We start from the raw sequence: 42201 nt of genomic DNA, 5'->3' as shown, positions 1-42201 counted from the left end.
ATAAGCAGGTAAACTAGGCATTTTTGACCCTAAATTTAAAACATTTATAACTCTTTCCTAATCTGTAGAGTTTTCAGATGATTAGGTTTAAGCCAAACTACTATTTTCCCAGTTTTATCAATAAAGCCATACTGATCGTTTTTTCTTACCATACACATACCATCTGAAAAATAAAAGCCAGAGTTGTATTGATAAGGAATGACTACTTTCCCTGTTTTATCGACAAAACCGTATTTGTCATTTTTTTCTACACCAGCAAGCCCTTCTTTGAATCCCCAAGAACGCTCGTATTGATAAGGAATTACAAGTTTTCCTTTTTTATCAATAAAACCATAATATCTATCTATGCGTACTTTTGCCCGCCCTTCTGAGAAACTATCAGCATCAGCATATTGGCAAGGGATCACAAGTTTCCCTGTTTTATCGATGAAACCATATTTGTCATTTTTTTTTACGCTTGCCATTCCTTCAGAAAAATTCCATACTTTATCGTATACGAATGGGCTGATCAATGTCCCATTTTTATCAATAAAACCCCATTTCTTCTCTTTTTTCACAGCCACAAACCCTCCTCTGAAATAGTATGAGCCTTTATATTTGTAAGGAATAATCAACTTTCCAGTGTTGTCGATAAACCCCCACTTTACCCCTTGCCTTACTCCAGCACGCCCTTCTGAAAAAGGTTCTATATACTCATGGGTAGGCTTTATCAACCACTTCACAGGTTTAGTCTGCGCTTGTATTGAATGATTGATTAGTGATATAATAGAAAAAGTAAATAGCAAATATTTCATTGAGTAATGAGATTTATTTCATCAATTGTTTTTGTTATTTTGGGAGCTTCTGTGGCCTCTAATATCGCCTGATAAACCACAAGGCAATAGAATAGAATTATCAACCCAGTGATCAATCACTGACCAACTGCCTACCCATTAGCAACCCCAGGTGCATATACTTTCGCAAGCTGTTCGGCAAGTTGCTTCCCTTTTTTGATACAATCAGGCAACGACACCCCGTCCTTCCAATTGGCACATACAAATACTTGTTCGTTTTCTAACTGTTCGGCAATATGATGCGCCTCTAGTATGTTGACGTCGTACTGAGGCAAGGCTTTATCCCATTTGTGCATGTTGCGGTAAATAGGGCTGTTGGTAATCTGGTAATTTTCTGAGAGTTCCTGGTGTACTTTACCCAAGGTGATTTGTTCTGATTGAGTAGTATTTTGGGGCAATTGACTCCCCCCCACAAAAGTTGTAAAGAGTACTTCTTCATCAGGACAACGCCCTGGAAACACCGAGCTCGACCAAATACTACCACTGGTATACAAACCTTCTATTTTAGGGTTTAACCCACCAAAACCGTTCAAAAGGTGTTTTACCTCGTGGCGTTTATAAGCCGAGTGTACGGCAGTGAGAGGGGGATAATATATTTTGCCCAAAGCCTGACTAAACTCAGGGTAAGTGTCGCTAAGAAAAGACTGAGCCGCAGGAGCAGAGGTAGCAATCACCAACTGTTTTACATCATAGGTTTGTCCTTCATTGGTGTAGAGCACAAAGCCATTGTTGTTTTTTTGAATATTGTTGATGGTTTTCCCTAGTTTGAGGTGGGTAAGCTGTTGAGCAATGCCCTCTGGCAATGTTTGCATGCCTTTTTTAAAACTATAGGGCTTGCGTCGTTCAGCACCTTTATTTTTAATAAAGCCCTTAAGCACTGAGCCATGTTGTTGCTCATAATTGTATAACTGGGGAAAAGCCTTGGCTACCAACAGTTGATCGGGATCACCCGCATAAATACCCGCCACAAAAGGGTTGAGGGCGTAGTCTACAATTTCTCTGGAGAAACGTCGCTCAAAAAAATGAGTCAGGGTTTCGTTTTCAATCGTTTGCTTCGGTTTGTTGCGTTCTTTGAAAACAGCTACTTTGCTCGAAAAACTAAAAAAGCTGTTGAATAGCAATTGTAAAGGTTTTGAAGGGAGTTTACGGTATTTACCCGCCCTAAAAATATAACGATTTTGGCTTACATCATTACTGGGCAATAGCTCATCTTGCAAGCCTATTTCGCTGATAAACTCCTTGAGTTCGCTGTCAAGCATAATAGAGTTTGGACCCAGCTCTAATATATAGCTCTTACGATTTATAGAGTTTTCCTGCATACTGCGTATGTAGCCACCTGCTTGTTCCGAAGCTTCCAGTAAAATGTAAGGTATGCTGAGCTTTTGTAAATAAAATGCCAAACTTAATCCCGATATGCCCGCGCCAATGATCCCTATCATAGTATTATGTGTTAAGTTGAAATAGTATTGAAGGAATATAACTATTTGATTTGTAGCTAACTATGTGTTAAAGCCAATAGTGGAACGAATTTACAACTTCGAACCAGCTCATTTTACAAAAATGGAAGTAAAATATCCAAAACTCAAGTTTTTGGTGGTGCCATTTGTCATGTATTGCGATGTTTTTTTAGATGCTGACTTAACATATTGAATGAAAAAAAGCCACTATTCTTACAAGAATAATGGCTTTGAGTACGATTAGCAACAATAGTTGTTTATTAATTTAATTATTTTTTTGCGTAATCAATTTTTGTGTCTGGCAATGCTTTTGTCAACTGATCGGCAGTAGCCTGGCTCATATTGGTTTTTCTTATCTTGATAAACTTCAATTGCTTCATACCATTGATTGCAGCTGGCAAATTGGTAATGGCTGTGTAGCTCAATTCCAGGCGATCAAGGTTGCGTAAAGCACCTATAGTAGGAGGCAATGTTTTGAAGTTTTTGTTAGACGATACCGACAAAGACTTCAACTTGGTTAATTGCCCAATAGCAGCGGGCAAAGCAGTAAGATCGTTGCCATACATATAAAGGTACTCCAGGTTTTTAAGTTTCGATACATTGCCTGGTATTTTGGTAATTTTACTGTTCGAGATGTTCAACGTTCTTAGTTCAGGCATAGCCGAAATTAAATCAAAAGTGCGGCTTAATTCACCTTGCTCATATTCGTTGTTATCTAAAAACAATGCTTTTACGCTTGCCAGATTCTTTACGTTTTTAGGAAACTTTAACGGTTTGCCTAGCTTTTGCATCCATATTTTTTGCAGCTTAGGCAAGTTTGCCAGTTTGTTAAAAGTATCTTCAAGGTCAAGGTTAGTACAGCCGTTCAATTGCAAGTCATACAATTTCTCTAGTTTGGTAGTACTTTCTGGTAGTTTTTGCAATCCGGTATTTTTACCCAAATACAACATGCTCAACTTGTTTAACTCGCCCAATTCTTCGGGCAAAGCAGTCAGTTTGTTGTCGCTTAGGGTAAGGTAGCGCAAGTTTTTCAGGTTTTTGATACTTGCAGGCACACTCGATATTTGATTGCTCGCTAAAGTCATGTTTTTTAGGTTAGTCAACTGTCCTACCTTGTCCGACAAGTTGGTAATGTCGTTGCGGTGCAAGTACAAGTTTTCTAAACTAGCCAGGTTATAAAGCTCTTCAGGCACTGCCGATAACTCATTATAGCTCAGTTTCAATTCCTTGATCTTAGGTAGCTGACCAATTTCGGCAGGTATAGACGCCAACTTATTGCTTTCTACTATGAGTACTTCGAGGTTAGGCAATGAACCTATCTCTTTGGGCAACGAGGTAAGCTTGCAACTATGCAGCGAAATATATTGTAGGTTTTTTAGTTTGCCAATGCGAGGATCAAGACTGGTCATGTCGCGGTTAAAAGCCAAGTCAAGTCTTTGCAAGTGCTTGAGTTTGAAGAGTTCTTCGGGCAGTGCAGATAGCTTTTTTTCGCGCAAGCTCAAGTGATATACCTTGTCAGGTTCTGCTAAAGCTTCTTCTATTGATTCATATTTTTTTGCTTTGCGCAAATCTGCATCCGAAATAAGTGGTATATTCCAGGCTTCTTCTTTTACGTCCGCATTTTCTGTATTATCGGTGTTTTCGTCAGTAGCTTTGCTACCACCACCACAAGAGGTAAATAGTATAGTTCCAGCAATGAATGCCAGTGATAATGTGAATTTTCTGATTAACTTCATTTGGGTGTTAATATTTAATAGGTTTAGGTACAATTGTTTATTGTCCAATATAATAAAAGGTTAACACCAAGGAGAGTTTTTTTTATTTTATTTAGTCATAAATCTTGCTTTATAACGACTCTTTATTGGCAGTGTGCTCCCTTGTCTTAGAATTGCCTGACAAACCATAAAGCCACTTAAATGCTATTCTGCCACCTCTTTATATTGCATCTTGTGCAATTGGGCATACCAGCCATTTTTCGCCAGTAGTTCGGTATGAGTCCCTTGTTCTTTTATTTCGCCTTTGTCTAAAACAATAATTTTATCAGCCTTTTGAATGGTAGACAATCGGTGGGCAATCACTATAGAGGTACGCCCCTTCATAAGTTTTTCAATCGCACTTTGAATCAACTCTTCGGTTTCAGTGTCAACCGACGACGTAGCCTCGTCTAATACAATAATTTTAGGATCATACACCATAGCTCTTACAAAAGAAATAAGCTGGCGTTGTCCTACCGAAAGCGTAGAGCCTCGCTCCATTACGTTGTATTCAAACCCTTCGGGAAGCTTTTCGATAAACCTGCGTGCACCTACTAATTCGGCAGAAGCCAACAGTTGGTCGCGGGTAATGTGGGTGTTGCCCAGCACAATATTTTCTTTGATAGAGTTAGAAAACAAGAATACATCTTGCAACACAACGCCAATTTTAGTGCGCAAATGTGCCAGGTCATAGTCGTTTACATCGTGACCGTCAAGCGAAATAGTGCCCTTGTTGATTTCGTAAAAACGACTCAACAAGTTGATAATAGAAGATTTACCCGCGCCTGTAGCACCTACCAAAGCCACGGTTTCTCCTTCTTTTACCTCAAACGAAATGTTTTTCAATACATAATCTTCGTCTTTGTAGGCAAACCATACCTTGTCGAAGCTAATATCTCCCTTGATATGCTCAGGGGCGTAATCGCCTTCATTAGGAATGTGGTCTTTATCGTCGAGCAGGGTCAAAATACGGTGCATACTTACAATACCCATTTGCAAAGTATTGAAACGGTCGGCAAGCATACGTATAGGCCGGAAAAATAAGTTGATATACATGATAAAGGCTATCAAAACACCCAAAGACACCTCTTCGTGCAGTACTCCACGCGCTCCATACCAAACCAATAACCCGGTGCCTCCAGCCGAGATGATTTCTGCCACTGGAAAGTAGATGCTATAGTATAACACCGACTTGAGATGGGCTTTGCGGTGTTCGCGGTTAATTTCTTTAAACTTTTTGCTTTCGTTGGCTTCACTGCCAAATATTTGTACCACACTCATACCTGTAATATGCTCTTGTACAAACGAGTTGAGGTTAGACACTGCCGCGCGTACCTGGTCAAAGGCCACTTTAATTTTTTCTTTGAAAATATAGGTACTCAGTAGCAACAAAGGCAACAAAGACAAACTTACCAAAGTAAGCTGCCAGTGGGTATAAAACATGACCCCTAAAATAGCAAAAATGAGTAGTACATCGGCAAGCAGCGAGGCAATACCCTGCGAGAATACATTAGAAAGAGTTTCAATATCTGATACGTTGCGGGTAACCAAACGCCCAATGGGGGTATTGTCATAAAACTTTAAGCGCAAGCGTAAAATATGTTGGTAAAGTTGCACCCTAATGTCTTTGATTACCGTTTGTCCCAGCCAGTTGGACAGGTAAGTGTGGGCGTACATCAAAAATGCCTCAAACGTAAGAATGACTACCATGAGTATAGAGATATTTACCAAGCCAGGGTAGTCGCCTGTTACTATGTAGTTGTCTACTGCAAACTGAATGAGCAATGGTCGGGATGGACCAAATACTGCCGTAAGTACAGTAAGGAAGATTAATAAGTAAAAATATTTTTTATACGCCCCAATAAAATCAAAAAGTCGTCTGAATGTTTTCCAATCCAATATTTTTTTTGACTCTGCTTTTTCTTTGTCTGCCATTTTATTTATTCAATGCTTGTTAAATTGTTGAGAACTATGCCCGACATTCTGTTTTTTGCGGATTCGTGTTCACCAATTATTTTTATGAATTGCCGAAAATAGAGAGCAATTGATTTAAATATAAGGGTACGCTACTTTTGCCAAAAACAAACCTTGAGCTGGTACCGACCAACCCGCCTGTTTACGGTCTTTGTTTAATATAATTTGTTCAAACTCTTCAAGCGTTATTTTGCCCGAACCTACATTGAGCATAGTACCTGTAATTGCCCTTACCATTCCTCGCAAAAAGCGGTTTGCCTGAATATAAAACACTAACAAATTTACGTTGTAGGAAGTTTCTTTTTGCCAATAAGCTTGCTGAATATTGCAAAGATAGTGGTTTACATCTGTGTGTACTTTGCTAAAGCACTGAAAGTCTTCATGCTTTAACATGATTTGGGCAGCTTTGTTCATCAAGTCTACATCAAAGCGGTGGAAGTTGTAATAGCTTACCCCTTTCAGAAAAGGTGTTTTTTCCTGATTGATGCGGTACATATAATGCCTTTGAGTAGCATCAAAACGGGTGTGCGCTTCTTCGTGTACTTTGATCACTCGTTTGATAGAAATGTCTTCGGGTAGTATGCCGTTCATTTTTTTGGCGAAAACCTCTCCATCAAGCGTTTGTTCGGTGTCGAAGTGGGCGTATTGCTGAATGGCATGTACTCCCGCATCAGTGCGCCCACTGCCTAAAATATCAGTGGGTTTTCTTAACAATACGCTTAGGGCATTTTGAATTTCGGCTTGCACCGAATGGGCGTTTTTTTGAATTTGCCAGCCATGGTATTGGGTGCCACTATAGGCAAGTTCCAGAAAGTATCTCAATGAATGTTAAAAATTAGCAAGTCAACCATTTTTTAGCTTAAGTTAAGTAGCAGCAAGTGGTTAGCCACAAATAGCACTAACTCACTCATAGTAAGCTGATTACACCTACTTATTTATTATATTTAACGCTGTTTTAGTTCTTATACAGGCAAAATTATACTTTAACACAATCAATACTACCTTTTGAGGTGTTTCCTACCTGTTGTATCAAAAGCAGTAATTTTTTTATGAAAGGGTTTAGGGTACTCTTATAGTATAATCATCTTATTGCCAGCAACTTAAATATACTTGTAGCTACTTATAATTAACAAAGTTAAAAAAACTGCGATGATTGCCTGAAAATAAATTAGTAAATTGCGTTTTATATACAAATCAACAAAAATAAAAGGCAATTGGGGAGTTTAAGTATTCAAGACCTATTACTAACACCTATCTACCTGAGTTTTATTCTATTGGTTACTTTGGGCATCAAAAGTAGTATCAAAGATAGAAACATCAGGAGGTATTTTATGTGGGGGATATGGTTGAAAATTTTTGGTGCCATTGCCTTGGGTATCATTTATAATACCTACTACGGGGGCGATACCAACCTGTTTTTTAGCGATGGAGGCATTATATGGCGTACCTTGCTCGACTCACCTTCTATGGGCTTACGCCTCATGTTTTTTACCAAAGCCGGTGACAGCTCCCCTGAGTTATTTCAATATGTCAACCGCATTTATTATTACATAGACTCCCATTCGTTTGCGGTATTGCGCATATCTGCCTTTTTCGATATTTTCTCTTTTCATACCTATACTATCAATGCCGTGTTTTTTGCCATTGTGAGTTTTACTGGTATATGGTGCATGTTTCGGGTATGGTACCACCTGTTTCCTCAATTGCTCAGGCCACTCGCTGTGGCCATATTTTTTATCCCTTCGGTTATTTTTTGGGGGTCGGGTTTGCTCAAAGATACCATTACTATAGGGGCCTTGGGTTGGATGTTTTACGGCTTTTACTTTGGCATTATCTTGCGCCGAAAAATGCTCCAAAATGTTTTATTACTATTATTGGGTGCCTGGGTAAGCAATGCTATCAAACAATACGTGTTGCTTATCTTTTTACCCTCGGCTTTGTTGTGGTTGTTTTTGCAATACCGCAACCGCATCAAATCGCGTCCTTTGCGTATCATTATGTTACCTATATTGATGAGTATAGCCCTTCCAATGGGATTGCTTGCTGTTACCCAAATCACTGGCGAACAAAGCCAGTATAACCTAGACCAAGTAGCAAAAAATACCAAGATCAACGCCGATTGGCTGGGTTATGTGTCTGAGCAACAGGGAGGGTCAGGGTATAGTTTAGGAGAGCTGGACGGTACTATCGGCAACATGTTAATTAAATTTCCGCAAGCGGTTTGGTTGGCTTTGTTTCGGCCTTACTTGTGGGAAGCACGCAACCCTTTTATGTTACTTTCTGCATTAGAATCCCTCTTTTTTTTATTACTTACCTTTAAGGTATTACTTTCGGTGAACCTAGGGCGTCTTGTGAATACTTTTGTAGCACACCCAGTACTAGTGTTTTCATTGGCCTTTACATTGGTACTTGCTTTTGCCTCAGCCATTTCGTCCAACAATTTTGGTACGGTAGTACGCTACAAAATCCCATTTATGCCTTTTTACCTTGCTTCATTGTATGTGCTGCGCTATAAGCTAAAGAACAACCGAAAATTATTTTGATTAGACTTGACCGAATAGTGACGCTCTACAGTATGGCGGGCAGCTTGCCCCAGTGTAGTTCGCAGCTCACTCGATTTCAATAGTTTTTCCAATGCTTTTTGCCATTCCTGGGGCGAATCGCACACAAAACCATTGACACCGTTTTGCACAATGCTTATATTTACCCCTACCGGGCTTACCAAAGGCGGAATACCCAACGCCATATATTGCAACGCCTTGAATCCACATTTGCCCTTTGCCCACTGGTCGTTAGTGAGCGGCATTACGCCAATATTAAAGTGAAGCAAATCATCTATTTCGGTTGCCTTATTCCAGGGTACATACACCAATGATTTCAGATCTAGAGCGGGTGCTTGGTTGGCAATTACCCAAAACTCAAATTCGTAGTGGGTTTCTAAGTCGCTAATAATGGGTTCGAGCTCCTTCAGGTAAGGCAAAGTAGAGTGGCTACCTGTCCAGCCTATTACCAATTTTTCTTGGGTTTGATCTTTAGTGCGGTTGTGCAGGTGTTGTGTATCAATAGTGGTAGGGTTGTATACCACGTTGGAATTAAACTGACGGGCATAGTCGCCCAAATACTCGTTGCCCACGCTTACCTTATGCGCCCATTGGCAGATAAGGGCAGTTTTTTGATGAAATTTGATTTTCGCCACCAACGCATTTTGAGCTGATGTATTGGGCAACCATATCGCATCGTCAAAATCGTAAATAATTTTCTTGCGCCAAACCTTGGCTATGATCCACTCAAACAATGGGTAGCCTATGGGGGCTGCTTCGCGATGAATAAATACAAAGTGGTACTTACCCAAAGTAAACATCAACCCCCAACGTTTGACAAACCCCCACAAAATGCCCCACACCTTACGAAAATGGTTGCTTGGTTTGTACAAAATAGCCCAGGTTTTGGCATCCATAAAAGCCGCCTTGCGAATAGTAAACTCTTCTTTTGGCAAATCGTCTATATATTGTTCAAATCTAAAGCGTTGCGAGGGAGCTACTCCAGCAGGATAGGGGTAAATAAAGAGAATTTTTTTCATGAGTAGTTTTTTCTTTTTCTGGCGCTTTTAGCTTTTTCTTGTGCTGTTTTTAGCCTTTAGCTTTTGTTTGGCTGTTTGTAGGGAGCTTTTAGCTTTTTATTGAGCTACGATAAGCTTTAGCCTTTAGCTTTTTATTGAGCTACGATGAGCTTTAGCCTTTAGGTTTTTTTTGACTGTTTGTATTGAGCTTTTAGCCTTTTTGTTCTCTGTGTAGCTTTAGCTTTTAGCCTTTTTTTGACTGTTTGTATAGAGCCCTTAGCCTTTAGCTTTTTATTGAGCTACGATTGGCTTTTAGCCTTTAGCTTTTTATTGAGCTACGATTGGCTTTTAGCTTTTAGGTTTTTATTGAGCTACGATGAGCTTTTAGCCTTTAGCTTTAAATTATCATATTTGCGAATTTGTTAGGAATCGGTAACCCATAGTTTTAGCTGCGCTTCGCGCCAATTCGTAATTGATCCATTCGTAATTCGTAATTGTTTAACTGTTTGTATTGAGGCCTTAGCTTTTTCTTAAACTACGATTGGCTTTTAGCCTTTAGTTTTGAATTATCATATTTGCGAATTTGTTAGGAATCGGTAACCCATAGTTTTAGCTGCGCTTTGCGCCCATTCGTAATTGATCCATTCGTAATTCGTAATTGTTTGTATTGAGGCCTTAGCTTTTTCTTAAACTACGATTGGCTTTTAGCCTTTAGCTTTGAATTATCATATTTGCGAATTTGTTAGAAATTGGTAACCCGTAATTTCAGCGTCGCTTTGCGCCCATTCGTAATTGATCCATTCGTAATTCGTAATTGTTTAGCTGTTTGTATTGAGGCCTTAGCTTTTTCTTAAACTACGATGAGCTTTAGCCTCGCTTCGCGCTCATTCGTAATTAATCAATTCGTAATTGTTCAACTCGTAATTCGTAATTAAAAACCTACCGCCTATTGTCATTATTGGCAAGCATACTCAAATAACTCTCATAACGATCAGGGGCAATCAAGCCCTCTTCTACTGCTGCCATCACTGCACATTGAGGTTCGTTTACGTGGATACAATCATTAAATTTACATTCATTCAACAAAGCCCTCATTTCGGGAAAGTAATGCCCCAATTCCTGGGGTTTAATATTAAGCAAGCCTAATTCGCGGATACCTGGTGTGTCAATGATAAAACTATCGGGGAAAATTTCGTGCATTTCAGCAAAAGTAGTGGTGTGTACTCCTTTGTGCGAAAAGTCAGAAATCTCAGACGTCCTGATGTCCAGCTCAGGCGCAATGGCATTGACCAAGGTAGACTTGCCCACGCCCGAATGCCCCGAAAGCAGCGATTTTTGGTTGTGTAACAGGCTTTTAAACTCTTCCATTCCCTGTCCCTCGGTTGCCGAGGTCAAAAAACACTCGTAGCCCAAAGGCTCATATACCGCCTTGAGGTAGGCGTACTCTTCCAACATTGCCTCATCGAGTAAATCTACCTTATTGAAAATTATTTTAGTGGGAATACGAAATGATTCTGCACTGACCAAAAAGCGATCTATAAAACCCAGCGACGTTTTGGGGTAAGCCAACGTAGCAATCAAGATCGCCTGGTCGAGGTTGGCAGCTATAATGTGTCCGTGTCCGGTTTTGTGTACTGATTGGCGAATAATGTAGTTTTCTCTGGTCTCTATTTTGGTAATCACCCCTGTACCTTCGCCAGCATCTTCCATTTCATACACCACCCAGTCGCCCACCGCCAGTGGGTTGCTCACCTTGAGCCCTTTTATTTTAAACTTCCCTCGGAGGCGGCACTTGATAATCTCTCCTGATTCTGAGCGTACATCATACCACGATCCAGTTGATCGCATGACAAGTCCATTTGGCATATTTTTTTGTTTTTTAGTTAGGCGATAGTCCATGGTATTCAACCAACCGCTGACTATTGACTAAAAAGCTATTTCTTATAAATCTTCTCTATAAAGTACCGATATATCTTATCGGAGCTACCCAAGTTTGCCAGTACATACTCGGTACACACCTTGGCTGCTTTGGCACGTTTTTCTTCGTCAAAATACAAGTCATTCATTACTTGACTCAGCTCCTCGGCATTGTTGATTGAAAAAGCCCCCCCCAAGTTTACCATATCAACTGCTTCCTGGTATTTGTCATATTCTTTGCCAAAAAGTACCGGAGTGTCAAACACTGCAGGCTCTAGCGTGTTGTGTAATCCCTCGCCAAAAGCCCCCCCAATGTAGGCAAAATCAGCATATTGATACAGCCCGGCAAGCATGCCTATAGTGTCCAATATGAGTACATCACTTTCGCGGAGGGCTTGTTGTACAGCTTCGTCATCCAGTGGTTGATCCTGAAAATGGGTATACCTGACACTTTTTTTATTGAGCGTGTCCTGCAAACGTTCTATTTCCTGGTCGTTGATTTCATGTGGGGCAATAATGGTTTTGATGGGCGCCCCAAAGTCATTCAGAAAAGGGATTAACACCACTAAATCGCGCCACCAACTGCTACCTACTACCAAAGTGAGTTGGGCATTTACAAAAGTTTCTACAATGGGAAACTGTTCTTGTTGATCGGCAATGGCTTTTACCCGGTCAAAACGAGTATCACCAGCAATGCTTACATTTTGTACTTGAATGCTTTGGAGCAAATCTACCGATGCCTGGTTTTGTACAAAAATGTGGGTATAGTTGCGAAGTACTTTGCGAAAAAAGCGCCCGTAAGATTTAAAGAAAAACTGTTGCTTTCTGAAAATAGACGAAAACAAGAGCATGGGTACATTGGTTTTTTGGGTCTCGTTCAGAAAGTGGTACCAAAACTCATATTTGACAAAAAAGACGGCTTGGGGGCGTACAATGCTCAAAAACTTTTGAGCGTTGCGGCGGGTGTCCAAAGGCAAGTAAAAGACATAGTCGGCTTGGTCGTAGTCGTGGCGTATTTCGTAGCCTGAAGGTGAAAAAAAAGTAATAAGAACCTTGAGTTCAGGATGGTTTGCCTTGATGTGTTCTATCACAGGGCGCCCTTGCTCAAATTCGCCCAACGACGAGGTATGAAACCATATCACCGGATCGGTGTTGCCCTGAAAAGCGGTATTTAATCGGGCAAAAAGTTTTTTTCTGCCCTCAAGCCACAGCTTTGCCTTGGGGTTAAAAAAAGAAGCAACCCAAACGGCAAACGAGTAAAAACGTATCCCTAAATTGTATAAAAATAACATAAATTCGAAAAGTCCAACGTACCTAAGGAATGGTACCAAAATAAATACGCATTCTTAACCTCATCTTTTGAGGCTATACTTTGTTAAAAAATAGCCGAATAGCGATGCTATTAGCCGACCATCCCTCAAGCTCGCTCAACATCCACTGGATATTGCCGTACCGCGTCTAGCTTCAAAATATTTTGTAAACTATAGAAATTTATTTTTTCACCATTCCTAAGAGGTGAATTTGCGTATCAACTTGCAAATATGTCACTTAAGTTTGGGGTTTCAAATTTGGGTAGGTGTTTTGACCCTTAAAAAAAGGAATGCAAAGAAAAGAAGAGAAAACAACAAGAGAGAGAGTTTGATACAACAAAAACATCGGATAAGCAAACAATGCCACCTATCCGATGTTTGATATACTTGACCAAATGGTTAAACCGCCATTTCAGCTTTCCAGTTGGCAAGGCAAATTTCACCATTTACCTCAAAGTTGCGCAAAGCATCCAGTTCGCGTAGTACACTTGGTATGTTACGGGCAATCGTAAAGAAGTTGTGCGACTCATGCATTACTGTGCCTTCTTTGTTGATGATATAAGTACCACGCAAAGCAATAGGTGCACCTACAAAAGTAGCATTACCTTCGTCATCAAGGTCGCCATAGCCACCCAACACCCCAAAGTTAGAAGCAATGGTTTTGGCTGTATCAGCTATTATCGGGAAAGTAACCCCTTCAATTCCGTTTTTGTCACGAGGTGTATTTACCCAAGCCTGGTGCACTTCTTCGGTATCGGTAGAGCAAGCCACTACTGCTGCCTCTTTTTCGGCAAAAGCAGACAAGCTTTCTTCCAAAGCCCACATTTCGGTAGGACATACGCCCGAAAAATCTTTAGGATAAAAAAACAACACTACGTATTGTTTGCCAAGGTACTGCTCTAGCGAAAAGTCTTGAACAATTTCACCGTTTACCAAAGCAGGGGCAGTAAATTTAGGGGCTTTTTGAAGTAATAATGACATAATTGTGTTTTAGTTTAAGAGTCTGTTTCAATTTTTGTTTTTGTACTCTCAAGTAAACAATAAAAGCAGAGAAATGTTAGTCAAACAGATAGTTTTTAATCATAAAAATACAATTGGATGATTTAAGTAAAGGTTGAAAAATAAAGTATCCATTTGGAGATAGAGATTTGCTACTTAGGGATAAACAGTATGTTTTTTAGTGACTCATTAAGTTATGCTACGCCTCTTGTTTGAGCCAACTTATTGCTTGTTCCTCAGAATCAAAAAAAGCAGATTCAAAAGTTTGGTGCTTGGCATCATTGATATGTTGCTGGAGCGATACCTGAGTAAAAAGATTGGTTGGTATTAGAAAAGCTTTTCGTTTGACATTGGCTTTAGGATAAATTGTAAAAACCTCATTATCAAACCATTCCTGTACCTCAGGTGCTATTACAAAGTTAAATTCAAAGCTGTCAATTAAAATTCTTTGTGGTGTATGTATTAAAATAAAATCTAAAGATTTTTTAATTTCTGACTTAAACATTTCTTCATTGAGGCCAACTGTAGAAGGTTTCCAACGGATAATAAGCATTGTATCTTCTGCCTTATGTTCGATTGATTTATAATCAGATTGATATAGCACCATAGTGTAGTAAATATTTAAATTGCAAAAATAGCCTAGTTTGGAATGAAACCAGAATTCATAAACTTCTGAGGAGTGTTCTGGAAAGGATTATTATATATTGAGTGATGCAAAGGTACTCTACCCTACTATTTTTCACCCTGATTTGTGTCCTCACAACCGACCATAGGGAGCTCAGCAAAGCTAAATCAAACCACCCACAAGCCCAAAAAACGACTTGTTTTAGGGTTTCGATCGCCCCAACGGGATTTATTAATTGGTGAAAACACGCAACTGAGGTAAGGATGATGTTTTTTAAAAACTGAAGCTACAGCTTTACTGTGTTGAGCTCAACGAAGTTAAAAGCTGGGTAGAGTAATGCAAAGGTTTTCTAAGATAAGAAATATACCGTTTTTTAACAAAGTTTTGTAAAATTAGTATGCATTAATTAGCGGCAAACTCTTAGGTGTCCACTTGCTGGAACAAGGCTACTTTTATATGATAGCATATGGTCAATTATGCAAAAACAAGACAAACAAATGAACCTAAAAATTATCGAAGCCATCATTGAGGACATACCTATGCTTAACAAAATAAGCATAGCCTCGAAAAAACACTGGGGTTACCCCGATGACTGGATAACACATTGGCGTGAAGCCTTGACCATTCACCCCAGTAACTTTAACGAAAGTACCATCCTTAAGGCAGTATTGGACAACGAGATTATAGGCTTTTGTGCTGTATGCGAAACTCCAGAAAACTATGAGGTACTTCACTTGTGGCTTGACCCCGCATATATTGGCAAGGGCTACGGCAAGGCATTGCTTACCAAAGTCTTGGCACAGGTGGTTGTTCTGTCCAAAGACATTATCGTAGAAGCCGATCCTTATGCGGAGCCTTTTTATACCAAAATGGGCTTTGTTACTTTTGGTCAAGTAGCAGGCACTTATCCTCCAGGCAGGGTGTTGCCTTTGATGAGGAGGCAGGCTGTTTTATAAACGCTCATAATTATAAACAAACTCACTCAATACTTGCTGGTGTAACACATCTGTGATGATTTCTTTGGTAACCAACCCTTGTGCATTATACCAATATTCATATTCGATAATAGCATCCGCTTCTTCATTGTTCTGCATAGTTTCAAGTGCCAAATACGAATATTCAATAGTTTTGTGCAAACGCCCTTGTTGGTAGCTAAAGGTTTGTTTGCTATAGGTTTGTTTAGGCTCAAGAACAATAAGCTCAATCAAATAGCCCTCATTGTCATATTTTAAAATATGTTTTCTCTCCCCTTCATTGTACAACACCTCCTTTAGGTTACCCTCAGTGTCATAGGATTGCGTAATTGTATAAGTTTCTTCTAAAGAATGATACTCATCTTGTATTAGCAAATCACCTGCATAGGTTTTGGTGGCTTCATATTGCAAGTGTTTGGTTTGGGCAACTACCCAATAGAAGGTTTCTTTGATCAGCTTATTTTTTGTATAATCAAATCGCTTGTAGACTTCTAGTGACGCTTTATCAGGCTGTTTGTTAAAACTTAAAAAGCATTGTTCTATGAGGTTTTTGTCTTGGTCATAAAGGCATTTTAATACTTGGTGGTTGATATAATCGATATGCTTCATAAGTTTTCCTTCCTCATAAACATACTCTTGGTAGATAGTCGATTTTGTATCTTGAGTTAAACTAATGACTAGCTTGCAAATGCCTTCAGGTACTTCATAAAGGTAGGTGTGCCCCTTAAAGCGAAACCCTTTGTGTGATTTGGCGTATGCTCCCAGTGGCTTTTTGTATACTTTTTTATTTCCAAATTTGTACAGCACTAAACCAAAAAATGCACCAGACAATAGTCCTCCAATATGGGCAGCATTGTCAATATTACCAAACATGCCAAACAATAGGTTAATTCCTGCATAAGGTCCTATAAATAGCCATACTTCTTGTCTTTCATATTTCCCGAAAGCATTTGTAAGTAATAAACTCAATAGGGCTCCATATAATCCAAAAATGGCTCCGGAGGCGCCCACACTTGCCGTATTTTCGTACCAAAATATACTTGCCAGGCTACCTCCAATGCCTGATAACAAATAGAGCAAAAAATAATTGAATCGAGTAAATACAGACTCAATAAAAATAGCCGCTATTACAAAACCATAGATGTTAAAAAGTAGATGCAGGATTCCACCATGCACAAACATACTGGTGATGAGTCTCCACCATTCGCCTTGCAATACGCTAGGGCGATGATTGGCTCCCCAAGGCATAAGCTCACTTGCCGAAGGAGATAGTACATGCTCCCCCGAAAATATCATTACCAAAAACACCAACAGGTTAAGGTCGATAAGAATAGCACTTACAAAATGTCCATTTCTTGGAATAAGGTAGGTTAACATTTCTACCAAATCGTCTGATTGTGCCTGTACTCCTTTCAATTGTCTTTGGTGCTCCTTGGGGTCATAATCGGCAAAAATCAAAGCAAGCATAAATACTAATAAACCTATAGCCAACGAGCCAAAAATCCAAGGCAACGAAGTCCCACTTCTTTCTGCATAGCGCCCTTTTTCAGGGGTAATAATCACCAAACTGTCAGTAGGAGCTTTTACTTTGAGCTTTTGTATGGCTTTTATAAAGTATTGTTGATCGTCAGAGGGTTGTAAAACGGTATAATACTGGGGGCTTGAGAATTGGTACTGTTGAAGGTCTTTGTTGATTTTCTGGACAAATGCTTCGTACTTTTTTTCTTTGGCAACACTGCTTGATGCATTATTTATGTGGTCTTGAAAATGCAACCCATACCAATATTTAAACTTGTTTTGGGAACGAGACGCTTTAAAAGGAAAGACAACATATGCATTGAAATTTAGGTCAGGATTTTCGCCACTGCCTAAGCGCACATCTACATGAAAACTACTACGTTGTTGATTTAATGCTATATTTTGTATCGAAACATAACGGTTGTAGGGCAAAGTAAGACTTTCTATATTTTGTACAGTAGTCAGTTTACCTGTAGCAGTTTTTAGGTAATAATTAGAAGTTATCATAACACACGTAACAGTACCCCAGGCAATAACTTGGTACAAAAAACGATTGTCTTCATCTTTGAGCTTCAAGATACGCAGTTTGGGACGAAGCCAAATAGTGATGGGAATAAAAGGGAGGATACCAGGTAGCCAAAAGTCAAGTACGTTTTCGTTAATTAGAAGTAGGTGGGTTTGGATAGTAAAAAACCACCTAAAAAGTAGATAAAGGAGGGTAGTACCAAATACTACTACCAAAAAGGTGGGTAAAATATATTTGAGTTTGATCTTATAATTGTTCATAGTATGCCGCGAAATGTACCTCTAAAAATACAAATCTTGTTGGTTTATTAAAAAGTCACAGTTAAAAAATGAAGAAAGGAACTACCAATACTGCTTTGATTCAACAAATCAAAGAGGCATTTGCCCCAGTAAACAAACCATACAATCACTTTGGTATTTATTCGGCGCGTGCCCGCGATGAATACAACGACCCTACCGAAGAAGAACAAAGACTTGACCGTGAGTTGGATCGTTATGACCTCACTCCTCAGCAAATGCACGAATGTTCTACTTCGCTGATTTTTTTAGAGCCAGCTGGTTTTCATTATTACTTGCCAGCTTATATGATCCTGAGCTTGAACGAGGGCAATATCAAGGATAAAAGTTTGAAAGCTTCTATGGTTTTCTCGTCTGCCGAAGATGCTTTGAGTAGGGCAGATGCTGATTACAAAATAAAACAACATCAGCGACTGAACCGGATGCAAATAGAAGCTGTAATTGAGTTTTTACAATATTTGAACGAAACCAAGTTAGCTGCAAAAGGCTTTTATGCAAAGGCAATTGGTTATTGGGAGGAAAAGCTGGCAAGGTTGAAGTAATGTACTTAGACTTGCCTTCAGGTGGTTACACTATACCAATGGCTTTTGCCCTGGCAACGTCATTAGTCACAATTAGGTTATCGGACATTCCGAATACTTTTTGGTCGTATTTATTGAGAAACTGAGCAGCGCCAATCAGTATTTGCTGTTCATTGGCAAATGTAATAATAAGTGTTTGTGGGTATGTTATACCACTGACCTGTTCCCAAATCAAGTTTACTTGTTGGATGGTGTCATGGAGGCAACCTTTCCATAGTTGATGAGCAGACACCTCCCACTTTTGGCTGTCATTAGTCGAGGGTGCTTGATTGATCTTTACCCCTATTCCATAAGGATAAAACGAAGCATCCCAAGTAATCTCTATTTTGTCTTGTTGGGTAGTATGCAGCCATACTGCATAGTCGAGTGAGTGTACTTGATCTATATGAGTGGTGTAATAAGGTTGAACAGGAGTTATTTGGTTTGACTGATCGTAAGCAATTTCCTCGTACTCTACCTTGCATAGAGTTTTGCCTACCAGTTGTTGGCAAGTATTTTCAAATTGGGTTTGTTGTGACATAGTTATACTGTTTTTCAAAAGAAGGTTCACACTTACTTTTATAGAAATAGGAGGACATCAATTGCCTGTCGGTTTTGTTTACTCTACCCAGCTTTTTTTTAAGAGTAGCTTCCTCGCCTCACCTGCTCCGAGCTTGTCCTCGGAGGTTGCGTGTCTTCACCAATTGATAAATCCCGATACGGGGGCGATCGAAACCCTAAAATAAGCCGTTTTTTAAGCTTGTGGGTGAGGTGACTTGTGAAGACATAAATCAGGGCGAAAAATAGTAGGGTAGAGTAGGTTTTGTTGCGAGCCTTTTAAATTAATCTTTTATACCTACCTTCCATTAAATGAAGGTATTGTTCCTTCATTTCTTCAGATAAAAAAGAAATATTAATCCAATGCTCTAGCTCCTTTTTTTTGTCTACCAGGTGTTGGTGCTCTGCTACGATTGTTTTCTTTGTTAACTGTAACTTGTCTTGAGCATAGTATTCAAAGAAATGTTCTTTTTTAAATTTACTTTTTTTCCCGGCAAGGGGCAGCGCCATTTCCTCTATAGCTGTGCCCATAGCAATGGTTGAGTTAAGCAAATCGTAAGCGGGACTTAAGGTTATTTTGTCCTCTTGGGTGATCAGGCTAAAGTTTTTGAGATGCATATCTTCATTACCAGTCAGGAAGCAAAACAAAACCCTACGAAACAGCTTTCTTTTTTCAATTACTGGAAACGTACAATGTTTTTCTATCACAGGGATTAACTTTTCCATAGACCATTTATATTTGGTCTCGCGCGTATTGCCCGTGAGTTGAGCAAAATCTTCCAGATGATTTTTTTTATTTCGTCCGTATCTGTCAAACCGCTTGATAAAGTAGCTTAAGCTACCATCTTTTGAGTAAACCAGCCCGGTGAGTGGTACCTCAATACCAAAAGCCTGCGCCATTTTCATTGTCACATCTTCATTTTCTGGCACCTCTTTATAAAGGTCGTTTTGAGGCTTAATAATAAACGTTCCTCCATTATCTACTACCTCAAATGCTTGTTTAGTAACAGATAGTTTTGCACTTAATTTTGGCTGTACACCTTGTATCGACATTTTGGCTGCCAAGGCAGCTGCTTCTTGTCTTTGTTCTTGTGCTGTGAAAGGCAAGTCCTGTAAATCAGACAGTTGTGGCGAAAGCTTTGCCAGACCAGGCTTGCTATACTTGTCTTGGCTCAGTTGATATGTAATGGGGCACTTACGCATCATTGGCAGGTATTTTTTCTACTGTAACAGCCCCTACTAAATCTGAACCTGTGGTAAGCAATTGTTCAAAATAATCATGTTTATCTATTTTATGCGTTTTTAGCAGCCCCGCAAGCTGGATGCCTTCTGGCAATAATCCCTCAAAAAAAGGCGGGAAAGAGGCATACTCATAAGCTTCGTTCTGTATGGGCATAGTAAGCGATACTGGTGCGCCTTTATACCCATTTAAGTATTGAAAGGTATAATGTTGAGTTGTAAACTCTGTAAGCGTGCCAGCTTCAACATTATGTATTTTCACCAAGGCTTTTTTCATATTTTTCCATCAATGGGCTTTGAAATGTTATACTAATATTTAGCGTCTCTAGAATACTTATAATTGTTGACCATTTGACTGTTTTTTTTCCTTTTTCCAAGTCATATATTACCGTTTTGCCCACTCCTGCCAGCTCAGCTAATTGATTTCTGCTCAACTTGGCTTGTTTTCGGTGAAACAGAATAATGCTATGTAATTCATTTTTTACCGCCATAACAGTAAAAATAAATATTTTTACTCAAAAACAAAATGAAGTACTGTAAAACAAGCAATATTTACCGTTATAACAGTAAAAATGGATGGTTTTGCTCAAAATAAAGTGAAGCGATCTAATACAAACAACAATTACCGCCACAGCAGTAAAAACATCAATTTATTCAAAACGTTGATACACTACTACCTGCTCATTTTCCAAAAACACCTGATACCTCCTCTTTGGCAACTTTCTGCCTAAAGGCTTTTTTAATATCAACCAATCATACTTTACTTGAGGCTTGTATTTTGTATCAATGGAGTGTTCTTGGGCAACGTGTAAGCCTGTATACTGCAAATATATCCAATAAGTATCGTGTTGTACAAACACCTTTTGCAGAGTTGGTATTGATGCTATTTTTTTGGCAACTTGAATATAAGGGTAACTTTTGGAGGGCATTTGAGCAAATAAGCAGCTTGTGTGTACGACAAAAAATAAGCAAATACCACCTAACAATGTACTGATGAAGTAGCTTTTGATACGAGGCATAGCTTTGCCCAAGAGCAAAGCAACGGTATATGCTAGTGGCAACCAAAGCCACAACCAAACCCTTTGGGGAGGCAATACCCTTTGTAGGGCAATTATCAACACAGGAATTGCCACACAAAATAAAGCAAATTTGCCTGCCTTGCGGCGAAATATAAAAATAAGCAGCACACCAAACCCATACACAAAGCCCAACCATTGCCCCCAGGGGTCACCAAACAAAGTATTGCCCCAGTCTGCCAAATAAGTGGGGAATTGTTGCCTCCATGCAGCCAAACTCAAAGGTTTGACCCAACCATTGCTTACCAAGGCATCGAGCCCATTTGCCAATACAATAGGGCTATATAGTAGGCAAGTAAGCCCCGTTACAATGCATAAGTCGATTGCCCATAACTTCAACAACTTTTTATCTTGCTGCCATAACTTCAGGCTGTGGTATGCTACCAATGCAGCAAATGGGTACAAAAAGGTAGGCACAGTATAAAAACCCAATACACTGCTCACAATAAATACCAGCCGATGTTGGGGTTGGTAGTTGATGGAAAGCATGCTACGAAAAGCCAGCAAAATAAAAAGCAATTGCATACTATAGCCCCGCCCCATCACGCTGTATACACTTATGGGAGATAAAAAATTGCCCAGAGTGGCAAGTAAGCAAGCCCACTCGAAGCGAGTATGGGTGTATAACCATTGCCATACCCAATACCAAACCGCAAGGCCGGCAACAATAGAAGGCAGTCGGAGGGCAACAAGGGTAGGTAAAAAAAGGTGAAGCAATGCAGCAGTTTCAGAAAAAAAAACGTGGTTGTTAGGACCTGGATAATAAATGGCTGATACCCACACCCCCTTGTGTACCAGATGAATATAAGTAAAAGCTTCGTCGTATTGAAGAGGAAAAACTGTGGCGTAATACAGGCGGCTTGCCAAAACACCGCACAGGGTAATTATTAATATAATTTTTTGCGAAAGCGAACAAGTGATAAAGCTCTGTAAAGAAAAAGCAAGGGTAGTTTTGACAAGTGACCAAAAGCGTAGTAAAAGCAATGTACCCCGATGTCGCCAATAATATACTAAGCCCCAGGTGGCAAAAAGCAACCAACCAAGTATTCGAAAGCTGATAAATAAAGAAGGAGTGAAGTATTGGGTTCGGAGGGTGTCTATTTGCTGGGTTTTGTCAAGCACTTGGGCTACCCACAATGTTATGGTGTTATAATGATGAAACGAGAGCCATAAAGCGCCTCCCAACCAACCGAGCAAAAGAATAAACCATAGTCCGGTTACCACAAAAAAAGCCGGACGATATGCCCGGCTTTTTTTGTGATTATATAACTTATTATCAGCATTACTTGGCATAACTTACCGCGCGCATTTCTCTGATAACTGTAATTTTTATTTGTCCTGGATATTGCATGTCTTTTTCTATTTTTTGTGAAATATCATAAGACAAAATACTGGCGCGTTCATCGTTTACACTTTCTGCATCTACAATTACGCGAAGCTCTCTACCCGCCTGAATCGCATAACACTTGTTTACCCCGTCAAAAGACAAAGCAAGTGATTCTAATTCTTTCAAACGTTTGATGTAAGACTCCATCACCTCGCGACGTGCCCCTGGACGAGAGCCCGAAATAGCATCAGATGCCTGAATGATAGGAGAAATCAACGAAGTCATTTCAATCTCATCGTGGTGGGCACCAATGGCATTGCAAACCTCAGGGTGTTCTTTGTACTTTTTGGCAAGCTCCATCCCCAAAATAGCGTGAGGAATCTCCGACTCATCGGGGTATACTTTGCCTATATCGTGCAACAGCCCGGCGCGTTTGGCAAGTTTGGCGTTTAAACCCAGCTCGGCACACATGGTAGAAGCAATTTTTGCTACCTCGCGCGAGTGTTGCAATAGGTTTTGCCCATAAGACGAACGGAAACGCATACGTCCTACCAACTTGATAAGCTCAGGGTGCAACCCATGAATACCCAAATCAATGACAGTGCGTTCGCCAATTTCAATAATCTCTTCTTCAATATTTTTAGTAGTCTTTGCTACAATCTCTTCGATGCGTGCCGGGTGAATGCGTCCATCTTGTACCAAACGCTGCAGCGACAAACGCGCTACTTCACGGCGTACTGGGTCAAAGCCCGAAATAATGATTGCTTCAGGCGTATCATCTACAATAATCTCAACCCCAGTGGCAGACTCCAACGTGCGAATGTTGCGTCCTTCACGCCCAATAATTTTACCCTTGATATCGTCGCTGTCAATATGAAAAATAGATACACAGTTTTCTATGGCGTGCTCAGTAGCAGTACGTTGAATCGTTTCAATTACCACCTTTTTAGCATCTTTGGTAGCCGTTAGTTTAGCCTCTTCCAGTATATCTCTTATCTGAGAAGATGCCCTGCTTTGTGCTTCACTTTTCAAAGCTTCCATCAATTGTTCGCGTGCTTCTTCGGCGGTAAGTCCGGCAATCTTTTCCAGTTGCTCTACCTGAGACTGAAGCATTTTGTCGGCTTCTTTGCGCTTTTCTGCAATCACCTCTGTTTGTTCCATCAAACTCTCTTTGATCTTGTCAAGCTCTCCGTTTTTACGCTTGTTTTGTTCCATGAGCTTTGCCACGTTTTGTTCACGTTGCTTTATTTTTTGCTCATTACTAATGATCTGATTTTTTTTGCGATTGGCCTCATCTTCAAAGTCTGCTTTCAACTTCAGGAAATGTTCTTTAGCTTCCAGTATTTTATCTTTTTTGTTGCTTTCGGCTTCTTTAAGAACACCCTCCGCTTTTTGTTTAATCTCATCAGCAGCAAGGTTGGCTTGCTTAATGATGATTTGAGACTTGTCTGCACTTTCTTCTTCTTTTATTTTCAGGGTCTTTTTTAGCAAGGTTCTATCTATTCCTATACCAATTGGTATAGAAATAATAGCCGTAATGATTACGTAAATGATTGTCATATATATTTATCTGTTTAAAGATTGATAGATGAAACGTCCGTTTAAATATCACAATATTTACCAGGATTGGGGCAAGAAGGGGACTGTAGGGATGATACATAAGGCATTTGTGAAAACAGCACCTTAAACACATCACCTAAAGAGTAGGGTGAAGGGGGTAGAAAGAGGGCTAAAAACAAAAAGGTATTTGAAACACTTATGCCTTTGTTTGACGCAAGTGTATGGTGTTTCTTATGTAAACGTTAATCGGAATTTAATGTAGAGTCTATGAGGCTACTCCAAAAATCTATCTTTTTGGTGACCAAACTGTCCATATCCTCGCTTTCTTCATTAAGCGTTAAACTCTCAACTGCATAATCCAGGGCTACCATTGCCAACAGGTCTTGTCGGTTGTCAATGCCAAACTCTTTGCGATATGCCTTTACTTTTTCGTTGATCATTTTAGCTGCCATGCGCAGTCTACTTTCTGTGTCACTGTCAGTCTGCATGGGGTAGTCCCTATCTGCCAGTTTAAGTTTTATAGAAAGCGATTGCTTCATGAAACATTCAAATTTAATTGATTAAATAAGTTTATATATAGTCACCACACCTCACTTACACTATACAAAAACCTGTGTAAATGAAAGTATTGTTTTATTTTCAAATTAGCTTATTATCTCTATCCATCTAGCGACTCATAAGTGCTATGCACTTGTCAATCTCTTCAATATACTCATCCAGCCTTTTTTTCAATCCATTGGTATCTTCAGTACCAGTCAATATTGAGGCAACAAGTTTAGTGAAATTTTCTTGATTTTGAAAATTATCCAGTTCTTCTTTTTGCTTCCTTACAGTGGCCTTTAAGTTGATGTTTTCTTCCACTACCCGCTCCATTTCTTTTTTGAGTGTAGTGGTTTTTACAATCAGTTTTTGCATTTTTCGCTCGAACAAATCCAAGCGTTTTTTAAGTTCTTGTTCTTCCATAGGAATGGTGGAAAAATAAAGGTCTATAGTTTAAGAAAATATTTTTTGGTCAGGCGAGGCAGAGCAATATCCAGTAAATATTGAGCCCACTTGCACGACGGAAGCATAGTCAAAGCTATGATAGTTTCTTACAGGCTAAATTTTAACGAAGTGTGTCCAGTAAAGCTGTAAGCCCCGATATAAGGGGAGAACACTTAAAAATATAAATTTATTTTGATACCATTCCATAAAAGATAGTTTCAAGCTATTGTTAATTGGCAGGTGGCAAGCAATAAAGCTACAGGTAGAAAACACCTGTAGCTTTTAGCCTCACCTGGCAGTATCTTGAGATCCGAACCTTGCCTCTACTCTCTTATTACAGCCGCCAATTGGTGTTCAAAAGCGCCCCGTAATTTTTTCATTGTTTTGTCAATGGCTTTATCGTTCAATGTCTTCTTATTGTCTTGCAAAATAAAACGCAAGGCATACGCTTTTTTGCCTTCTGGGATACTCTTGCCTACATATACGTCAAATACATTGACCGATTTGAGCAAGTTACGCTCGGTTTTTTCGGCAATTTTTTTAATCTCCAGAAAGCTTACCCCTTCATCAAGCACCAACGACAAATCTCTTTGTACCTCTGGAAACTTAGGAATTTCTTCAAAAGATACCTTCTCGTTATAAAGCTTAAGCAATTGTTCCCAATAAATTTCAGCATAGAAAACATCTTGCTCTATAGAGTTCATTTGCAATATTTTATCGCTCACCATTCCTGCTTGAGCAATCACCTTATTTTTATAAGTATAATTTACTCCAAAACTAAAAATGTTACTTTCTATATTTTCATTTTCTACGTTGGTCAAGCCAAACTTCTGGCAAACCCAGGCAATGGCGGTAGCAAGCGAATGAAACTGACTTTGTTTGCTGGCTGTCATCCAAGATTCCGCCTGCTCGTTACCCGTCACAAACACACTCATTTGGCGGGCTTCCTGATATTGTCCATCGGTTTTATGATAGATTTTACCAAACTCAAACAACTTCAGGTCTTTTTGCTTGCGGTTAATGTTATGGTTGATGACCTCCAGGCCTGAAAAAAGCAACGTTTGACGCATTACTTCCAGCTCTTCGCTCAGTTTATTCAAAATGACCACATCGTTTTCAGCGTTCAACTGATCTACTGCGGCTGCATAGGCAGGCTTGGTCAATGAATTGTTGATCATCTCACTAAAACCATTTGCGGCAAGCGTTTGCGTAATATTTTGCTGTAGTTTGTTGCTGTCTATTGCCGGGAAATTGGCAAGCGACTCTGCCCCTAAAAACTCAGAAATTTCAATGTTGTTGTAGCCATAAATACGCAAAATCTCTTCAATTACATCCGCCTCACGCTGTACATCTATGCGGTAAGGAGGCACAATTGCCACAAAGCCTTCTTCGGTTTCTTGGGTTACCTCAATGTCAAGGTTGTTCAAAATAGTTTTGATCTGCTCCTTGTCCAGTTTTTTACCAATCAAGCGGTCTACGTGGACATACTTTACCTTTACCTCAAAGTTGCCTATAGGCTCAGGGTAAATGTCTACAACCTCAGAAGAAATAGTACCGCCTGCTATTTCTTTGATCAACAACGCGGCTCGCTTCAAGGCATAAATAGTCGCGTTAGGGTCTACCCCACGCTCGAAACGAAAAGCTGCATCGGTTTTGAGCGTATGTTTTTGTGAGGTACGACGTACATAAGCAGGAGCAAAATAAGCACTTTCGAGAAAAATGTCTGTAGTACTTTCTTTTACGCCCGATTTGATGCCTCCAAATACCCCGGCTATACACATCCCTTTGCCCTCACCATCACAAATCATCAAATCTTTGTCCAACAACTTACGTTCGGTTTCGTCAAGCGTAATAAATGGAGTACCTTCTGGCAAAGTTTTTACAATTACCTTGTTGCCAGCAACTTCGGCAAGATCGAAAGCGTGCAGTGGCTGCCCGGTTTCGTGGAGCACAAAGTTGGTAATGTCTACAATATTGTTAATCGGCGACAAGCCAATAGATTTCAAGCGGTGTTGGAGCCAGCCGGGTGATGCGGCCACTTTTACTCCCGATAGAGTAACCCCGGCATAACGAGGGCAAGCCTCGGTGTTTTCTACTACCACTTCTACCGGATTGGTTGGATTGTCTACCTTAAAGTCTTCTACTGAAGGCTTGCACATAGCACGATCAAACGCGGCTTTAAGATCACGCGCGGTACCAATGTGTGAAGCCCCATCTACCCGGTTAGGGGTAAGTCCAATTTCAAAAACGTACTCAGTCTCCATTCCCAAAGCCTTGGCAGCAGGCGTACCATTGGGCAAGTCGGTGTCAAGCACCATAATACCGTCGTGCTCTGTACCCAAACCTATTTCGTCTTCAGCACAAATCATCCCTTCTGATACCTCACCTCTTACTTTACTTTTCTTTATCTGAAATGAGTCACCATTGGTAGGATATAGCGTGGTTTTGGGCAAAGCCACCACTACTTTTTGTCCGGCGGCTACATTAGGCGCCCCACATACAATGGGGTAAGGTCGGTCTTGCCCTACGTCTACAGTTGTAATACTTAGTTTATCAGCATTGGGGTGCTTGGCGCAAGTCAACACCTCGCCTACAACCAACCCCGCTAGTCCACCTTCTACCTGGTGGTACTCTTCTATGCCTTCTACCTCAAGCCCGGTTTGGGTCAACACAGCTCCGATCTCCTCTATATCTTCGGGCAAATCTATATATTGCTTCAGCCAATTATATGCTATTTTCATAAACTATGGTATAATCTCGTTTTCTACTACTGAGCTGGGTTTGATGGTTTGATAATCAAGGAATTAATTACTTAAAAAAACCACTCAGATTACTTTCTCAGTTAAAATTATACACAAAAATAGATAATCAAAAAAAACAAGCAATGAATTCAATTTAAAATTGAGGAAACTGGGAAATATAGCAGACCTGCCTAAAAACAAACGAGACGCCAATTGTTTAATAATCTAAGACTTGGCCATCCCCTTTGAAACCATATTTTACATTGCATAGTTATTTTAGTATATTTATAAATAGCAACCCTTTACCTTGAAACTAAAAAATTATGTTAGGACATAGATTTACCCAATATACCCCACCAGAACTCAAGCAAGCAGCTGACTTTGACCGATTGCTCGATATTTTTATGCAGCTGGTTACCATGACTTCGGGCGATGTGTCGGAAGCATTGCAGTGGCTCAACAACCTTGACCAGCAACACCACTTGACCAGCGATGAGTATGGGATTGGGGATTTTATAGAAGACCTCAAGAAAAAAGGCTACATTAAAGAAGAAGAAGGAGGCACAGGCAAAGTAGTAATGACTGCCAAGAGTGAGATTTCTATTCGTAGGAGTGCCCTCGAAGAGGTTTTTGGCAAATTGAAGCGTTCGCGTGGTGCTGGCAACCACCACACCAATTATTCGGGCAAGGGCGACGAACGGGGCACCGACCGTCGGGCTTTTCAGTTTGGCGACGGGCTCGAAAATATTTCCATGACCGACTCGCTACGCAATGCTCAGATCAACCACGGAATCGGCGATTTTACTTTGTTGGAAAACGACCTGGAGGTGGTTGAAAGCGAGTTTAAGTCGCAAACTTCTACAGTGTTGATGATTGACATTTCGCACTCGATGATTCTCTATGGTGAAGACCGCATTACGCCTGCCAAAAAGGTGGCAATGGCGCTTGCTGAACTTATTACCACCCGTTACCCAAAAGACACCCTCGATATTATTGTGTTTGGTAATGATGCTTGGCAAATCAAGATCAAAGATTTGCCCTATCTGGAAGTAGGGCCATACCATACCAACACTATAGCCGGGCTCGAACTGGCGATGGATATTTTGCGCCGACGTAAGAATCAAAACAAACAAATTTTTATGATTACCGATGGTAAACCTACTTGTATGAAGCAGGGCATTCGTTATTATAAAAATAGCTTTGGGCTTGACCGCAAGATTTTGAGCAAAACCCTGAACCTTGCCGTACAATGTCGACGGCTGAAAATTCCGGTAACTACTTTTATGATTGCGTCTGACCCTTACTTGCAAGATTTTGTACGTGAGTTTACCAAAACCAACAACGGCAAGGCTTACTATAGCAACCTGGAAAACCTGGGTAGCTTTATTTTTGAAGACTACCAACGCAATCGCCGTAAAAATGTATAAGAGTTGATTAAAAAAACAGTGAGATTATGACCGCCATTACACTAAAAAGCAAAGTATTGAGAATGACTGATGCCGAGTTTGAGGCTTTTTGCCTTGAGCAACGCGATTTGAAAATAGAGCGAAATTCTAATGGTGATATTTTAATTATGACTCCAACTTATTCTGATACCGGAAGGTATAACATTGAAATTTTGAGGCAACTGGCAAATTGGAATGTGGAAATGAGCCAAGGACAAGTGTTCGATTCGTCTACAGGGTTTACCTTGCCCAACAATGCGGTGCGTTCGCCCGATGCCAGCTGGATAGCCCAAAGTCGTTGGGATGCTTTGAGCGAAAAGCAACAAAAAAGTTTTGCGCCTATAGCACCCGATTTTGTGGTAGAGCTTAAGTCTGCCACTGATCACTTGCCTACTTTACAAGAAAAAATGCACGAATGGATAGGCAACGGGGTAAAGTTGGGGTGGTTGATTGATGTAGAAAGCCAAAACGTAGAAATTTATCAGGCAGATGGTTCCAGCCAAAAAATCCTTGACTTTGACCAGAACCTAAGCGGATCGCCTGTATTGCCCGGTTTTGTGCTTGAATTGCCTCGCTTAAAATTATAACGATAAAAAAACTTAAAAATATCAAGTACACTTTACAACCTCTGGGCTTTATATGTTTAGTTAAGGTATTTATAGCTTAACAGTAGTATTAAAACTTGTTGTAAATGTGTGTGCAAAAACCTCTCTTGCTTAAGGGAGGTTTTTTGTTTTTATACCCAAACAAAAGTGTTCTAGCCAAGAATTTGACCAGAACACTTGAGGGTTAGTACCTTATCCTCTAAGTAAATGCACTATTTATTTTGGATGAGATTTGTTCTCTGACGAACTTCAAAAATGGAGCATAGCCATAGCTACGCGATATTTTTTAAGTAAAGTCAGGGGGCAAAAATCGCCGAAATAATGTATCAGGTATTTAGAGGTTGAGGTACTAGTGATATAAATACTTGTAGCTTATAGCCAATTACTCTCCACTACTTATTATTACTCACTCTTTTTTTCTTCTTTCTTTTCGCCTTCTTTTTCCTTATTAGCGTGCTCTTTTTTCATGGTCTCATGATCTTTTTTCATAGTTTCATGCTCGCCCGCCATTTTTTCGTGGTCTTTTTTGGTATTGTTATGATCTTCTTCCATTTTTTTGTGCTCCTTTTCCATGGTAGCCTTGTCTACTTTACCCGAAGCATGGTTTTTCACCAATTCAGTGTGCTTATCTAATAAGTTTTTATGGGTTTCAACTAGTTTTTTATGGTCAGCAATCATTTTATCGTGCTGGGCTTCCATGGCTTGGTGAGCAGAGTCAGGAGTTTCTCCAGCCATTGCTTTATGGTCGGTTACCATCTGAGTATGAAGCTTTTCCATTTCAGCATGAGCAGTTTCCATGTCCTTATGCTCCTTTTCCATAGTTTCATGGGCCGTTACCATTGCTTTATGCTCTTCTGTTTCGGCTGGATTGCTGCCACCACAAGAAAATAATGTTACACTTAAGCTAAGTGCAAGGATAAAGTTAAAAATTTTCATTTTTTTTTTAAGATTTAAAGTGTTAATATATGACTAGAACTTTACCTGCTTTTTTAAAGCCAGGTAGTATCACAAGTCAATTGCAAGATTGAAGATTAGCGCCGAAATATCCAAGATATTTCGGCAAAAAGTGACTGCTTATGATAATTTTATATCAACCAACCAGGTTGTTCTGTACATAACTCAAAAACTCTTGGCGTACTTCTTTATCTTTAAATTTTCCACCATATTCAGCCGTTACAGTGCTACTTTCAGTATCTTGAATGCCCCGCGATGCCACACATAAATGTTTGCTTTCTATCACTATTGCCACATCCTCTGTATCAAGCACGCGTTTTAGCTCCTCAAATATTTGGCGGGAAAGACGTTCTTGCACCTGTGGGCGGCGCGCAAAATAATCTACTATCCGGTTTATTTTAGATAATCCTATCACTTTATCGTTGGCAATGTAGCCTACGTGGGCTTTGCCTATAATCGGTAAAAAGTGGTGCTCACAAGACGAATACAGAGAGATATTTTTTTCTACCAACATTTCTCCGTATTGATACTTGTTTTCAAATACTTTCAAGTCAGGCTTGTTGTGTGGAGCTAAGCCTTTAAAGATCTCTTTGACATACATCTTTGCTACCCTATAGGGCGTGCCTTTCAAGCTATCATCGTTCAAATCCAGCCCTAAAGTGTGCATAATTTTCCCAAAGTACTCTTCTATAAGCCGTATTTTGGTTTGATCATCCAGCAAAAAGGCATCTTCACGTAGGGGCGTGTCATAAGAACCTGTAATATGTAAATCTCCTATTTCGTCAGCATCAAGTTTATTAAGCTTTTCTTGTATCATTTCAATTTATTTAATGAATTAATTCCAAATTTTATGCAATATTACTACATTTGCAACAATGTTGCATTTAAAATCCATGGAATGATTACTAAAAACCTGGCGAAAGACCACTTTTTGTACACAAAAAACTGGGACACACTGACTGAAATACAAGCACCGCATCGGAACCTGGCTATTTTGGAACGTACAATCTCGGTTGAGCTACAAAACTTCCTTTACTTGCTCCAAAAAGAAACACAAGTACCTGTAATTCAGGAAACTTTGCCAGTAAATCGCCTCAAACAGATTTTGAATAACTACCTGCAACAGTTTCGCATGCTTGACACAAGAGGCTATCAAGCGCTTATCGAAGATATATATCAATTAGTCTGGCAGTTTTCTCAACTTGTGCAGCAATCACATATCAAACTTTATTTTGCCAAAATAGAGACTTCTATGTGTCGCCTGTTTCATACCGATGCCAATGAACTTCGCCTGCTTTGTACCTATTGGGGAGCTGGTACGCAATGGGTTGATAATGACAACATACACCCTCGTTTTTGTGGGGCAAGTTCAAACGCCGAACGAATCAAAGATTTGTCAAAGGTTTTAAGTGTCAAAACGTATGATGTGGCAATTTTGAAGGGTGCATTACACGACCACATTGCTACCAATGCCATTATGCACCGGAGCCCTCCACTCGACAAGAACCAATGTCGGTTATTACTTAGGTTAGATACCGAGGTTAATTTATAACCATTTATTTACCCAAGTACTTGACTTAGCCCATTTATAATTTTTTTTAGAATTCCAAAAGATATGAAAAAACTTCCAGTAACTGTATTAAGCGGTTTTTTAGGAGCAGGAAAAACCACCCTTTTGAACCACGTTTTGCATAATAAGCAGGGCTTGAGGGTAGCGGTGATAGTAAACGATATGAGTGAAGTAAATGTAGATGCCCGCTTGGTAAAAGAAGGGAATACACTTTCGCGCACTGAAGAAAAGTTAGTAGAAATGAGTAATGGCTGCATTTGTTGTACCCTTAGAGAGGACTTGATTGATGAGGTAGGCAAATTGGCGCAAGAAAACCGCTTTGACTATTTATTGATAGAAAGCACCGGAATCTCAGAACCACTCCCAGTTGCCCAGAGTTTTTTCTTCGACAGTCCTGAGCTTGCCCTAAACCTCTCAGATGTGAGTCGACTTGACACCTTGGTAACGGTAGTAGATGCCTATAACTTTGCCAGGGACTTTAGCTCTAGCGATACCATACTAGATCGTGAAATGAACGATGATGAAGCCGATAATCGTACCATTGTAAACCTGCTGACTGACCAACTCGAGTTTGCCAATGTGATTCTCCTCAATAAGGTAGATTTGGTGACTAAAGAACAGTTAGGCGCACTTAAGGCGATCATTCAGAAATTTAACCCTACCGCCCGCATTATAGAAAGTACCTTCGGAAAAGTGGAGCTAAGTACCATACTTGACACCCAACTCTTTGATTTTGAAAGTACCTCACAGTCTGCTGGGTGGATACAAGAGCTACAACAAACACATACCCCCGAAACCGAAGAGTATGGCATTGGGTCTTTTGTGTTTCAAGCCAAGCGTCCTTTTCATCCCGAAAGGTTTTGGGCATACCTTACCAAGGAGTTTCCAACTACAGTTATTCGTAGTAAAGGCTTATTTTGGTTGGCGTCGCGCCCCGATGATGCACTGAACTGGTCACAGGCAGGTGCTTCGCTCAGGGCAGAAAAAGCTGGTGTATGGTGGGCAAGTGTTCCTTTACACGAAAGGTTACAATACCCAGATTATGCCGATACGCAGGCTTTTTTAGAAGATAAATGGGATGATGATTTTGGTGATCGCTTAAATGAAATGGTATTTATTGGTCAAGACATGGACAAAACAGCCATTGTTGATGCTTTGAACCAATGTTTGTGTACTTATGAAGAAACTGCTGCTGTATGGGACCAAATACATTTTGCTGATCCATTTCCACAATGGTAAATACTTGATGTATGAAATATGAAAGCTGTAGTTAGTCTTAGGGCTTGTTTAATTCATTGGCCTTTGGACAAGATACAAACTAATAAATGATGTAGTAGTTTAAACAATTTATGAAGAAGTAAATAACCGTTATGAACCCTAAGCATTGGTTATACATTTTACCTATCTCTTTGGTGGTAGTACTCATTATTATCAATTTTACCCGTGTTTCAGTAAGCCAGGAAGTTTTGGCATACACCCCTGCTAAGAAAGAAGTGGCAAGTAAGGCAGAAAAAACACGTACACTGCCAGGTAAGCCAGTCATAGACACGGTTAAACTAACTGATACTGCCCGAACTGTAGGTCAACGCTTGCCAGAAGACACCTTATGGCAAGCCTTCAAACCCAAGTTGAAGGCTGGAATTTGGAAAGCTTTTTTTGATATTCAATATGAGCACAAAGGAGTATATGGTTATTACCCTAAGTTTACTGCCAAACATAGAAAGTATCATAATCAAGTAGTGGAGATAAGTGGCTATATGTATCCATTGACAGAAGATAGAAAACAAACATTTTTTATGCTCTCATTTTTTCCCATTCAACAATGTTTTTTTTGTGGAGGAGCTGGTCCTGAGTCTATCGTAGAGGTAAACAGCCCCAAGGGTATACGGCTGAACAGTAAGCGTATCCGTTTAAAAGGCAAGTTAGTGTTGAATACTAAAAATCCAGAAAGGTTATTTTATATACTCAATGAGGCAGTCGAAATGTAACAAAACAAAGTATTTTTTGGTGGTTAAAACCTGTTTTTTAAACAAGCCCTAAACCTTTGATTTCTATGAAAAAAATTTTTATCGTATTGGGATTGGTGCTGGCAAGTGGGGCAAATATTGCTTTTTTTACCTATGATCAACTGTCTGACCTAGACGTAAGCAATAGCGATATTTGGCGTACCCTGATGAAAATAACCTGGGTAAAAAAGTATAATCCACAATACAATGACCAAATACTTTACCCCAAATTTAATAAGACTACGCTGTCGCTTGATAAGAAGATGATTACAGTGAGCGGATACCTAATTCCTACTGAAATGTACGACGGAGGAGGTAAGTTTTGGGTGTTGTCGGCACTGCCCTTCAAAAGCTGCTATTTTTGCGGAGGCGCAGGTCCCGAAAGTGTAATGGAAGTGTATACACAACGAAAACGTACGACTTTCGATTCAGGTAAAGTTACCTTTAGAGGACGTTTGCAGCTTAACCCTGATAATCCCGATCATTTAATATATATACTGAAAGAAGCCAAACAAGTATTCAAAAAATAAGTGTTCTGACGGGGGACAACTCTTAATTTGATAACAAAAGCCCGTTTCTACACTCATAATAATGAAAGCATTGACAGAAAAAAACTTGAAAATATGGAGTACACTTTACAGCCTCTGAGCTTTATATGTTTAGTTAAGGTATTGATACTTTAACGGTAGTATTAAAACTTGTTGTAAATGTGTGTGCAAAAACCTCCCTTGTTTAAGGGAGGTTTTTTGTTTTATAAGGAACTTGTTTAAGATGAATCGAGCCCGATAGGTAAAATTACCAATTTAAGAAAAACCACAAAAAATAGTATTACAAAAAAAACTTGTCTGCCTTTTTATAGTAAATACAATAACAAAGGTATTTAGAAAAACATTAGGCAAATATTGATTAAAAACAATGATTGATACTATAATTGAAAAAACTGAGGTAGAAGGTAAATCACCCACAAGTGTGGGCAAAATGTGGGCTTACTTTTCTGTGTGGATGGTAGTGATTGCATTAGGCGTTTTTTGTATGGCCAACTGCGATCGTGCTCCGGTAAATACTACTGCTACACAAAAGGTAAAAAAGAACGTGACCCGCACTACTGCTGCCGAAGATCAAAGGTTAGCTAAAAAATAATTAAAATACTCAAATCAACCATTCACCAAAAAAGCCATTGAAAAATTTTCAATGGCTTTTTTGGTGAGTTTTTATATAACAGGATTGAGTTCTACTTCTTTTTCTTCTTCTTTCTTTTGAGTGATTGAAAGAAGCGTGCCCAAGCAAATGGATTGAGTAGTGACAACGATGGAGCCATAAAACGATTGCCCATATTTACTGCATACTGATTGGTGTAATACTTATGGTTAGCCCCTGCATCCATTCCCATATTAATGGCCATTTTGGTCAATATTTGCTGGCTTAAGTTTTTCCTAAGCGTTTGCATTACTTCTTCGTCTGGCAACTCAAGCGCTAATAGCCTTTCTTTAAATATCTCTTCGGTAGGATAAGGAAACACCTCTACTACATCAAGCATTTGGACATCTTCAGTCAACTCTATCACCACCGACATATTATCTGTTTTGTCGTAGGGTACCCTATAATAATGAGGTTTGAAACCTACCGAAGTAATGGCCACGCTATCGCCAGGCACTACCGACAAGCCAAAACTACCAATGACTGTACTGGTAGTACCTCTGCCTGCTTTGGGGATATACACGTGTGCCCCTGGTACAGGTTCGGCTTTTTTTCCGGTAATAATAACCCCCGAAAGAATAAGTGTTTGATTTTCTCCCTGTGCTTGTGCATTTTGGAAGGCAAACCAACAAATAGCAATTAGAATATATTGAGTGATTCTATAAATCTTCAAGGTTGTGTGGAGTTTAAAGTTTATTGAAAAATAATTACCTAAAGTTTAATCACTTGTATTTTCAAAAATACAAACGAAAGCCTAATAATAAAAATGCGAAATAGAGGTTTTACTGAATTAACGAAAAAAACAGATCAATTGTCTCATGACTGGAACTTAGCCGTTAAAATACTGTTAATTATAGTAACTCTAATTGTTACGTTAATAACAATTGTCACATTTTAGCGTAAATTTTAATAGATTCGCATATACACAAATATAAATCAATATGAAGACAAAATTGTTTAAACTGCTGGCAGTTGTCATAGTGGCAGGGTTGGCAATAGCAACTACGTTACCCAATACATCAGTCAAAAATAAAACCGCTAACAATGAGGTGGTATTTATTGATGCTAAAGGTAAAAAATTTGACGAAGTACTCAAGCAGTTCAAAGGCAAAGTAGTATACATAGACTTTTGGGCAACCTGGTGTGGACCTTGTCGGGGACAAATGCCCTATAGCCGCAAACTGCACGAAGAGTTTAAAGGCAAAGACATCGTATTTTTGTATGTTTCATTTGACAGAGGCGAAAAAGCCTGGAAAAGAGGGATTGAGAAAATGAAAATACAAGGGCATCACTGGAAGCCCGATCAAAAGCAAATAGGAGAAATCAACAAACGCTTCAAAGTGCAATACATTCCCCGTTATATGTTGGTAGGCAAAGATGGTAAATTACTTGCCGATGATTTTTACCGCCCAAGCAGTGCCAAAGCCAAAAAACTAATAGGCAAAGCCTTGGATATGTAAACATAAGCAGATTCGTATTATTGAAACAACGCCCTTGCTTTGAGAGAAGTAAGGGCGTTGTTTGGTTTGTACTAAAAAAACAGCAAGCTTACTATAATACCCAGCGTAAACGCCACTATCAGAACAAGCAGGTAGGCAATACCTATCAGTCCAATTTTGAGCAATGTTTTGATCCTGCTTTGTTGGTACACATTCCTAAAAGACTTGTAGGTGTATATAAACAACAGCAAAAAAGTAATGGGTAATATATAAACTACGCCTTGTGGGGAAAGTTCGAGAAATAGTATGCTAAAAGTAAAGATAAAGTAAGCAAAACTATGAATGTGTAGCGTAAAAATAATGTGTTCAACATAATACCTTTTACGGCGGATATACAAGAGTTTGAGCAGCAAAGCAAACAAGGGCAACACAAAAAACATGACAATGGGTAGCTTTTCTACAGCATAACTAATCAACTGTGCTCCACTGGCGTTACTCCAGCGAATAGTTTGGTGTACAATTAGCCGATTGATAGTAGTCCTCCTGATGTGGAGCGAGTCCATAATTGCTTTTTCTTTGAGCCCCAACGACGACAACTCGCCTACTCTCCGAATATGAATACCAAAAAACAATTGATCGGTTTCACCAAAACGTTGACGATCGCTTTGGCGGGTGCCACGAATAGAATCAAGGCGAGCCTCTATACCTGCCAACACTGTTGCTTGATTCGTTCTTTGTGGGTGATTTGTATAACGTTGTAGGCTGTCTTGGTAGAAGCGTTGCTTGGTTTTAAGTCGGAAAATTAGCTCAGTTCTTGTCGAATCTCTTATATACCGGGCAACCTTATCTTGTAGGGCTATGCTAGTTTCTTCATTAGTCGTTTTTTGCAATTTCTTACGATAAGAATTCAGTCTTTTGGCCAATCTTTTCTTGCGTTTCTGGTAAATCAATGAGTCCCTTTTTATCTTTTTGAGCGAGTCTCGGTACTGCTTTTGGGCATACATAGCCCTAAAACCCTGATGGATAGTCGCCAGGTATTGTGAATCGACAGGGACAAGTTTGTTTTTTTTGAGAGAGTCATCAATGGTTACTGGATTTATTTGATAGTTTTTATAGACCAGTTTGTTCAGCTCAATAGAATCTTTGGTTCGGCGGGCTTGGTCTGATATGGCAGAATTTTTAATCTTGCCTTTAAAGCTTTTCTGGTTGGTGAGTTTGTTTACTTCCAATGAAGAAACAAAAAAGTAAATAAAACTAAATACCAGGTAAATGCGGATAGGCTGAACAAAGTGTTTTCTTTTACCATTGACATATTCATTGGTCAATAACCCAGGCTTAAACAAAAAAGGAAAGATGCTACGGTAAAACCGTGAGTCAACATCTAGTACATCGTTGAACGAATCGATCAAAAATAAACGAACCGACTTTACCTTTTGGTGATTTTCTTGCCCACACCTGGGGCAAAACTCGTCGGGCACTTCAAACACCAACCCACAATTGAGGCATTGGTCAGTCTTTCTTCTCTTCTTCATTTTTTATTTCCTGATTATATATTATTGTGATAGTAGGGGGTTGAATGGCCTAAACAAGCTTTAAATACTGTATAAAGGCGCAAATATACATACTGCTTAATTTTACACCTAATTTTTTTATGAAATTATGTATAACTTAGTACTTTGCATTAAACAGTACTATGCTATATTGTACGAATATGTAGCAACATAAGTTCAGGTCAAACTATTGTTGGAGGCAATGTTGAATCTTATGGTGTGCTTTGAAGTCGTTTCACTGAGACCAACGCCGAAAATCTTTTTTCAGCGTGGAACCATCTTGATCAGTCCTGCTTGTCAAATATGGCTATTCCTTAGGGTAATTTTTTCTTAAAATCTATTGTGAGGCAGTATCAGAGGTCAACCCATCACCCCCTCCCCTACTTATCTACCTTTCTTATTTTCAGGGATTTACACCTCAAATACAACCAAAACCAAACATTGTACTTTATTTTAACAAAAACACCATATTTTTCTCTTTCATTTTAAAACTTTTTAATAGGTTAACCCCGTCTAATATATAAATACCTACCCACACGCATTTCAATAAGAAAATAATCTGCACAATATTCAATAATGAATAATGAACACTATATCACTATAGGTAAAGACATCGCTCATGATAACACCCCAAAATACGATCAATACGAGATCAGGCAATAAAATTGGCTTGATTGCCTGCTTTATAACTCTTTTGCTTTTGATGCAAACGCAAACTTATGCCAAAACACCCCACAACGTAGCCGCTGTAAGGTTGCCCATGAAAATGGTGGGAGAACATATTTTTATCAAACTAAAGGTAGGAAACTCGCAACACCTCAATTTTATATTTGACACGGGTGCTGGAGGCACGGTGATTAACTTGCGCACCGCCAAAAACTTAAAGTTGATGCCCAGTGGTTTTACACCAGTAAAAAGTGCCCACAGCCAAGACTTCACCCCTTATTTTGCCAATAATGAATTAAAACTGGCGCATTTGAGTGTACCTGATGTACGCTTGTTGGGTTCGTCGCTCTCGCACCTTGAGGCACGCTCAGGCGCAGTCATTGACGGCATTGTTGGTTTTGCTATTCTCAAAAAATACATTGTACGTATCAATCACGATGCGCATCAACTAGAACTCTACAACAAAGCCCAGTATCAGTTTCCTAAAAATGCCAAGGCCTATGACGTAAGTTGGTGGTTTCCGGTGCCTAGTATCAAAGCAAGCATTACGCTCGACAACGGTGAAAAGGTGACTGGATCGTTTTTGATAGATACCGGGGCAAGTACTTCGTTGATATTGACTACTCCTTTTGTAAACCGTCATCAATTACTCAAGAAGTTCAACAAAAAATTAAAGCATAGCTCCCAAGGCTTGACTAGTTCTAAGGTAACCGACTTCAAGGCACGCCTAAAAGGAATGAAAATAGGCGATTTTAACTTTAGCAATGTGCCCGTAAACCTCAGCCGTGCCAAGCGAGGCCTGCTTGCCTCCGACAAGATTGATGGCATTTTGGGCAATGCTATTTTAAAGCGTTTTAACCTGATTTTGGATTACTCGAACCAAAAACTGATTTTAGAGCCTAATCGTTACTTTAAACAAGCTTTTAAGGTAAACTCATCGGGTATAAGAATTAAGCTTACACTCAAAAAAGAATTTAAAGTAATGGAGATTTACAAAAACTCTCCCGCCGATAAAGCAGGGCTATTGCCCGAAGACGAACTGTTGGCAATCAATGGTATGTCTACCAAAAAACTGACCATGACCCGCATTATTCAGTTATTCAGAGAACACGGCAATGTGGTCTATCTCACGGTAAAAAGAGAAGGGAAAATCAAAAAATTTGCGATGAAACTGCAATCACTTATTTAGGCGAGTGACAAATTTTGGGCACTCCTCTTTCAACTACTTCGCCAAAGCATTGATTTAAGATATATACTTATGGATACTTAACTCAAATTTAAAATAAAAATAGGTGGTCACCTTTACTACCCTTAGCGTAAGGCAATGCCTTGCGCTTTTTTTTACCCATGACCTTCCTTTTCGTCGTATAAATATAGAAATATAAGTTTGATCATAACCTTTGCAAAGACAATGAACCACACCCCACAAGAACAAAAAGCCCAAAAGCTATGGGCAAAGTATGAGTGCCAGAACGAAGGTGAGTTTTGGGAAAGATATGACTCTTTGGTTAGGGAAGCCAATACTACTGAACTACCCACCTATATTACCCAGCAAAAGATACCCGTAACTCAACCTTCGGCTTCAGCCTCAGTTCAAAAATCACCTGTTTACAGTAATTTGGGTGAACGTTATCTCGCGACAGTTACCATGTCTGGGTTAGTTGCTATATTGGTATTCAGCAATACAAATGTTCCAGAGTGGGGCGGGATATTTTTTGGGGTTTGGCTTGTTTTTTTACTCTTCGCACTATCTAAGATTTTCAACTACCCTTCATTTCGTATTACCCCTTCAAAACTTATTGTATACAAAGCATTTAATCAAGAGGAGATCCAATGGTCTAAAATAGACCACATTGTAAAGCAAGAAGAAATTATGACTGAAGAGGGCAACTCATTTACCCGCTATTTTTTAATCATTAACACCTATTACCGAGGTGAGTATAAGGTTTTCACCTATAACTATGGCTTATCGGGCAATATTCACTCGAAATTCTTTGAACACTTACGTCAATATTTACCCAATGTGCGTGAAAAAAAGGCAGAGCAACAGCCTTAAGCTTAGCCCTTGTTTAATTTTTTTAAATTAATGTCCAAAGTGTTAATATGAACCACACCCCACAAGAACAAAAAGCCCAAAAACTATGGACGAAGTATAAGCAACAAAACGAAGGTAAGTTTTGGAAAGAGTATGACAGGTTGTTGTACAAGGTCCAACATACCCCTGCGCCTACCAACAAAAAAAGAAAAACAACGCATTTAGCCTCTACTCAAACAAAAAAGAAGATTTTCCACACTGATTTTGGGTTGTTTGTAGCACTATGTCTGGTAACTTTGTTGGCTGCTTTTTTGATATATGTCCTTGTCGCAGGCAATACCAATGAAACCAGCACAGGTACTTTTATGGTGACAATGTTGTATGTAGGTTTTGCTTCTTTTGTCATTAACGCATTGAGTAGCGCTTACTCTTTTGAAGTTACATCTACCCATTTGCAAGTATACCAAGCGGTGTTTGTCAAAAAAGAGAAAATACCTTGGCAAACAATAGATAGCGTAAAAATGAAAAAGACTACTACTACTGACGAACAAGGTCAACAAACCCATCACTATCAACTACAAGTATTTACCTTACAAAATATAGTACATACCTACGACTATGCCCTATCGCAAGCCAAACACTGGGAAATTATTGATTATTTGCGCCAACATGTAAAAACGGTAGAAGAACTGGCTTATAAATAATCGCTTGCTGACCCACAGGCTGCTATGCATATTCATCCGAGTAAATCCAACCACACTCAACCCCTTGGCAACCTAAACAATGCCAACCCTAAAAACAGTAAACAACTCCTGTACGATCTTTAGGGCGTCAATGCGCTTTGTTCTCGCTTCACTAACACCAAAGCAAGGAAACGTTTTTTAGAGTTAAATTGGCTTGACCCTCCCTATAAATAACTTCCTGTGAAGGTCTTACCGAAGGGTGAC

39 protein-coding genes are annotated in these 42201 nt (G+C 39.5%); 14 read left to right on the top strand and 25 right to left on the bottom strand.

The window, feature by feature from the left end:
- Positions 1-44: 44 nt before the first annotated feature.
- The 5 genes from Q0954_RS16325 to truA form a co-directional block, all read right to left on the bottom strand.
- Positions 45-794 carry a WG repeat-containing protein gene (locus tag Q0954_RS16325; RefSeq protein WP_299458563.1) on the bottom strand — a complete coding sequence of 250 codons (750 nt, stop codon included), beginning with the start codon at positions 792-794 and terminating at the stop codon, positions 45-47.
- Between the two features lie 131 nt (positions 795-925).
- Positions 926-2272: a protoporphyrinogen oxidase gene (hemG, locus tag Q0954_RS16320; protein WP_299458562.1), complete on the bottom strand. Its 1347-nt coding sequence runs from the start codon at positions 2270-2272 to the stop codon at positions 926-928.
- 287 nt (positions 2273-2559) lie between these two features.
- Positions 2560-4026, bottom strand: a complete 1467-nt coding sequence (locus tag Q0954_RS16315; protein WP_299458561.1) for a leucine-rich repeat domain-containing protein — start codon at positions 4024-4026, stop codon at positions 2560-2562.
- A 183-nt stretch (positions 4027-4209) separates the two neighbouring features.
- A complete protein-coding gene (locus Q0954_RS16310) occupies positions 4210-5979 on the bottom strand; it encodes an ABC transporter ATP-binding protein (RefSeq protein ID WP_299458560.1) in 1770 nt (589 codons plus the stop codon).
- A gap of 114 nt (positions 5980-6093) precedes the next feature.
- Positions 6094-6840, bottom strand: a complete 747-nt coding sequence (truA, locus tag Q0954_RS16305) for a tRNA pseudouridine(38-40) synthase TruA (protein WP_299458559.1) — start codon at positions 6838-6840, stop codon at positions 6094-6096.
- Positions 6841-7232: 392 nt separating this feature from the next.
- On the opposite strand from truA, the gene Q0954_RS16300 reads away from it, so the two are divergent.
- Positions 7233-8561, top strand: coding sequence for a hypothetical protein (locus Q0954_RS16300; protein WP_299458558.1), 1329 nt, complete (start codon positions 7233-7235; stop codon positions 8559-8561).
- Here Q0954_RS16300 and Q0954_RS16295 read toward each other — a convergent pair.
- The 5 genes from Q0954_RS16295 to Q0954_RS16275 form a co-directional block, all read right to left on the bottom strand.
- Complete coding sequence (locus Q0954_RS16295; protein ID WP_299458557.1) at positions 8528-9598, bottom strand: glycosyltransferase family 4 protein; 1071 nt, start codon at positions 9596-9598, stop codon at positions 8528-8530. The genes Q0954_RS16300 and Q0954_RS16295 overlap by 34 nt on opposite strands.
- Before the next feature lie 918 nt (positions 9599-10516).
- Complete coding sequence (gene rsgA / locus Q0954_RS16290; RefSeq protein ID WP_299458556.1) at positions 10517-11425, bottom strand: ribosome small subunit-dependent GTPase A; 909 nt, start codon at positions 11423-11425, stop codon at positions 10517-10519.
- An 86-nt stretch (positions 11426-11511) separates the two neighbouring features.
- A complete protein-coding gene (locus tag Q0954_RS16285) occupies positions 11512-12786 on the bottom strand; it encodes a glycosyltransferase N-terminal domain-containing protein (RefSeq protein WP_299458555.1) in 1275 nt (424 codons plus the stop codon).
- Between the two features lie 417 nt (positions 12787-13203).
- The gene (locus Q0954_RS16280) at positions 13204-13785 is read right to left on the bottom strand and encodes a peroxiredoxin (RefSeq protein WP_299458554.1); all 582 of its coding nucleotides are present in this window, start codon (positions 13783-13785) and stop codon (positions 13204-13206) included.
- Between the two features lie 217 nt (positions 13786-14002).
- Positions 14003-14410 (bottom strand): hypothetical protein, encoded by a 408-nt coding sequence (locus Q0954_RS16275; protein WP_299458553.1) that lies wholly within the window; start codon positions 14408-14410, stop codon positions 14003-14005.
- A gap of 494 nt (positions 14411-14904) precedes the next feature.
- Here Q0954_RS16275 and Q0954_RS16270 point away from each other — a divergent pair, with 494 nt between their 5' ends.
- Positions 14905-15384, top strand: coding sequence for a GNAT family N-acetyltransferase (locus tag Q0954_RS16270; protein ID WP_299458552.1), 480 nt, complete (start codon positions 14905-14907; stop codon positions 15382-15384).
- Here the strand turns inward: Q0954_RS16270 and Q0954_RS16265 are convergent.
- On the bottom strand, positions 15379-17706 hold the full coding sequence (locus Q0954_RS16265) for a rhomboid family intramembrane serine protease (protein WP_299458551.1): 2328 nt from the start codon (positions 17704-17706) through the stop codon (positions 15379-15381). The two genes, Q0954_RS16270 and Q0954_RS16265, sit on opposite strands and share 6 nt — an antisense overlap.
- Positions 17707-17774: 68 nt before the next feature.
- Between Q0954_RS16265 and Q0954_RS16260 the strand changes: the two genes are divergently transcribed.
- On the top strand, positions 17775-18284 hold the full coding sequence (locus tag Q0954_RS16260) for a DUF6714 family protein (protein ID WP_299458550.1): 510 nt from the start codon (positions 17775-17777) through the stop codon (positions 18282-18284).
- Positions 18285-18309: 25 nt separating this feature from the next.
- Here Q0954_RS16260 and Q0954_RS16255 read toward each other — a convergent pair whose 3' ends face one another.
- From Q0954_RS16255 to Q0954_RS35075, 10 genes are all read right to left on the bottom strand, one after another.
- On the bottom strand, positions 18310-18843 hold the full coding sequence (locus Q0954_RS16255) for a hypothetical protein (protein WP_299458549.1): 534 nt from the start codon (positions 18841-18843) through the stop codon (positions 18310-18312).
- A 296-nt stretch (positions 18844-19139) separates the two neighbouring features.
- Positions 19140-20066, bottom strand: a complete 927-nt coding sequence (locus Q0954_RS16250; protein ID WP_299458548.1) for a HipA domain-containing protein — start codon at positions 20064-20066, stop codon at positions 19140-19142.
- Positions 20056-20376 (bottom strand): HipA N-terminal domain-containing protein, encoded by a 321-nt coding sequence (locus tag Q0954_RS16245; protein WP_299458547.1) that lies wholly within the window; start codon positions 20374-20376, stop codon positions 20056-20058. Before Q0954_RS16245 ends, Q0954_RS16250 begins: the two co-directional genes overlap by 11 nt.
- The gene (locus Q0954_RS16240) at positions 20348-20590 is read right to left on the bottom strand and encodes a helix-turn-helix domain-containing protein (protein WP_299458546.1); all 243 of its coding nucleotides are present in this window, start codon (positions 20588-20590) and stop codon (positions 20348-20350) included. The genes Q0954_RS16245 and Q0954_RS16240 overlap by 29 nt, the downstream gene beginning before the upstream one ends.
- Before the next feature lie 159 nt (positions 20591-20749).
- Complete coding sequence (locus Q0954_RS16235; protein WP_299458545.1) at positions 20750-22468, bottom strand: hypothetical protein; 1719 nt, start codon at positions 22466-22468, stop codon at positions 20750-20752.
- The gene (rny, locus tag Q0954_RS16230; RefSeq protein ID WP_299458544.1) at positions 22458-24062 is read right to left on the bottom strand and encodes a ribonuclease Y; all 1605 of its coding nucleotides are present in this window, start codon (positions 24060-24062) and stop codon (positions 22458-22460) included. The genes Q0954_RS16235 and rny overlap by 11 nt, the downstream gene beginning before the upstream one ends.
- A 242-nt stretch (positions 24063-24304) precedes the next feature.
- Positions 24305-24601: a cell division protein ZapA gene (locus tag Q0954_RS16225; RefSeq protein ID WP_299458543.1), complete on the bottom strand. Its 297-nt coding sequence runs from the start codon at positions 24599-24601 to the stop codon at positions 24305-24307.
- A 127-nt stretch (positions 24602-24728) separates the two neighbouring features.
- Positions 24729-25025, bottom strand: coding sequence for a hypothetical protein (locus tag Q0954_RS16220; RefSeq protein WP_299458542.1), 297 nt, complete (start codon positions 25023-25025; stop codon positions 24729-24731).
- 344 nt (positions 25026-25369) lie between these two features.
- On the bottom strand, positions 25370-27787 hold the full coding sequence (gene pheT / locus Q0954_RS16215) for a phenylalanine--tRNA ligase subunit beta (RefSeq protein ID WP_299458541.1): 2418 nt from the start codon (positions 27785-27787) through the stop codon (positions 25370-25372).
- A 775-nt stretch (positions 27788-28562) separates the two neighbouring features.
- Positions 28563-28667, bottom strand: coding sequence for an F-box protein (locus tag Q0954_RS35075; protein ID WP_366916749.1), 105 nt, complete (start codon positions 28665-28667; stop codon positions 28563-28565).
- Between Q0954_RS35075 and Q0954_RS35070 the strand changes: the two genes are divergently transcribed.
- Together Q0954_RS35070 and Q0954_RS16205 are read left to right on the top strand one after the other, a co-directional pair.
- A complete protein-coding gene (locus Q0954_RS35070) occupies positions 28657-29214 on the top strand; it encodes a hypothetical protein (RefSeq protein ID WP_366916748.1) in 558 nt (185 codons plus the stop codon). The two genes, Q0954_RS35075 and Q0954_RS35070, sit on opposite strands and share 11 nt — an antisense overlap.
- Positions 29215-29240: 26 nt before the next feature.
- Positions 29241-29819: a Uma2 family endonuclease gene (locus Q0954_RS16205; protein ID WP_299458539.1), complete on the top strand. Its 579-nt coding sequence runs from the start codon at positions 29241-29243 to the stop codon at positions 29817-29819.
- A 420-nt stretch (positions 29820-30239) separates the two neighbouring features.
- Here the strand turns inward: Q0954_RS16205 and Q0954_RS16200 are convergent, their stop codons facing one another.
- Positions 30240-30773, bottom strand: a complete 534-nt coding sequence (locus tag Q0954_RS16200; RefSeq protein WP_299458538.1) for a hypothetical protein — start codon at positions 30771-30773, stop codon at positions 30240-30242.
- Positions 30774-30927: 154 nt separating this feature from the next.
- Positions 30928-31608, bottom strand: coding sequence for a GTP cyclohydrolase I FolE (gene folE / locus Q0954_RS16195; protein WP_299458537.1), 681 nt, complete (start codon positions 31606-31608; stop codon positions 30928-30930).
- A gap of 81 nt (positions 31609-31689) precedes the next feature.
- Here folE and Q0954_RS16190 point away from each other — a divergent pair, with 81 nt between their 5' ends.
- The 5 genes from Q0954_RS16190 (at position 31690) to Q0954_RS16170 (ending at position 35507) form a co-directional block, all read left to right on the top strand.
- Entirely contained in the window at positions 31690-32343 is a 654-nt protein-coding gene (locus Q0954_RS16190; RefSeq protein ID WP_299458536.1) for a DUF1826 domain-containing protein, read from the top strand.
- Between the two features lie 63 nt (positions 32344-32406).
- On the top strand, positions 32407-33600 hold the full coding sequence (locus tag Q0954_RS16185; RefSeq protein WP_299458535.1) for a GTP-binding protein: 1194 nt from the start codon (positions 32407-32409) through the stop codon (positions 33598-33600).
- Between the two features lie 131 nt (positions 33601-33731).
- The gene (locus tag Q0954_RS16180) at positions 33732-34349 is read left to right on the top strand and encodes a hypothetical protein (RefSeq protein ID WP_299458534.1); all 618 of its coding nucleotides are present in this window, start codon (positions 33732-33734) and stop codon (positions 34347-34349) included.
- Between the two features lie 65 nt (positions 34350-34414).
- Positions 34415-34897 carry a hypothetical protein gene (locus Q0954_RS16175; RefSeq protein ID WP_299458533.1) on the top strand — a complete coding sequence of 161 codons (483 nt, stop codon included), beginning with the start codon at positions 34415-34417 and terminating at the stop codon, positions 34895-34897.
- Positions 34898-35282: 385 nt separating this feature from the next.
- The gene (locus Q0954_RS16170; RefSeq protein ID WP_299458532.1) at positions 35283-35507 is read left to right on the top strand and encodes a hypothetical protein; all 225 of its coding nucleotides are present in this window, start codon (positions 35283-35285) and stop codon (positions 35505-35507) included.
- Positions 35508-35598: 91 nt separating this feature from the next.
- Here Q0954_RS16170 and Q0954_RS16165 read toward each other — a convergent pair whose 3' ends face one another.
- Positions 35599-36237: a carboxypeptidase-like regulatory domain-containing protein gene (locus tag Q0954_RS16165; protein ID WP_299458531.1), complete on the bottom strand. Its 639-nt coding sequence runs from the start codon at positions 36235-36237 to the stop codon at positions 35599-35601.
- 268 nt (positions 36238-36505) lie between these two features.
- Between Q0954_RS16165 and Q0954_RS16160 the strand changes: the two genes are divergently transcribed.
- Positions 36506-37024, top strand: a complete 519-nt coding sequence (locus Q0954_RS16160) for a TlpA disulfide reductase family protein (RefSeq protein WP_299458530.1) — start codon at positions 36506-36508, stop codon at positions 37022-37024.
- 71 nt (positions 37025-37095) lie between these two features.
- Here the strand turns inward: Q0954_RS16160 and Q0954_RS16155 are convergent, their stop codons facing one another.
- Positions 37096-38535: a DUF3667 domain-containing protein gene (locus Q0954_RS16155; RefSeq protein WP_299458529.1), complete on the bottom strand. Its 1440-nt coding sequence runs from the start codon at positions 38533-38535 to the stop codon at positions 37096-37098.
- Positions 38536-39256: 721 nt separating this feature from the next.
- On the opposite strand from Q0954_RS16155, the gene Q0954_RS16150 reads away from it, so the two are divergent.
- From Q0954_RS16150 to Q0954_RS16140, 3 genes are all read left to right on the top strand, one after another.
- A complete protein-coding gene (locus tag Q0954_RS16150; RefSeq protein WP_299458528.1) occupies positions 39257-40408 on the top strand; it encodes an aspartyl protease family protein in 1152 nt (383 codons plus the stop codon).
- Positions 40409-40630: 222 nt separating this feature from the next.
- Complete coding sequence (locus tag Q0954_RS16145; protein ID WP_299458527.1) at positions 40631-41275, top strand: hypothetical protein; 645 nt, start codon at positions 40631-40633, stop codon at positions 41273-41275.
- Between the two features lie 47 nt (positions 41276-41322).
- On the top strand, positions 41323-41958 hold the full coding sequence (locus tag Q0954_RS16140) for a hypothetical protein (protein ID WP_299458526.1): 636 nt from the start codon (positions 41323-41325) through the stop codon (positions 41956-41958).
- The last annotated feature ends 243 nt before the right edge of the window (positions 41959-42201 follow it).

The organism is uncultured Microscilla sp. (genome assembly GCF_947493425.1).
Taxonomy (GTDB): domain Bacteria; phylum Bacteroidota; class Bacteroidia; order Cytophagales; family Microscillaceae; genus Microscilla.
The sequence above is the reverse complement of the archived record's forward strand: the minus strand, read 5'-3'. Positions and strand labels throughout refer to the sequence as shown.

Coding starts and splice junctions, on each gene's coding strand:
- Q0954_RS16310 (WP_299458560.1), bottom strand. CDS start 5,979: ATGGCAGACAAAGAAAAAGCAGAGTCAAAAAAAATATTGGATTGGAAA.
- Q0954_RS16170 (WP_299458532.1), top strand. CDS start 35,283: ATGATTGATACTATAATTGAAAAAACTGAGGTAGAAGGTAAATCACCC.
- Q0954_RS16155 (WP_299458529.1), bottom strand. CDS start 38,535: ATGAAGAAGAGAAGAAAGACTGACCAATGCCTCAATTGTGGGTTGGTG.
- Q0954_RS16180 (WP_299458534.1), top strand. CDS start 33,732: ATGAACCCTAAGCATTGGTTATACATTTTACCTATCTCTTTGGTGGTA.
- Q0954_RS16205 (WP_299458539.1), top strand. CDS start 29,241: ATGACCGCCATTACACTAAAAAGCAAAGTATTGAGAATGACTGATGCC.
- folE (WP_299458537.1), bottom strand. CDS start 31,608: ATGATACAAGAAAAGCTTAATAAACTTGATGCTGACGAAATAGGAGAT.
- pheT (WP_299458541.1), bottom strand. CDS start 27,787: ATGAAAATAGCATATAATTGGCTGAAGCAATATATAGATTTGCCCGAA.
- rny (WP_299458544.1), bottom strand. CDS start 24,062: ATGACAATCATTTACGTAATCATTACGGCTATTATTTCTATACCAATT.
- Q0954_RS16260 (WP_299458550.1), top strand. CDS start 17,775: ATGAAGAAAGGAACTACCAATACTGCTTTGATTCAACAAATCAAAGAG.
- Q0954_RS16295 (WP_299458557.1), bottom strand. CDS start 9,598: ATGAAAAAAATTCTCTTTATTTACCCCTATCCTGCTGGAGTAGCTCCC.
- Q0954_RS16220 (WP_299458542.1), bottom strand. CDS start 25,025: ATGGAAGAACAAGAACTTAAAAAACGCTTGGATTTGTTCGAGCGAAAA.
- Q0954_RS16280 (WP_299458554.1), bottom strand. CDS start 13,785: ATGTCATTATTACTTCAAAAAGCCCCTAAATTTACTGCCCCTGCTTTG.
- Q0954_RS16325 (WP_299458563.1), bottom strand. CDS start 794: ATGAAATATTTGCTATTTACTTTTTCTATTATATCACTAATCAATCAT.
- Q0954_RS16270 (WP_299458552.1), top strand. CDS start 14,905: ATGCAAAAACAAGACAAACAAATGAACCTAAAAATTATCGAAGCCATC.
- Q0954_RS16255 (WP_299458549.1), bottom strand. CDS start 18,843: ATGTCACAACAAACCCAATTTGAAAATACTTGCCAACAACTGGTAGGC.
- Q0954_RS16245 (WP_299458547.1), bottom strand. CDS start 20,376: ATGAAAAAAGCCTTGGTGAAAATACATAATGTTGAAGCTGGCACGCTT.
- Q0954_RS16150 (WP_299458528.1), top strand. CDS start 39,257: ATGCAAACGCAAACTTATGCCAAAACACCCCACAACGTAGCCGCTGTA.
- hemG (WP_299458562.1), bottom strand. CDS start 2,272: ATGATAGGGATCATTGGCGCGGGCATATCGGGATTAAGTTTGGCATTT.
- Q0954_RS16250 (WP_299458548.1), bottom strand. CDS start 20,066: ATGATGCGTAAGTGCCCCATTACATATCAACTGAGCCAAGACAAGTAT.
- Q0954_RS16275 (WP_299458553.1), bottom strand. CDS start 14,410: ATGGTGCTATATCAATCTGATTATAAATCAATCGAACATAAGGCAGAA.
- Q0954_RS16200 (WP_299458538.1), bottom strand. CDS start 30,773: ATGAAAATTTTTAACTTTATCCTTGCACTTAGCTTAAGTGTAACATTA.
- Q0954_RS35070 (WP_366916748.1), top strand. CDS start 28,657: ATGATTGACATTTCGCACTCGATGATTCTCTATGGTGAAGACCGCATT.
- Q0954_RS16315 (WP_299458561.1), bottom strand. CDS start 4,026: ATGAAGTTAATCAGAAAATTCACATTATCACTGGCATTCATTGCTGGA.
- Q0954_RS16190 (WP_299458536.1), top strand. CDS start 31,690: ATGATTACTAAAAACCTGGCGAAAGACCACTTTTTGTACACAAAAAAC.
- Q0954_RS16240 (WP_299458546.1), bottom strand. CDS start 20,590: ATGGCGGTAAAAAATGAATTACATAGCATTATTCTGTTTCACCGAAAA.
- Q0954_RS16185 (WP_299458535.1), top strand. CDS start 32,407: ATGAAAAAACTTCCAGTAACTGTATTAAGCGGTTTTTTAGGAGCAGGA.
- Q0954_RS35075 (WP_366916749.1), bottom strand. CDS start 28,667: ATGTCAATCATCAACACTGTAGAAGTTTGCGACTTAAACTCGCTTTCA.
- Q0954_RS16140 (WP_299458526.1), top strand. CDS start 41,323: ATGAACCACACCCCACAAGAACAAAAAGCCCAAAAACTATGGACGAAG.
- Q0954_RS16145 (WP_299458527.1), top strand. CDS start 40,631: ATGAACCACACCCCACAAGAACAAAAAGCCCAAAAGCTATGGGCAAAG.
- Q0954_RS16160 (WP_299458530.1), top strand. CDS start 36,506: ATGAAGACAAAATTGTTTAAACTGCTGGCAGTTGTCATAGTGGCAGGG.
- rsgA (WP_299458556.1), bottom strand. CDS start 11,425: ATGCGATCAACTGGATCGTGGTATGATGTACGCTCAGAATCAGGAGAG.
- Q0954_RS16235 (WP_299458545.1), bottom strand. CDS start 22,468: ATGCCAAGTAATGCTGATAATAAGTTATATAATCACAAAAAAAGCCGG.
- Q0954_RS16175 (WP_299458533.1), top strand. CDS start 34,415: ATGAAAAAAATTTTTATCGTATTGGGATTGGTGCTGGCAAGTGGGGCA.
- Q0954_RS16265 (WP_299458551.1), bottom strand. CDS start 17,706: ATGAACAATTATAAGATCAAACTCAAATATATTTTACCCACCTTTTTG.
- Q0954_RS16225 (WP_299458543.1), bottom strand. CDS start 24,601: ATGAAGCAATCGCTTTCTATAAAACTTAAACTGGCAGATAGGGACTAC.
- Q0954_RS16285 (WP_299458555.1), bottom strand. CDS start 12,786: ATGTTATTTTTATACAATTTAGGGATACGTTTTTACTCGTTTGCCGTT.